This is a genomic window from Aeromonas sp. S13(2024) (assembly GCF_041402405.1).
Taxonomy (GTDB): domain Bacteria; phylum Pseudomonadota; class Gammaproteobacteria; order Enterobacterales; family Aeromonadaceae; genus Aeromonas; species Aeromonas veronii.
This window is the reverse complement of record NZ_JBGLRA010000009.1, coordinates 1-57,671: the sequence shown is the minus strand read 5'-3', so window position 1 is coordinate 57,671 and position 57,671 is coordinate 1. Positions and strand designations below refer to the sequence as shown.

The 57,671-nt window shown below is 61.3% G+C and carries 50 protein-coding genes, 1 tRNA gene and 2 rRNA genes (1 of these 53 running past the window's edge); 16 read left to right on the top strand and 37 right to left on the bottom strand.

Annotated features, from left to right (window positions below; translation table 11 throughout):
- Positions 1-1,069, bottom strand: partial view of a DNA recombination protein RmuC gene (gene rmuC, locus ACB042_RS13130; RefSeq protein ID WP_150995565.1) — the 5' portion only. Its footprint begins 272 nt before the window's first position; only the first 1,069 of its 1,341 coding nucleotides appear in the window; it begins with the start codon at positions 1,067-1,069; its stop codon lies off the left edge, out of view.
- Entirely contained in the window at positions 1,066-1,281 is a 216-nt protein-coding gene (locus ACB042_RS13125) for a hypothetical protein (RefSeq protein ID WP_005339659.1), read from the bottom strand. Before ACB042_RS13125 ends, rmuC begins: the two co-directional genes overlap by 4 nt.
- 140 nt (positions 1,282-1,421) lie before the next feature.
- Here ACB042_RS13125 and ACB042_RS13120 point away from each other — a divergent pair, with 140 nt between their 5' ends.
- Positions 1,422-1,943: a ferredoxin-type protein NapF gene (locus tag ACB042_RS13120; RefSeq protein WP_005339657.1), complete on the top strand. Its 522-nt coding sequence runs from the start codon at positions 1,422-1,424 to the stop codon at positions 1,941-1,943.
- 72 nt (positions 1,944-2,015) lie between these two features.
- Here the strand turns inward: ACB042_RS13120 and ACB042_RS13115 are convergent, their stop codons facing one another.
- The 6 genes from ACB042_RS13115 to ACB042_RS13090 all read right to left on the bottom strand — a co-directional run bounded on the left by ACB042_RS13115 (position 2,016) and on the right by ACB042_RS13090 (position 8,636).
- On the bottom strand, positions 2,016-2,468 hold the full coding sequence (locus tag ACB042_RS13115) for an Rrf2 family transcriptional regulator (protein ID WP_005339654.1): 453 nt from the start codon (positions 2,466-2,468) through the stop codon (positions 2,016-2,018).
- Positions 2,469-2,812: 344 nt separating this feature from the next.
- Entirely contained in the window at positions 2,813-3,652 is an 840-nt protein-coding gene (locus tag ACB042_RS13110; protein ID WP_005339652.1) for a PfkB family carbohydrate kinase, read from the bottom strand.
- A 106-nt stretch (positions 3,653-3,758) separates the two neighbouring features.
- Positions 3,759-4,730 (bottom strand): LysR substrate-binding domain-containing protein, encoded by a 972-nt coding sequence (locus ACB042_RS13105; protein ID WP_005339651.1) that lies wholly within the window; start codon positions 4,728-4,730, stop codon positions 3,759-3,761.
- 183 nt (positions 4,731-4,913) lie between these two features.
- Positions 4,914-5,642, bottom strand: a complete 729-nt coding sequence (locus ACB042_RS13100; protein WP_005357481.1) for a glutamine amidotransferase — start codon at positions 5,640-5,642, stop codon at positions 4,914-4,916.
- Between the two features lie 83 nt (positions 5,643-5,725).
- Positions 5,726-7,222 carry a CoA-acylating methylmalonate-semialdehyde dehydrogenase gene (locus tag ACB042_RS13095; protein ID WP_371178542.1) on the bottom strand — a complete coding sequence of 499 codons (1,497 nt, stop codon included), beginning with the start codon at positions 7,220-7,222 and terminating at the stop codon, positions 5,726-5,728.
- A gap of 82 nt (positions 7,223-7,304) precedes the next feature.
- Entirely contained in the window at positions 7,305-8,636 is a 1,332-nt protein-coding gene (locus tag ACB042_RS13090) for an aspartate aminotransferase family protein (RefSeq protein WP_064337567.1), read from the bottom strand.
- 186 nt (positions 8,637-8,822) lie between these two features.
- Here ACB042_RS13090 and ACB042_RS13085 point away from each other — a divergent pair, with 186 nt between their 5' ends.
- The 6 genes from ACB042_RS13085 to ACB042_RS13060 all read left to right on the top strand — a co-directional run bounded on the left by ACB042_RS13085 (position 8,823) and on the right by ACB042_RS13060 (position 15,334).
- Positions 8,823-9,365: a cupin domain-containing protein gene (locus ACB042_RS13085; protein ID WP_005339643.1), complete on the top strand. Its 543-nt coding sequence runs from the start codon at positions 8,823-8,825 to the stop codon at positions 9,363-9,365.
- A 123-nt stretch (positions 9,366-9,488) separates the two neighbouring features.
- Positions 9,489-10,985: an aldehyde dehydrogenase gene (locus tag ACB042_RS13080; protein ID WP_371178541.1), complete on the top strand. Its 1,497-nt coding sequence runs from the start codon at positions 9,489-9,491 to the stop codon at positions 10,983-10,985.
- 126 nt (positions 10,986-11,111) lie between these two features.
- Positions 11,112-11,282, top strand: a complete 171-nt coding sequence (locus ACB042_RS13075) for a hypothetical protein (RefSeq protein WP_005341999.1) — start codon at positions 11,112-11,114, stop codon at positions 11,280-11,282.
- A 125-nt stretch (positions 11,283-11,407) separates the two neighbouring features.
- Positions 11,408-12,304: an EamA family transporter RarD gene (gene rarD, locus ACB042_RS13070; protein WP_021231498.1), complete on the top strand. Its 897-nt coding sequence runs from the start codon at positions 11,408-11,410 to the stop codon at positions 12,302-12,304.
- Between the two features lie 178 nt (positions 12,305-12,482).
- Positions 12,483-14,102, top strand: coding sequence for a methyl-accepting chemotaxis protein (locus ACB042_RS13065; protein WP_224969103.1), 1,620 nt, complete (start codon positions 12,483-12,485; stop codon positions 14,100-14,102).
- A gap of 122 nt (positions 14,103-14,224) precedes the next feature.
- Positions 14,225-15,334: a YeeE/YedE thiosulfate transporter family protein gene (locus ACB042_RS13060; RefSeq protein ID WP_371178539.1), complete on the top strand. Its 1,110-nt coding sequence runs from the start codon at positions 14,225-14,227 to the stop codon at positions 15,332-15,334.
- 79 nt (positions 15,335-15,413) lie between these two features.
- On the opposite strand, the gene ompA is transcribed toward ACB042_RS13060, so the two are convergent.
- The 6 genes from ompA to ilvG all read right to left on the bottom strand — a co-directional run bounded on the left by ompA (position 15,414) and on the right by ilvG (position 23,211).
- The gene (gene ompA / locus ACB042_RS13055) at positions 15,414-16,508 is read right to left on the bottom strand and encodes a porin OmpA (protein ID WP_064341311.1); all 1,095 of its coding nucleotides are present in this window, start codon (positions 16,506-16,508) and stop codon (positions 15,414-15,416) included.
- 302 nt (positions 16,509-16,810) lie between these two features.
- The gene (gene ilvA / locus ACB042_RS13050; RefSeq protein WP_371178538.1) at positions 16,811-18,331 is read right to left on the bottom strand and encodes a threonine ammonia-lyase, biosynthetic; all 1,521 of its coding nucleotides are present in this window, start codon (positions 18,329-18,331) and stop codon (positions 16,811-16,813) included.
- Between the two features lie 3 nt (positions 18,332-18,334).
- Positions 18,335-20,176 (bottom strand): dihydroxy-acid dehydratase, encoded by a 1,842-nt coding sequence (gene ilvD, locus ACB042_RS13045; protein WP_104016262.1) that lies wholly within the window; start codon positions 20,174-20,176, stop codon positions 18,335-18,337.
- A gap of 144 nt (positions 20,177-20,320) precedes the next feature.
- A complete protein-coding gene (locus tag ACB042_RS13040; protein WP_371178537.1) occupies positions 20,321-21,265 on the bottom strand; it encodes a branched-chain amino acid transaminase in 945 nt (314 codons plus the stop codon).
- Positions 21,266-21,277: 12 nt separating this feature from the next.
- Positions 21,278-21,568 carry an acetolactate synthase 2 small subunit gene (gene ilvM, locus ACB042_RS13035; protein WP_042079763.1) on the bottom strand — a complete coding sequence of 97 codons (291 nt, stop codon included), beginning with the start codon at positions 21,566-21,568 and terminating at the stop codon, positions 21,278-21,280.
- A complete protein-coding gene (gene ilvG / locus ACB042_RS13030) occupies positions 21,565-23,211 on the bottom strand; it encodes an acetolactate synthase 2 catalytic subunit (protein WP_371178536.1) in 1,647 nt (548 codons plus the stop codon). The genes ilvM and ilvG overlap by 4 nt, the downstream gene beginning before the upstream one ends.
- 384 nt (positions 23,212-23,595) lie before the next feature.
- Here ilvG and ACB042_RS13025 point away from each other — a divergent pair, with 384 nt between their 5' ends.
- From ACB042_RS13025 to ACB042_RS13015, 3 genes are all read left to right on the top strand, one after another.
- Positions 23,596-25,110 (top strand): YifB family Mg chelatase-like AAA ATPase, encoded by a 1,515-nt coding sequence (locus ACB042_RS13025; RefSeq protein ID WP_335828316.1) that lies wholly within the window; start codon positions 23,596-23,598, stop codon positions 25,108-25,110.
- Positions 25,111-25,238: 128 nt separating this feature from the next.
- Positions 25,239-26,138 (top strand): acyltransferase, encoded by a 900-nt coding sequence (locus tag ACB042_RS13020; RefSeq protein WP_043823224.1) that lies wholly within the window; start codon positions 25,239-25,241, stop codon positions 26,136-26,138.
- 6 nt (positions 26,139-26,144) lie between these two features.
- Complete coding sequence (locus tag ACB042_RS13015; protein WP_335819256.1) at positions 26,145-27,110, top strand: acyltransferase; 966 nt, start codon at positions 26,145-26,147, stop codon at positions 27,108-27,110.
- Here the strand turns inward: ACB042_RS13015 and ACB042_RS13010 are convergent.
- Both ACB042_RS13010 and ACB042_RS13005 read right to left on the bottom strand, forming a co-directional pair.
- Positions 27,035-27,538 carry a DUF523 domain-containing protein gene (locus tag ACB042_RS13010; RefSeq protein ID WP_371178535.1) on the bottom strand — a complete coding sequence of 168 codons (504 nt, stop codon included), beginning with the start codon at positions 27,536-27,538 and terminating at the stop codon, positions 27,035-27,037. The genes ACB042_RS13015 and ACB042_RS13010 overlap by 76 nt on opposite strands.
- On the bottom strand, positions 27,535-28,185 hold the full coding sequence (locus ACB042_RS13005) for a DNA mismatch repair protein MutT (protein ID WP_371178534.1): 651 nt from the start codon (positions 28,183-28,185) through the stop codon (positions 27,535-27,537). The genes ACB042_RS13010 and ACB042_RS13005 overlap by 4 nt, the downstream gene beginning before the upstream one ends.
- 74 nt (positions 28,186-28,259) lie before the next feature.
- Between ACB042_RS13005 and ACB042_RS13000 the strand changes: the two genes are divergently transcribed.
- On the top strand, positions 28,260-28,895 hold the full coding sequence (locus tag ACB042_RS13000; protein ID WP_005357452.1) for a nicotinamidase: 636 nt from the start codon (positions 28,260-28,262) through the stop codon (positions 28,893-28,895).
- A gap of 89 nt (positions 28,896-28,984) precedes the next feature.
- A complete protein-coding gene (pncB, locus tag ACB042_RS12995; protein ID WP_042062464.1) occupies positions 28,985-30,163 on the top strand; it encodes a nicotinate phosphoribosyltransferase in 1,179 nt (392 codons plus the stop codon).
- Between the two features lie 71 nt (positions 30,164-30,234).
- On the opposite strand, the gene ACB042_RS12990 is transcribed toward pncB, so the two are convergent.
- The 9 genes from ACB042_RS12990 to rph form a co-directional block, all read right to left on the bottom strand.
- Positions 30,235-30,843: a thiol:disulfide interchange protein DsbA/DsbL gene (locus ACB042_RS12990; RefSeq protein ID WP_005339604.1), complete on the bottom strand. Its 609-nt coding sequence runs from the start codon at positions 30,841-30,843 to the stop codon at positions 30,235-30,237.
- A gap of 137 nt (positions 30,844-30,980) precedes the next feature.
- Positions 30,981-31,970, bottom strand: a complete 990-nt coding sequence (locus ACB042_RS12985; RefSeq protein WP_371178565.1) for a serine/threonine protein kinase — start codon at positions 31,968-31,970, stop codon at positions 30,981-30,983.
- Between the two features lie 104 nt (positions 31,971-32,074).
- Positions 32,075-33,526 carry a cytochrome c oxidase accessory protein CcoG gene (gene ccoG, locus ACB042_RS12980; protein WP_371178533.1) on the bottom strand — a complete coding sequence of 484 codons (1,452 nt, stop codon included), beginning with the start codon at positions 33,524-33,526 and terminating at the stop codon, positions 32,075-32,077.
- Positions 33,527-33,681: 155 nt separating this feature from the next.
- Complete coding sequence (locus tag ACB042_RS12975) at positions 33,682-33,945, bottom strand: YihD family protein (protein ID WP_005339598.1); 264 nt, start codon at positions 33,943-33,945, stop codon at positions 33,682-33,684.
- Positions 33,946-33,975: 30 nt separating this feature from the next.
- Positions 33,976-35,130, bottom strand: a complete 1,155-nt coding sequence (locus ACB042_RS12970) for a GGDEF domain-containing protein (protein WP_005339596.1) — start codon at positions 35,128-35,130, stop codon at positions 33,976-33,978.
- Positions 35,131-35,257: 127 nt separating this feature from the next.
- Positions 35,258-35,647 (bottom strand): Cu(I)-responsive transcriptional regulator, encoded by a 390-nt coding sequence (gene cueR, locus ACB042_RS12965; RefSeq protein ID WP_371178532.1) that lies wholly within the window; start codon positions 35,645-35,647, stop codon positions 35,258-35,260.
- The gene (locus tag ACB042_RS12960; RefSeq protein WP_371178531.1) at positions 35,648-38,077 is read right to left on the bottom strand and encodes a heavy metal translocating P-type ATPase; all 2,430 of its coding nucleotides are present in this window, start codon (positions 38,075-38,077) and stop codon (positions 35,648-35,650) included. It abuts the gene before it with no gap.
- A 178-nt stretch (positions 38,078-38,255) separates the two neighbouring features.
- Positions 38,256-38,909: an orotate phosphoribosyltransferase gene (pyrE, locus tag ACB042_RS12955; protein ID WP_139460235.1), complete on the bottom strand. Its 654-nt coding sequence runs from the start codon at positions 38,907-38,909 to the stop codon at positions 38,256-38,258.
- A 341-nt stretch (positions 38,910-39,250) separates the two neighbouring features.
- Positions 39,251-39,967, bottom strand: a complete 717-nt coding sequence (gene rph / locus ACB042_RS12950; protein ID WP_005339589.1) for a ribonuclease PH — start codon at positions 39,965-39,967, stop codon at positions 39,251-39,253.
- 147 nt (positions 39,968-40,114) lie between these two features.
- Between rph and ACB042_RS12945 the strand changes: the two genes are divergently transcribed.
- Entirely contained in the window at positions 40,115-40,978 is an 864-nt protein-coding gene (locus ACB042_RS12945) for a YicC/YloC family endoribonuclease (RefSeq protein ID WP_005342032.1), read from the top strand.
- Between the two features lie 120 nt (positions 40,979-41,098).
- Here the strand turns inward: ACB042_RS12945 and ACB042_RS12940 are convergent, their stop codons facing one another.
- Entirely contained in the window at positions 41,099-42,004 is a 906-nt protein-coding gene (locus ACB042_RS12940) for a LysR substrate-binding domain-containing protein (protein WP_371178530.1), read from the bottom strand.
- A 120-nt stretch (positions 42,005-42,124) separates the two neighbouring features.
- On the opposite strand from ACB042_RS12940, the gene ACB042_RS12935 reads away from it, so the two are divergent.
- Positions 42,125-43,252, top strand: a complete 1,128-nt coding sequence (locus ACB042_RS12935; protein ID WP_120416233.1) for an S-(hydroxymethyl)glutathione dehydrogenase/class III alcohol dehydrogenase — start codon at positions 42,125-42,127, stop codon at positions 43,250-43,252.
- 48 nt (positions 43,253-43,300) lie between these two features.
- Complete coding sequence (gene fghA, locus ACB042_RS12930) at positions 43,301-44,137, top strand: S-formylglutathione hydrolase (RefSeq protein ID WP_371178529.1); 837 nt, start codon at positions 43,301-43,303, stop codon at positions 44,135-44,137.
- A gap of 50 nt (positions 44,138-44,187) precedes the next feature.
- On the opposite strand, the gene ACB042_RS12925 is transcribed toward fghA, so the two are convergent.
- Positions 44,188-44,910 (bottom strand): head GIN domain-containing protein, encoded by a 723-nt coding sequence (locus ACB042_RS12925; RefSeq protein ID WP_371178528.1) that lies wholly within the window; start codon positions 44,908-44,910, stop codon positions 44,188-44,190.
- Between the two features lie 363 nt (positions 44,911-45,273).
- Here ACB042_RS12925 and ovoA point away from each other — a divergent pair, with 363 nt between their 5' ends.
- The gene (gene ovoA, locus ACB042_RS12920) at positions 45,274-47,424 is read left to right on the top strand and encodes a 5-histidylcysteine sulfoxide synthase (protein WP_371178527.1); all 2,151 of its coding nucleotides are present in this window, start codon (positions 45,274-45,276) and stop codon (positions 47,422-47,424) included.
- Between the two features lie 79 nt (positions 47,425-47,503).
- Here the strand turns inward: ovoA and ACB042_RS12915 are convergent, their stop codons facing one another.
- The 10 genes from ACB042_RS12915 to rrf (ACB042_RS12870) all read right to left on the bottom strand — a co-directional run.
- Positions 47,504-48,454, bottom strand: a complete 951-nt coding sequence (locus ACB042_RS12915) for a bile acid:sodium symporter family protein (protein WP_064338996.1) — start codon at positions 48,452-48,454, stop codon at positions 47,504-47,506.
- A 295-nt stretch (positions 48,455-48,749) separates the two neighbouring features.
- Entirely contained in the window at positions 48,750-50,195 is a 1,446-nt protein-coding gene (locus tag ACB042_RS12910) for an amino acid permease (RefSeq protein ID WP_371178526.1), read from the bottom strand.
- Between the two features lie 166 nt (positions 50,196-50,361).
- Complete coding sequence (locus tag ACB042_RS12905; RefSeq protein ID WP_026080427.1) at positions 50,362-50,700, bottom strand: tRNA-binding protein; 339 nt, start codon at positions 50,698-50,700, stop codon at positions 50,362-50,364.
- Positions 50,701-50,776: 76 nt separating this feature from the next.
- Positions 50,777-52,222, bottom strand: a complete 1,446-nt coding sequence (locus tag ACB042_RS12900) for an amino acid permease (RefSeq protein WP_371178525.1) — start codon at positions 52,220-52,222, stop codon at positions 50,777-50,779.
- A 103-nt stretch (positions 52,223-52,325) separates the two neighbouring features.
- Positions 52,326-52,781, bottom strand: coding sequence for a beta-galactosidase subunit beta (locus ACB042_RS12895; protein WP_371178524.1), 456 nt, complete (start codon positions 52,779-52,781; stop codon positions 52,326-52,328).
- Positions 52,778-55,852 carry a beta-galactosidase subunit alpha gene (gene ebgA, locus ACB042_RS12890; protein WP_371178523.1) on the bottom strand — a complete coding sequence of 1,025 codons (3,075 nt, stop codon included), beginning with the start codon at positions 55,850-55,852 and terminating at the stop codon, positions 52,778-52,780. The genes ACB042_RS12895 and ebgA overlap by 4 nt, the downstream gene beginning before the upstream one ends.
- A 321-nt stretch (positions 55,853-56,173) precedes the next feature.
- Entirely contained in the window at positions 56,174-57,139 is a 966-nt protein-coding gene (gene ebgR / locus ACB042_RS12885) for a transcriptional regulator EbgR (protein WP_204384711.1), read from the bottom strand.
- A 164-nt stretch (positions 57,140-57,303) separates the two neighbouring features.
- Positions 57,304-57,418: ribosomal RNA gene (rrf, locus tag ACB042_RS12880) — 5S ribosomal RNA — on the bottom strand.
- 27 nt (positions 57,419-57,445) lie between these two features.
- Positions 57,446-57,521 (bottom strand) — tRNA-Thr (locus ACB042_RS12875).
- Positions 57,522-57,567: 46 nt separating this feature from the next.
- Positions 57,568-57,671: ribosomal RNA gene (gene rrf / locus ACB042_RS12870) — 5S ribosomal RNA — on the bottom strand; the annotation flags it as partial.

The window sequence follows — 57,671 nt, the reverse complement described above, 5'->3', positions numbered from 1 at the left end:
CGTAGCGCCACAAGTTCTCGATGGTGCGCAGCGCCACCATCAGGTTGGTGGGGCTCACCAGCAGGATGTTGTTGTCGAGACCGTAACGCACCAGCGAGGGATCGGCCTCCATCGCGGTGAGGAAGGCGGGCTCTACCGCCACGAACATCAGCACATAGTCGAGGGTGCGCACCCCGGGCAGCTGCTGGTAATCCTTGCGGCCCAGCTCGCGGATATGGTTGCGCACCGAGGCGACGTGCTCCTTGAGCGCCACCGCCTTCTCCAGCTCGTCCTCAGCGTTGTACCAGCGCTCGTAGGCGGTCAGCGACACCTTGGCGTCGATGATGATGTCCTTCTCCTGCGGCAGGTGGACAATCACGTCGGGCTGGTAGCGCTTGCCCTTCTCCACCTCGATATTGACCTGGGTGTGGTACTCGTGGCCCTCGCGCAGGCCGCATTCGCTGAGGATCCGCGCCAACACCACTTCCCCCCAGTTGCCCTGCTGCTTGCTGTCGCCCTTGAGGGCGCGGGTCAGGGCGGCCGCCTCTTCGGTCATGCGGGCATTGAGCTCGGCGAGGCGTTCCAGCTCGAACTTGAGGCTGTGGCGCTGGGCCGTCTCCTGAGCGTGAGTCTCGCCTACCTGACGGCGAAAGCCCTCGAGCTGCTCTTTCAGCGGGGTGAGCAGCAGATCGAGGCTGTTCTGGTTCAATTCGCGGAAGTTGCCGGAGTTTTGCTCGAAGATCCGGTTGGCGAGATTCTCGAACTGCTGGCTGAGGCGCTGCTCCGCCTCCTGTTGCAGTTGCAGCTTCTCGGCGGCGGCCAGCCGTTCGCTGCGCAGGGTCGCTTCCGCATCCTTGAGGCGGGCGGTGAGCTTGATCAGCAGGGTCTGCTGCTGATCCAGCTTCTGCTGGCCCTGCATCCGCTCATCCTGCAACTCGTCGAAGCGATCCTGCAGCGCCTGATAACGCTCCTGCGCCAGCATCAGCTCTTGAGCCTGCGCCGTAGCGGTACGCCGCCCGATCAGCCAGCCAAGCCCGAGGGCCAGCACTGCGGCGGGCAACAAGATCCCCCAGAGCCCGGGGTCGATCATTTGCGGCTCCGCTGACGCAGGAACAGTTCGAGATAACGGTTAACCAGGATCCAGAGCACCACGTAGATAAGGTAGGCGGCCAGCACCACCCACTTGTGGGTGTTGACGCCGGTATCGAGCTCGGCGAACTCGATATCCTTGATGCGGCAGTAGGCCCACATCAGCAGGGGAAAGACATAGAGCAGGGACGCACGCCAGAGAAATAGCCACATATGTTTTCATTCAACCACGTAAAAAGACCCGCCTAGCTTACACAAGGGCAACTGCGCTTGCGATCCTGACGGCCGCTATTCTCTGGCCTGCTTCCCGAAACTTCGATAAAATTAACCCCTAATAGGTATCAGGGGCGAGCATGACTCACTATTTCCTCCGTTGGCTGACACAAGGTTGGCAAGCTTCCCGCAAGCCCGCCGTGGTTTGCCATGAAGCGCGCCCGCCGTGGGCCATCGAGGAGTCCCAGTACCTCTCCCTCTGCACCCGCTGTGGCGAATGTTTCAAGGCCTGCCCGCGCGGTCTGCTCAAACCGGCCACCCAAGAGGAGTACGAGGGGAGTCCCATCGCCGGTACGCCAGTGCTCGATCTCGCCTGCGGCCAGTGCAGCTACTGCGGCAGCTGCGCCAGAGCCTGTCCCACCGGCGCCCTCGACCTGCAACTGGGCCGTCAGGTGCAGACCCGGGTACAGATTGAAGAAAGCTGTCAGGCTCGGCAGGGCTTCTACTGCCTGCTCTGTGAAGATGCCTGTCCCCAGCAGGCGATCAAGGCCACGGCCGACGGCATCAACGTCAATATGGATGCCTGCAATGGCTGCGGTGCCTGTGGCCTCGCCTGCCTGCACGGCGCCATCACCCTGATCCGCCAGCCGGGCAGTCGCTAAAAACCACCTGCGTACAAAAGCAAAAGGGGCCATCAGGCCCCTTTCACATCTTGTTCGATATTCCACGCCCCGTCAGGCCATGGTCACAATAGTCTCTTGCTCGATACCCAGCAGGTGGCAGAGACGGTTGGGATCGCGCACCGCATCAGCCAGGGTGTACTCACCCAGCACTTCGAGGAAGGCGTTCATGGCGCGGCGCAGAATGCCCTGAATGCGGCAACCACCGGAGAGACGGCAGTTTTCACGCTTGCAATCAACCGGACAGAGCACATGCTCCATGTCCATCACCACATCCCGCAGGTTGATGGAGACTGCAGAGCGACCGAGGCGGATGCCACCGTGCTTGCCGCGTACCGTCTCGATGTACCCCTTGATGCCAAGCTGGTGCACAATTTTGACCACGTGGTTGCGAGAGATGCCGAAGGTATCGGCCACTTCGGTAATGGTCGACAGACGATCCCCCGGCTGAACCGCCAGGAAGGTCAGGGTACGCAGGGCGTAGTCGGTAAATCGTGTCAGTTGCATGGTCGCACTTGCCTCTTACTACAAGCCAGGAATCAGGACGACAACATTGAGCTAAGAGGCAGGAGACAACCGGTTTGCCTCTGTTTGCCCATTGGTTTGCCAGAGGGGGGCCTGTCTCTTAATCTGAGTTGCGGAGTGACAGGTTAAGAGCAGCACAACCGGGTGTCGATGAAGATGCACATAAATCGACACTTTCTTTGATTGATCGCAAACTTGCCGGGTTAGCCCGGCGTTTGCCCGCTTTATGGCGGGTAAATCTCCCGAATAGTCCCCTTCATCAAGCCCCTTCGACCAGCAGCCAGATGGCCCGCGAACCGCCCTCAATCGACCAGTAGAGAGGTGGTTCAGTGGGGCTGTTTCAGCCAGTTTTTCAGCGCGACCGAGGGAATGGAGCTCTCGGAGGCGACGGCAAACGCCCCCCAGTCCACCGCACACTGCAACGCATCCTTGATGGCCATGCCCCGCGCCAATCCGTGTATCAATCCGCCGGCGAAAGCATCTCCCGCCCCCGTGGTATCGACCACCGAGACGGGCCGAGCGGCAACCCGGATCTGCTCATCGCCGTGGATGGCCACTGCGCCCGCCTTGCCTTCGGTCAACACCAGCCATTCGAGCTGCTCCCCCGCCAGCTGGCGGGCATGCTGCCAGGGGTCGCTCACCTCGCCGAGATCAGAGCGGGAGGCTACCAGCACATGGCAGGGACGGCGCGCTTGGCCGCCCTTGGGATACTGGGCTACCACGAAGCTCTTGCCGAGCATCTGGCGCATGTAACTGATGATGGCGGTACCGGGATAGTTCACATAGAGGCAATCCACCCCCTCCAGCGGCAGATCGCCGGGCAGGTCGGGACGCCGCGGGCGGCGCAGTATGGTGCGCTCGCCGGTGGAGTCCACCAGAATGAGCAGCTCGCCAGTCTCGCCGCCGAAGCGCTCCACATGGCTGCAATCCAGCCCGTAACCGGCCGCCTGCTCCAGCAGCCAGTCGCCGGTCTCGTCCAGCCCGATGCGGGAGGCAATGGTCACCTCGTGACCCGCCCACACCAGCCCGATGCCGGTGTTGGCGGCGCCACCGCCGAGCCTGCGCCCCTGATCCACATATTGCAGCCGGGCCCCCGCCACCAGCGGTTCAGAGAGGGAAAGCACATGATCACAGTTGAGATTGGCAAGCAGCAGAATGCGGGACATAGAGACCTCGGACGATGGAGATAGCCCAAAAGAGACAGGCTGAACCCCGAGTAGAGCCCAGCCTGACAGAAGAGACAACCGGCAGCGATCGGGAATCCGATCGGGATCAATAGATGGGCAGCTCCACCCCGGCCAGCAGCTCGTCGATGCGCGCCTGACTCGGCTGCTGCATCACACTCTGGATCACCTCCTTGGTGAGGTGGGGCGAGAAGGAGCTGATGAAGTCATACATATAGTTCTGCAGCAGGATGCTCTTGCTGAAACAGATCTGCGCCGGGCAGGGCTTGAACAGGTGCTCCAGATTGATGGAGACCAGCCCGGGGCTGTCGGTGTCGTTGGCCACCAGCGAGGAGATGATGCCGATGCCAAAACCCAGCTCCACGTAGCGCTTGATCACTCCGGCATCCATTACCGTCATGTAGTAACTCGGGGTCAGCCCCGCCGCCTGAAACACCTCGTCCTGCACCTGACGACCGGTGGCGCCGCTCTCGTAACTTAGGATCGGGTAGTGGCAGAGCTGCTCCAGGGTCGGCTTCTTCACCTTGGCCAGCGGGTGATCCTGCGGCACCACCAGCGAGAGGGTCCAGAGGTAGGCGGGCAGCGCAATCAGCTCCTTGTCGAAGCCAATCTCGTGGGCAACGATGGAAAAATCGGAGTAGCCCTTGCTGATCTGCTCCTTGCTCGCCGACATCACCGGATGAAGGTGGAACGAGATCTTGGGGTACTTCTTGGTGAAGTAGGTAACCGATTTGGGCAGCAGATAGCGGGCGATGGTGTGGGTAGTGTGGATGTTGAGAGTGCCCACGGTCGGATCCAGATACTCGCGGGATATCGCCTTGATCTTGCTCTCGATATTGAGCATCGCCTCGGCACACTTGATGATCTCTTCCCCCACCGGGGTGATGCGGTGCAGGTGCTTGCCACGGCGCTCGAAGATCCGCACTCCCAGCTCGCTCTCCAGCAGGCCAATCTGTTTGCTGACCCCTGGCTGACTGGTGAAGAGCGCATCAGAAGCCACGGACACATTGAGGTTGTGGTCCCGGATCGCGATCAAATACTTCAATTGCTGTAGTTTCAAGGCGTCACACTCTCACACTGGTTTGGCTCAGACAGGTTTGGCTCAGGCCGGGACGGCAATCAAGCCAGACAAACAGGCCGCCACATGGGCGGCCAGTGTACCATTCGATCCCGACATCTCAGCGCTTGATCCTTCATTTTGCTACAAAATCTAGCATCCGAAGGGGTGGCTGACAAACCAGGTTCAGGCCGCGCCAGCCCGCAGCGGCAGGATCCCCAGAAACTGCAGCAGCCACTGCATCATGGTCGCCGAATCCACCTCCCCCTCCAGCGAGGAGAGGCTGCTCTGGTAGCGCTCGTCAGGCAACAGGCCACGGCGCCGCTCGATCAGCGCCCGGTTGTACTCCACCGAGAACTCCGGATGCCCCTGAATGGCGACGATGTGATCCCCCTGCAAAAACATGAAGTTGGGACAAAAATCGTTACCCGCCAGTCGGGTTGCCCCCGGCGGCAGCAGGGCCACCTGATCCTGATGGCTCGCCAGAATGCGGATCTGATCCCGCGCCGGCGCCATCCAGGGCTCATCTGCCAGCATGGGATGTACCGACACTCCCAGCCCCCACCCCTTGGTGGACTTCACCACTTCGCCACCCAGCGCCTGGGCGATCACCTGATGACCGAAGCAGACACCGGCCAGCTTGACGTCGGCATCGTGCGCCTGGCGGATCCACGCCCGCAGTGCCTGAATCCAGGGGATATCGCTGTAAGCATCGTGGCGCGAGCCGGTGATGAGCCAGGCATCGCACTCGTGCAGATCCTCCGGCAACTCCCCATCGAGAGCCGACCAGACCCGAAATTCCAGTTCGGGGGCCAGGGCCGCAAAGCCCCTGATAAACATCTCGGAGTAAACGGGGCCAAAACGATCCGCCAGATCGGGATCGAGCCGGTCACAATCGAGAATTCCCAATCGCATCTGTTGTTCCTTTACAGAGTTCGCCCCCGCCAATCAACGACCGGCGGGGGCAAGAGGTTAGGCCATGAACACGCGCCAGCGCGTCACTTCATGGTCGGCATGGAGAACTCGGCACCACTGCGCAGGCTCTGGGGCCAGCGCGCCGTCACCGTCTTCATCCGGGTATAGAAGCGAACCCCGTCCGGCCCGTGCATGTTGAGCGGCCCGAAGATGGAGCGCTTCCAGCCGCCAAAGCTGTGAAACGCCATCGGCACCGGAATGGGAACGTTCACCCCTACCATACCGACCTGCACCCGCGCCGTGAAGTCCCGCGCGGTGTCGCCGTCGCAGGTAAAGATGGCGGTGCCATTGCCGTACTCATGTTCATTGATGAGTCGCAGCGCCGTCTCGTAATCCGGTACCCGCACGATGGAGAGCACAGGGCCGAAGATCTCCTCGCGATAGATGCGCATCTCTGGCGTCACCTGGTCAAACAGGCAGCCACCGATGAAGTAACCCTCGTCGTGACTCAGCGTGCGACCATCGACCCGCAGCGTGGCCCCTTCGGCCACCCCCTGATCCACATAGCCGCGCACCTTGGCCAGATGCTCCTTGCTGATGAGCGGCCCCATTTCGTTCTCCGGGCTCTGGCCCAGCCCCGGGCCGACCCGCAGTTTTTCCACCAGCGGCGTCAGCTTGGCCACCAACGCATCAGCGGTCTCGTCCCCCACCACCACGGCCACCGAAATAGCCATGCAGCGCTCACCCGCCGCCCCATAAGCAGCCCCCATCAGGGCGGAGACCGCCTGATCGAGATCCGCATCCGGCATCACCACCATGTGGTTCTTGGCACCGCCCAGCGCCTGCACCCGTTTGCCGTGGGCCGAGGCGGTGGCATAGATGTACTGGGCGATGGGGGTGGAACCGACAAACGACACGGCTCCGACCCGCGAATCGGTCAGCAGCACATCCACCACCTCCTTGTCACCGTTCACCACGTTGAGCACGCCGTCCGGCAGACCGGCCTCCTTGAGCAGCTCGGCCATCCGCAGCGAGAGGGAGGGATCCTTCTCGGAGGGCTTGAGAATGAAGGTGTTGCCGCAGGCGATGGCGACCGGGAACATCCAGAGCGGCACCATGGCCGGGAAGTTGAACGGGGTGATGCCGGCGCAGACCCCCACCGGCTGCATCATGGAGTAGCTGTCTACCCCGCGGCCGACGTTGAGGGAGTGCTCCCCCTTGAGCAGATGGGGAATGCCGCAAGCAAACTCCACCACCTCCAGCCCGCGGGTCAACTCCCCCTGCGCATCGGAGAAGACCTTGCCATGCTCGCGGCTGATGAGCTGGGCAAGCTCATCTCTGTGCTGCTCCATCAACTCCTTGAAGCGGAAAAAGACCCTCGCCCGCACCAGCGGCGGGGTTTGCGACCAGTCGGCAAAGGCGCGCTCGGCGATGGCGATCGCCTCCTGACACTCGGTGGCGCTGGAAAGCCCCACGCTCCCCTGCTGTTTGCCGCAGGCGGGATTGAAGATGGCCCCTTGCCGCTCGCTGCGACTCTCCAGCGGCTGGCCGTTGATGAAGTTGCTGACCCTGTATGTCATGTATCCTCCGTGATAACTGATGTGGTAAATGCGCTGAGCAAATCAACGCAAGGCCCCGCAGTGCGGGGCCATCAAATATGGGTTAGGGTTGTGCCTGCAGGGCATCCTGCAGCAGGGTGAAGAGATCGTCGATCTGGCTGCGCTCGATAATGAGAGGTGGCGACAGAGCGATGATATCGCCGGTCACCCGGATCAATGCCCCCTTCTCGAAGCAGCGGACAAACACCTCGTAGGCGCGCTTGCCCGGCGCATCCGGCATGGATTCCAGCTCGATACCCGCCACCAGCCCGTAGTTGCGCACATCCTTCACATGCTTGCAGCCCTTCAGCGAATGGGCCGCCTCCTCCCAGTAGCCAGCCAGATCGGCGGCGCGGCTGAGCAGGTTCTCGTTGCGATAGATCTCGAGGGTCGCCAGACCCGCAGCCGCAGCCACCGGATGACCGGAATAGGTGTAGCCGTGGAACAGCTCGATGGCCCCCTTGCCTGCCGCCATCATGTCGTCATAAATGTGCTTCTGCACCAGCACCGCCCCCATGGGGATGGCGCCGTTGGTGAGCCCCTTGGCGCAGGTGATCATGTCGGGAATGACATCGAACTCCTGCGCGGCGAAGGGGGAACCGAGGCGGCCGAAACCGGTGATCACCTCGTCAAAAATCAGCAGGATGCCATGCTTGGTGCAGATCTCCCGCAGCCGCTTGAGGTAGCCTTTGGGCGGCATCAGCACGCCGGTACTGCCGGCGATGGGCTCGACGATCACCGCCGCGATATTGCTGGCATCGTGCAGGAAGACGATCTTCTCCAGCTCGTCGGCCAGCGCCACATCCTCCTCAGGCAGCCCTTTGGTGAAGGCATTCTTGGCGATGTTGAGAGTATGGGGCAGATGATCCACCCCGGTCAGCAAGGAGCCGAACCACTTGCGGTTACCGGGAATGCCCCCCACCGAGATGCCGCCAAAGCCGACCCCGTGATAGCCACGCTCGCGGCCAATCAGTCGGGTGCGAGTGCCCTGACCGCGAGCCCGCTGCCAAGCCAGCGCGATTTTTAGCGCGGTATCGACCGACTCGGAACCGGAGTTGGTGTAGAAAACGTGGCCAAACCCCTTGGGAGCGATCTCCACCAGCCGGTTGGCCAGCTCGAACGGCAGGGGGTGGCCCATCTGGAAAGTGGGGGCGAAATCGAGGTGGGAAATCTGCTGGGAGACCGCCTCGGCAATCTCGCGCCGACCATGGCCCGCGTTGCAACACCAGAGTCCGGCTGTGCCATCCAGTATCTTGCGGCCATCCTCTGAGTGATAATACATCCCCTCTGCCGACTTCAGGATGCGCGGCGCCGCCTTGAACTGCTGGTTGGCGGTGAACGGCATCCAGAACGCGGACATGTCGGAGGGCGTATTGATGTCGCTGATCGGTTTCATGGTCACCTCATCCTTAAGGTGTTTAGCAACTGTCGGCCAATGCCTATTAAATTAAACACCTGAATCCATAAAAAAGGGCCCGTTATCGCCCTGTCTGGTGCCACCCCTAGCAAGACGCATCAGCAGGGTGGTATAAGATATTTAACACAATTTTAATAATAGTAAACAGTCAAGGAGTGTCTATAGATGGATATCGGTCACCGCCTCAAGGCGGTTCGCACCAAGGCGGCCCTCTCCCAGCGCGAGCTGGCCAAGCGCTCCGGTGTGACCAACGGATTTATCTCCCAGATCGAGAAAAATCAGGTGAGCCCCTCTGTCGCCTCCCTGCGCAAGGTGCTGGAAGGCATCCCCATGTCGCTGGCCAGCTTCTTCACCGAAGAGACTGAAATGGGCACCGAAGTGATCTTCCGCGCCGCCGATATGCCGGATCTCGGCACCCATCCCATCAGCTACCGGCTGGTCGGGCACAGCCGAGCCAACCGCGCCATCGGCATGTTGCAGGAGGTGCTGCCACCTGGCGCCGACACCGGCGACGACATGCTGAGCCACGAGGGTGAAGAGTGCGGCATCGTCATCAAGGGCGAGGTTGAAGTGACCGTGGGCGAGCAGATCTACCTGCTGGGCGCCGGGGATGGCTACTACTTCGACAGCCGCACCCCCCACCGTTTTCGCAATAGCGGCGAGCAGGAATGCGTGCTGATTTCGGCCAACACCCCCGCCAGTTTCTGACATTCAGACGCGCATCGGCAGGGGGCAATGTTTAATGAATTGTTACAAGATGGATTTACAAGCGGCTGGATGTTTAGCATATTGATACGCGGAAACTGACTTTTGCCGGTTCAAGGAGTGAACATGAGTGACCTGACCCTGGCCCAGTGGCAACACAAGGCCGCCCATCTGACCCTGCCCTCGCAAGCCTTTATCAACGGCAGCTATCGGGATGCCGTCAATGGCGCCACCTTCGATTGCATCAACCCGGCCAACGGCAAGCTGCTGACCAAGGTAGCAGCCTGCGATGCCGCCGATGCCGAACTGGCGGTACAGGCTGCGCGTGACGCCTTCAACGACAAGCGTTGGAGCGGCCTGCCACCGAAACAGCGCAAGCAGATCATGCAGCGCTTCGCCGAACTGATGCGTCTCAACAAGGTGGAGCTGGCGCTGCTGGAGTCGCTGGACATGGGCAAACCTATCGGCGATGCCATGAGCTATGACGCTCCGGCCGCTGCCAACTGCATCGCCTGGAACGCCGAAGCGATCGACAAGATTTACGATCAGGTCGCGCCGGTCGAGGAATCCGCTCTGGCGCTGGTGACCCGCGAACCACTCGGGGTAGTCGCCGCCATCGTGCCGTGGAACTTCCCGCTGGTGATGGCCTGCTGGAAGCTGGGCCCGGCGCTCGCCACCGGCAACTCGGTGATCCTCAAGCCTTCCGAAAAGTCCCCCCTGACCGCCCTGCGCATCGCAGGTCTGGCCAAGGAGGCAGGTATTCCGGACGGCGTGTTCAACGTGCTGCCAGGCTTTGGTCATACCGTGGGCGAGGCGCTGGCCATGCACATGGATGTGGACTGCATTACCTTCACCGGCTCCACCAAGATCGGCAAACATCTGGTGGAGTGCTCCGGCAAGTCCAACCTCAAGCGCGCCTTTATGGAGTGCGGCGGCAAGAGCCCCAACATCATACTGGCGGATGCGCCGGATCTGGACGCCGCGGCCAAGAGCGCCGCTGGCGCTATCTTCTACAACCAGGGCGAAGTATGCACCGCCGCCTCCCGCCTGCTGGTGCAAAACAGCATCAAGCCGCAATTTATGGAGCGACTGCTGGCCCATGCCCACGAGTGGATCTCGAGCAACCCGCTCGACCCTGCGACCCGCATCGGTGCCATGGTGGATCACATCCAGATGGAGCAGGTGCTGCGCTATATCGAGATTGGCAAGCAAGAGGGGGCCAAGCTGCTGCTGGGGGGCAACCGCACCAATATGGAGAGTGGCGGATTCTATATCGAACCCACTATTTTCGACGACGTAACCCCGCAGATGCGCATCTTCCGCGAGGAGATCTTCGGCCCTGTGCTGGCGGTGACCGGCTTCGATACGCTGGAAGAGGCCATTGCGCTGGGCAATGACACCGACTACGGCCTAGCCGCGGCGATCTGGACGGCGGATCTCAACAAGGCGGTGAAGGGCTCCCGCGCCCTGCGCGCTGGCACCGTGTTCGTCAACAACTGGGACGGCGGTGACATGACCATGCCATTTGGCGGCTTCAAACAGTCCGGTAACGGTCGCGACAAGTCACTTCATGCGCTGGAGAAGTACACCGAGCTGAAAAGCACCTGGATTCAGCTGGAATAACACGACAAAGCAGCACTATCGGATCAAAAAGGGGGAGAAATCCCCCTTTTGCATTTTTGGCCTTCCATCACCGGGCTCAATCCTTATAATGATAAAAAAGCCAACATGTTAAATATAAAGACAAAAATGCTATTTTTTCTGGGAAGCGTACTTTTTCTGGTGATCGGTTTGCCCCTGCTGTTCTTCGTGCTGGGGCACGGCGAGGCCTACGTGACCTGGGGCCCCTGGATCTCCGCCATCGCCCTGATGTTGTGGCTGTTGATGGACGTCGACAAGATCCGCCGCGGTAAAGGTTGACCGGCCAGCCACACTCCCCCTATCCCTCAAACTTTGTTTATTAGCTTCTTTCCCCGCAAAAGGATCGCTACACTGATTTTTTGCGATGTTTTCCCGCATCCAACGCTTCAGTAAAGGTCATCCGCATGCCGCAACAGATCCAGCGTCAGGGCGTCATCTACGCCCTGTGCGCCTATACCCTTTGGGGCATAGCCCCCATCTATTTCAAGACCATCTCTGCCGTTCCGGCCGCCGAGATCCTGACCCACCGGATGATCTGGTCCTGCGTGCTGCTGATGGTACTGACCCTGGCAGGGCGCCAGTGGCACAAGGTGCAGGCGGTGCTGCGCCAGCCAAAAGTGTTGCTCACCCTGGCGTTTACCTCGGTTACCGTCGGCGGCAACTGGCTGCTGTTTATCTGGGCCATCAACAACGGCCATATGCTGGATGCCAGCCTCGGCTACTACATCAACCCGCTGTTCAACGTACTGTTGGGAATGGTGTTTCTGAGCGAGAAGCTGCGCCGCCTGCAGTGGTGGGCGGTGGCGCTGGCCTTTGCCGGCGTGGCCATCCAGCTTATCGCCTTTGGCTCCTTGCCCTGGATTGCGCTGGTGCTGGCGTCGAGCTTTGCCATCTATGGGCTGGTGCGCAAAAAACTGGCCCTCGATGCCCTCACCGGTCTGCTGATCGAAACCATGATCATGCTGCCGCCAGCGGCCATCTATCTGTGGGGCTTTGCCGACAGCCCCACCAGCCATCTCACCCAGAACGACTGGCACCTCAACCTGCTGCTGATCGCCGCAGGCGCCGTCACCACGGCCCCCCTGCTTTGCTTCACCGCCGCCGCGACCCGGCTCAAGCTCTCCACCCTGGGCTTCTTCCAGTACATAGGCCCCAGCCTGATGTTTATCCTCGCAGTCACCCTCTATGGGGAAGCGCTGGCGATGGACAAGCTGCTCACCTTCGCCTGCATCTGGAGCGCACTGGTGCTGTTCAGTCTCGATGGGTTACGAAGCGGCAAAGCCGCGCCAAACCGGACCTGACCCCTCCCCGCCCCCCGACCCCGGCTCACCAGCCGGGGCTCTTTTTCGTGCCACCAGCGGCCTCCAGACTGCGACTTCCCCTTCTCCAGAGCCGACTCGCCATCAACAGACCACACCCGAGTCTCACTATCCCGCCAGAGAGCTATGCTATCCATGAACGGAGCCGAATGGAGGCAACATGCTCAAGCACATTCACGACAGATCCCTGCTTTTTGGTCAGGTTCTGGGGATCATGGTCATTATCACGCTGATCTCCATCAGCTTTTTCGGGCTTTATTCGGTCCGGAGCGCAGCCGACCAGATGGGACAGGGGAAGGATGTGGTAGCCGATATTCTGCCGCCGCCTCTCTACCTCATCGAATCCCAGTTGCAGGTCTACACCCTGCTCCATGCCAAACCGGAGGAGCGGGAGGCCCTGCTGCAAACCCTCGCCCGACTGCAGCAAGAGTTCGAGAGCCGTAACCGCTTCTGGCAAGAGAGCAGCCTGAACGAGCCCCTCAGGGAGCTGCTGCTGGGGGAGCAAAAAGTGCAGGGGGAACTGTTCTGGCAGTTGCTCAACGACAAGTTTGTCCCCGCCATCAAGGCGGGGGATCTGGCGCAGGCGGGCGCGATTGCGGCACGCCTGCACACCCTCTATAACGCCCACCGGCTAGGGGTGGACGCCACCGTCATCCGCGGTAACGAGTATGCCGCCGAGCAGATGGCCCATCTCGCCAACACCACCCGACTCTGTTACGCCCTGCTGTTGTGCGCCGCACTGCTGGGGGCCGGACTCATCTTCTGGCTGGGACGCCCCACCCAACAGCGGCTGCTGGCCGCTGGCAAGGCCACCGCCGCCATCGCCGAAGGGGAGTTGAACCGCCCCATGCCGGAGCCGGGGCTTGATGCCATCGGCGAGCTGATCCGCCAGATTGGGGCCATGCGTGACCAGCTGGCAACCCTGGTGGAGTCGCTGCAACGCAGCGCCAGTACGCTGGATGATCGCGCCACCAGCCTGACCGCCATGGCACAACGGCACACCGATGACAGTCAGGCGCAGGTCGGGGCGGCCCACCATATCGAACAGGCCATCGAACAGCTCACCCACTCCATTGAACAGGCGGGTAGCCAGCTGCATCAGGTAGGGGAGCAAACCCTGCAGTCAGCAGAGCGGGCACAAGAGGCGACGCTCGCCATCCACACCGTGGAACAGGTGATCGGGGAGCAAGTCACGGGAGTGAAGCAGGTCTCCCATACCATTTCGGATCTGGCCGGCCTCTCGCAGCAGATTGCCGGGCTGGCGGGCGCTATTCACGATATTGCGGAGCAGACCAATCTGCTGGCGCTGAACGCCGCCATTGAAGCGGCGCGGGCAGGTGAACAGGGGCGCGGTTTTGCCGTGGTGGCCGATGAAGTGCGCTCGCTGGCGACCCGCACCGGCAGTGCCACCACCGAGATCAACACTATCATCGGCAAGATCCAGGATGTCAGCCTGCGCGCCGCCAGCGAGATGGATACCGAGCTGGCCCGGGTCGAACAGGCGGTCACTCACACGATGACAGCGCGCCAGAGCGTCGCCCGGATCGCGCAGAGCTGCGAGGAGATCAACCAGCGCATCGCTCAGGTCGATCAGTTGATGAGCGATGAGACCCGGCTGGTGCAGGGGATCCACCATCAGGTCGGGGAGATGTCGCGGTTGGCGGCCGAGGCCAACCAGAGCGCCAGTCAGGCCGCCGAAGAGGCGACCATGGTCGCCCAACACGCCCGCATTCTGACCAGACAGACTCACCACTTCCATCTCGACACCACCCGCCATTGATCCCCGGCGCTGACGGGAGTCAGCGCCCCCCTTTTTCTCTGCACTGGTTAAATGGGTAGCATTAGACTCCATGAGGGAATAGGATCCGCCCCTCTGAAAACCAACTGCAAGGATCAACTGACATGACTCGAAAATGGTCGCTCCCCATCGTGGCAATCGCGGGGGGAGCGTTACTCTGGCTTGGCAATACTTTTGGTATGAAATGGGCTCTGATGGCCCTGATCGGATTCGGCTTCGGCTTCACCCTCTCCTTCAGTCGCTTCGGCATCGTATTCGGTTGGCGCGAAATGCTGACCAAGCGCAACAGCTACTACGTGCGGGTTCACCTGCTCACCATCGCCATCGAAATTCTGCTGTTCACCACCTTCCTCTCCTTTAGCCACGCCCTGTTTGGCGATGCCATGGTGGGTAACGTGATGGCTATCGGCATTCCTTTCATCGTCGGTGCCTTCCTGTTCGGCATCGGCATGCAGCTGGCTGGCGTCTGCGCCACCGGCACTCTTTACTGCTGCGGCGAGGGGCAACCCCGCTTCTGGCTGGTGCTGATCTGCTACTGCATTGGCACCCTTATCAGCAACCAGTTCCGCCCCGAACTGGAGGCTACCTTCTCCAGCCATGTGGTATTGGCCCGGGATCTGACCGGCAATATCTGGAGCGGCATGCTGCTCAACCTGGCGCTGGTCGCCGCGCTGTTCCTGCTGTTTCGCAACAGCGAACTCAAGCGTACCGGCGAACTCAAGCCCCTCTTCAGCGGCGGCAACCTGTTCTGGCGCGATGGCCGCTTCACCGCGCTGACCGGCGGCATCATCATAGCTCTGCTCAACTCGTCCGTGGTCGCTCTGCACGGCTCGGCCTGGACCATCACCGGCGCCGTCTATGACATGGCGCTGCGCGGCGCCTCCCTGTTCGGCCTGTTCGAGGGCAACCCCAAGCTGGCCCAGCCACTCTTTATCAACCCCATGGTCGGCATGTTCTGGCTCGGGATTCTGGGGGCCATGCTGGCGCGCTGTTTGAGCGGTGGCGGCACCTTCGCCCCGATGCGGATCGGCAACAGTCTGGCCTCCATCATCGGCGGCCTGTTGATGGGGATGGGCGCCATGTACGCCGCCTGCAACCTCGGCGGCTTTTTCGATGGCACCGCCTCTGGCAGCCTGCACGGCTGGGTCTGGATGCTGATGGCCCTCGCTGGCAGCCTGATCGGCATTCGCCTGCGCCCGCTGTTCGGACTCTGAGGCTCGACATCGTAAACACCCCATAAGAAACGGGAGGCCAAGCCTCCCGTTTTTACATTTATTGCTCCCGTCGCTCTGCTTATTGGACAGGCTGGGAAACCCCTTCCAGATGGATTTCCACCCGGCGATCCGGTGCCAGACAGGCGATCAGCTCTTGCTTGGAGCGGCTGGCACAGCTATTGCCAGTGACCGGATTGGACTTGCCACGCCCCTCGACCCGTACCTTGTCGGCATACAAGCCTTTGGATACCAGATAGCTGGCCACACTCTGGGCCCGCTTCTCGGAGAGGGCCAGGTTGTAGTTGTCGGAGCCGATGCGGTCGGTATAACCGATGACAGTTGCGACGCCATCTTTCGGATTGGCCGCCACAATCTGGCTGAACAGGGCATCGAGCGCCTGATTGGCTGCCGGCTTCAGGGTCGCCTTGTTGAACTCGAACAGCACATCGGAACTCAGACTGAAGGTCTTGGGCTCCACCACGGCTACAGGTGCCGGTTCGGCTGCCGGAGCGGGAGCCGGTGCTACGACCTCGCCACCTTGCTGACCGAAGCGATAGAGCATCCCGAACGAAATCAGGCCGTTATCCATCTCGATACCGGAGCGATCGAGAGAGGCATCTCCCAGAGGCGTGGTGTACTGGTACTCCAGACGGGCAGCCCAGTCACGATCGATGGCGTATTCGGCACCCAGCGCACCAACGAAGGCGGCGCCATGCTTCTTGCCGGTCTCGCTGGTATTGGCGAAGCTGATCTCGCTATCCGTCCAGGCATAGGCACCGCCCAGTCGGCCATAAAGATCGAGCACATTCGTTGCCGGGAAGCTGATCTTCATGGTGGCCTGAATCATCTGGCTCTTGGCTTCGGTATTGAGGGTATTGGCGCCAGTGCCCGAAGTGGTGTCGTATTTGCCAAGCCAGTCATAACCCAGCTCGAAACCCAGGTTGGGGTTGAGCTGGTAACCGGCGAACAGGCCCAGACCCAGATCATCCGTGTTCTCGCTGGTATTACCCAACGTCTGGGCAATCGACTCGGCATACTGGTTGTGGTCAACGCCATAGTAATTGGACCAACCGGCCTTGCCACCGACATACCAGGTATTGTCCTGAGCGGCGGCCTGTACGGCTCCGGCCGCCAGCAAACCACTGACCAATACGGCAAGCATGGATTTATTCATATTTTCGCCTCTGCAATAAGTCGTTATGGGCGCCTGAGTGCGCACTTTCCCTGTGTGAAGCCGTCAGGCGGCCTCTCCACTATTCAGGGTATCCCATCCGAACGCAGCCTCAAATGACCAAGCCATCAGGAGTGTGAGCTTGCCAGCAATATCCGGCGTAAAAATCACCTGTGTACCTATTCACACTGTTTTGCCAGTTAAACCATGACGTTGCGTCGTACGGAGTGGACCTATCCACACGCAGCAATAGAAAAGGGAGGCATAACGCCTCCCTCCCGACGAGTTGTTGAAGCCCCCCTTGCTCAACTGGCCAGGAACAGCCGGTAGGCGGGGTCGTCGCTCACCTCTTTCCAGCCGTAGCCAATCTCGCGCAGGTAGTCGTGGAAGGCGGCCACGTCCTCGTCCGGCAACTCGAAGGCGCAGAGCACCCGGCCGTAGTCGGCACCGTGGTTGCGGTAGTGGAACAGGCTGATGTTCCAGCGACAGCCCAGAGTCTCAAGAAAGCGCATCAAGGCGCCAGGCTGCTCCGGAAACTTGAAGCTGTAGAGACGTTCACCGAGGGGCCGGGCCGGGCGGCCGCCAATCATGTAGCGCACATGATTCTTGGCCAGCTCGCTCTCGGTCATGTTGACCACCGGGTAGCCGTTGCCACCGAGCTGATCGATGATCTGACCCAGCTCCTCGTCACCGCCAGTGAGACGCACCGAGACGAACAGCGACGCCTGCTCGGCATCGGCGTAGCGATAGTTGAACTCGGTCACCATGCGCGGCCCGAGCAGACGGCAGAAGTCGAGGAAGGCCCCCTTGCGCTCGGGGATGGTCACCGCCAACATGCCCTCGCGCTTCTCGCCAATCTCGCAGCGCTCCGACACGTAACGCAGGCTGTGGAAGTTGACGTTGGCGCCGGAGAGAATGGCCGCCATCCGGCCACCCCTGACCTGCTCCCGCTCGCTGTAGGCCTTGAGGCCAGCCAGCGACAGGGCCCCCGACGGCTCGGCGATGGCGCGGCAGTCATCGAAGATGTCTTTCAGCGCGGCGCAGATCTGATCGTTGGAGACGGTCACTACCTCGTCCAGATACTGGTTGCAGAGGCGGAAGGTCTCCTCGCCGATGCGCTTGACCGCCACCCCGTCGGCAAACAGCGAGACCCGCTCCAGATTGACCGGTTCACCGGCCGCCATGGCCGCCTTGAGGCAGGCAGACCCTTCAGCTTCCACCCCGATCACCTTCACATCCGGCAGCAGTTGCTTGATATAGACCGCCACCCCGGCGGCCAACCCGCCACCGCCCACCGGCACAAAGACGTGAGTGAGGTGGGTATCCTGCTCCAGCAGCTCCTTGCCGATGGTGCCCTGCCCGGCGATCACCTCAACGTCGTCAAACGGCGGGATCAGGGTGTAGCCCTCAAGCGTGGCGAGGCGGCGACTCTCGCCATAGGCCTCGTCGAAGCTATTGCCAAACAGCATGACGTTGCCGCCCTGACGGCGTACCGCATCGATCTTGATATCCGGCGTGGTCTTGGGCATCACGATGATCGCCTTGATGCCGAGCTTGGCGGCCGACAGGGCGACCCCCTGCGCGTGGTTGCCAGCAGAGGCGGCGATAACGCCGCGCGACTTCTGCTCCTCGGTCAGGGTGGCGATCTTGTGGTAGGCACCGCGCAGCTTGAAGGAGTGGACCGGTTGCAGATCCTCCCGCTTCAAACTGACATGGTTGCCGAGCCGCTCGGAGAGTTTTTTCAACGTTTGCAACGGGGTCACTCGCGCCGCCTCGTAGACGGGAGAGAGCAACACCTTGCGTAGATAATCCGCCGCAGAGACCATGATTTATTCCCCCAGCATCGAGCGATCGCGAACCGCGCCTTTATCGGCGCTGGTGGCGAACATGGCGTAGGCGCGCAGGGCAAAGGAGACCTGACGCTGGCGATCGAGCGGCTTCCAGCCACGGGCTTCCACGGCGACACGGCGGGCAGCCAGCACGCTGTCGGCCACCTCCAGCACCATGCTGCGGGCCGGGATATTGATGCTGATGATGTCGCCATCCTCCACCAGACCAATGGTGCCGCCAGAAGCTGCTTCCGGCGAGACGTGGCCGATGGAGAGACCCGAAGTACCGCCGGAGAAACGGCCATCGGTGATCAGGGCGCACGCCTTGCCGAGCCCCATGGACTTGAGATAAGTGGTGGGGTAGAGCATCTCCTGCATGCCCGGGCCCCCTTTCGGCCCTTCGTAGCGGATCACCACCACCTCGCCCGCTTTCACGGTACCGTCGAGGATACCGTTCACCGCGCTCTCCTGACTCTCGAACACCCGTGCCGGGCCACGGAAGGTGAGGTTCTCCTCATCCACGCCTGCGGTCTTGACGATGGCGCCATTGACCGCGAGGTTGCCGGAAAGCACTGCAAGGCCGCCCTCCTGGCTGTAGGCGTTATCCAGCGAGCGGATGCACCCTTCGGCTCTGTCCAGATCCAGCTCTGGCCAGCGACAATCCTGACTGAACGCCTTGGTGGTGCGGATGCCGGCCGGACCAGCTCGGTAGAAGTCCACCACCTCCTGACTCGGCTGGCGGCTGACGTCATATTCATTGAGCTGTTCGACAAGGGAGCAACCCAGCACGGTACGGGTATCGCCATGCACCAGACCCGCTTTTTCCAGCTGGCCCAGAATGGCGACCACACCACCGGCACGGTGCACATCTTCCATATGGTATTTCTGGGTGGAGGGCGCCACCTTGCAGAGCTGTGGCACCTTGCGGGACATGCGGTCGATATCGGCCATGGTGAAGTCGACACCGGCCTCCTGCGCCGCAGCCAACAGGTGCAGCACGGTATTGGTGGATCCGCCCATGGCGATGTCCAGCGCCATGGCGTTCTCGAACGCCGCCTTGGTGGCAATATTGCGCGGCAGTGCCGAGGCATCGTCCTGCTCATACCAGCGCTTGGCCAACGTCACGATGCGCTGACCCGCCAGCTTGAACAGCTGCTCGCGATCGGCGTGAGTCGCCAGCATGGAGCCATTGCCCGGCTGGGAGAGGCCGAGCGCCTCGGTCAGGCAGTTCATGGAGTTGGCGGTAAACATGCCGGAGCAGGAGCCGCAAGTAGGGCAGGCACTGCGCTCAACCTGTTCGCTCTGGGCATCCGATACCTTGGGATCGGCGCCCTGGATCATGGCATCCACCAGATCCAGCTTGATGATCTGGTCGGAGAGCTTGGTCTTGCCCGCTTCCATCGGGCCGCCGGAGACAAAAATGACCGGGATATTGATACGCAGGGCCGCCATCAGCATCCCCGGGGTGATCTTGTCGCAGTTGGAGATGCAGACCATGGCGTCGGCGCAGTGGGCGTTGACCATGTACTCCACCGAGTCGGCGATCAGCTCCCGCGATGGCAGGGAGTAGAGCATGCCGCCGTGGCCCATGGCGATGCCGTCATCCACGGCGATGGTGTTGAACTCTTTGGCAACGCCCCCCGCGGCTTCGATCTCGCGCGCCACCAGCTGGCCCAGATCCTTGAGGTGGACGTGGCCCGGCACGAACTGGGTGAAGGAGTTGACCACGGCGATGATAGGCTTGCCGAAATCCTGATCGGTCATTCCGGTAGCACGCCAAAGGGCGCGGGCCCCGGCCATGTTACGTCCGTGGGTGGTGGTGGCGGATCTCAACTTCGGCATTGTCTCTACTCCCTGAATGCCCATATGGGCTCGATGCGTTATGCGGTGATGATACGAGTGGATCGGAATCGACCCTGGTGAAGACTCCTCAGGGAAGCGCTCACCAGAAGCGACTCGGGGAGGCATGACGCCTCCCCTCTCTCATCAGTCGTTGACGGGCGTCAGCCAGCCCCACTTGTCTTCGGTCTGGCCATTGAACAGGCCGAAGAAGGCATTCTGCAGCTGCTCGGTCACCGGGCCACGGCTGCCAGCGCCCACCTTCATCCGATCGACGGAGCGCACCGGGGTCACCTCGGCGGCGGTGCCGGTCATGAAGATTTCGTCTGCCACATAGAGCGCCTCGCGGGGCAGCGCCTGCTCGCGCACCTCATAACCGAGATCGCGGGCCAGCATCATGATGGTGTCGCGGGTGATGCCGGGCAGGATGGCGGCAGTTGCGGGCGGGGTAAACAGCACGCCGTTCTTCACCAGAAACAGGTTCTCCCCCGCCCCTTCGCTCAGGTAGCCGTTCACATCCAGCGCCAGCCCCTCGGCAAAGCCGTTGCGCTTGGCCTCGCGACTGATCAGCTGGGACGACAGGTAGTTGCCCCCGGCCTTGGCGCCTGTGGGTATGGTGTTGGGAGCGAGCCGATTCCAGGAGGTGACACAGACATCCACTCCGTTTTTCAGTCCCTCTTCCCCCAGATAGGCGCCCCACGGCAGGGCCGCCACCATCAGGTCGGCCTTGGCATCCAGCGGCGGATGCAGCCCCAGCCCCACGTTGCCGACAAAGGCCAGCGGGCGAAGGTAGCCGCTCTTCAGGCCGTTCTCGCGCACCACGGTGCGGCAGGCTTCATTCACGTCGGACTCGCTGTAGGGGACGTCCATCCAGTAGATCCTGGCGGAGTCGAACAGGCGGCGGGTGTGTTCCTGCAGACGGAAGATGCAGGTGCCTTTGGGGGTGTCGTAGGCACGCACACCCTCAAACACCGAGGAGCCGTAGTGCAGGGCGTGGCTCATCACGTGTATCTGGGCATCCTGCCAGGGCACCAGTGTGCCGTTGAACCAGATGTATTGGGGATGAGTGGCGGATTGGGAAGGCTGTGACATTGGCTTGGCTCCTTAAGCTCTGATCCGGGGTTGCTGTTCCAGTGCATCGACCCGGGAGACGTCCACCAGCTTAACCAGCTGGCTCCACAACTGCTGGATGGGACGCACCGACTCGACAGTAACCGTGATCCGCAGCTGTTGGCAATCCTGCTCCGCTCTCGTTTCCATAGTGAGGGCGCAGAGATTGAAGCCACGGTGACGCACCACCCGCAGCACCCGTTCCATCACTTCCGGTCTGGGCTGGGCATGGATATGCAGGGTGTGCTGTGCAAATGCGGGCTGGGCAAGGGTGTGCGGGTTCATGGGCGTTGCTCCATCATCTGGTGGTTGGCGACTCCCGGCGGAACCAGGGGCCAGACGTTTTCTTCCTCTGAAATGGCCACATGCAGCAGGTAGGCACTCTCGCTTGCCAGCAGGCGATCGAGGGCACCGGCTATCTGTTCCTTGCATGTGATGGTCTCGCCCGGAATGCCGAAAGCGGCAGCCAGGGCGACGAAATCGGGGTTGTCGGAGAGGATGGTCTCGCTGTAGCGGCCGTCGAAGAACAGCTCCTGCCACTGGCGCACCATGCCGAGGCGCTGGTTATCCAGTAGCACCATCTTCACCTTGAGCTGGGCCCGGCGGATGGTGCCGAGCTCCTGCACGTTCATCATGAAAGAGCCATCACCGCTCACCAGCACCACTTCATCCTCCGGGCGCGACATCTTGGCGCCGATGGCGGCGGGCAGACCAAAGCCCATGGTGCCGAGGCCGGCGCTGGAGAGGTGGTTGCGCGGGCTGGTGAAGCGCATGTGCTGGGCTACCCACATCTGGTGCTGACCCACGTCGCAGGCGACCACGCTGGTCTCCGGCAACTTGGCAGATAGCTGCTTGAGCAGCGCCGGAGCGTAAATGGCCTGCCCCGGGTGGTCGTAGCGGAACGCATACTCGCGGGCCATGTTCGCACAGTGTTCACGCCAAGGGTCGATGGAGAGGGACATGGCGAGGCGCGGCAACACCTGTTTGAGATCCGTGGTGATACCTACCTCGGCGGCGCGGCGCTTGCCGAACTCGGCGGCATCCACATCGAGATGGATCACCTTGGCTTCGGGAGCAAACTCCTCCAGCTTGCCGGTCACCCGATCATCGAAACGGGCGCCCACCACCAGCAGCAGATCGCACTGCTGCACCGCGTAGTTGGCGGCCTTGGTGCCGTGCATGCCGAGCATGCCGAGATAAACGGGGCTATCGGGGTCGAGCGCGCCGATCCCCTTGAGGGTAGTGACCGCAGGCATGCCGGTTGCGGCAGCAAAGTCGCGCAACTGCTGCTCGGCATTGGCCATGCCCACTCCGCCACCGACGTAGAGCACCGGGCGCTCGGCGGCGGCCAGCAGGGTGCGGGCTGCGGCCAGATCCGAGGGGTTGAGCACCTCCGGCTCTTCCACTGCAAACAGCGGGCTCTGGGCAGGCACCGCGGCCAGTTGCACATCCTTGGGGAGATCGATCAGCACAGGGCCGGGGCGACCTTCGGTGGCGATGGCGAAAGCTTCTGCCAGCACACGCCCCAGATCGGCGGCATCGGTCACCATGAAGGAGTGCTTGGTACAGGAGAGGGACATGCCGAGCACGTCGACCTCCTGAAACGCATCGGTGCCGATGGCGGAACAGGGCACCTGACCACTGATGGCCACCAGCGGCACCGAATCGAGCAGCGCCTCCGCCAGACCGGTCACCAGATTGGTGGCGCCGGGGCCGGAGGTCGCGATGCAGACTCCCACCTGACCGGAGGCGCGGGCATAACCGACCGCGGCCATGGCGGCGCCCTGCTCATGGCGGCAGAGCTGATGGGCCAGACCACCGTCATACAGGGCATCGTAGACCGGCATGATGGCCCCGCCCGGGTAACCAAACACCTGGGTCACACCCTGTTTCTTGAGAGCCTGTACCAAAAACTGCGCGCCGTTCATGTGGAAAATCCTGTCCTTTGGTCGAAAAAAAACCCCCGAGCTGTGAGGCTCGGGGGTCGCTTGTTTCGTTCTGTCCGGTGGTGGGTCTATCCCTTGTTCCGTACAGCTAAACGAGCCCCGAGCGGTGAGATAATAATCACCACTAGGACCACAATAATGCTGACGAAACGGGAGGCCATGTTCATAGTTACAACCGGAAATCCTGTGAAATTGGGGCGGTTTCTACCGCGAATGGCTATTAGAACTAGCACGGTGATTTTTATTGGGCAAGCCTTTTTTCTGTGACAACCCACTGATTTTGGCTATTCCCCAGCCGGAACTCTGGAATAAAAAACCAACAACAAGCAGTTAGTCAGAACATATATCAACTCAAGGACGGGATTTATGTCATTAGCTGTGGTTTATAGCCGTGCCAGCCTCGGGATCGCGGCCCCGCAAGTTACAGTGGAAGTTCACCTCTCCAACGGCCTGCCCGCCTTCAACATGGTCGGCCTGCCGGAAACCTCGGTGAAGGAGTCGCGGGATCGGGTGCGCAGCGCCCTACTCAACGGCAATTTCGAGTTCCCGAGCAAACACATCACCGTCAATCTGGCCCCCGCCGATCTGCCCAAGGAGGGAGGCCGCTTCGATCTGGCTATCGCCATCGGCATTCTCGCCGCTTCCAAGCAGATACCGGCAAAATACCTGCTCGATCATGAATTTTTGGGGGAGTTGGCCCTGACCGGCGAAATTCGCCCCGTGCTCGGGGTGCTGCCCGCCGTGCTCGCCTGCCGGGATGCGGGGCGCACTCTGCTGGTACCGCGAGAGAACGGCCCGGAAGCGTCCCTCATTCAGGATGCCGAAGTGCGCACCGCCCACCAATTGCTGGCCGTCACCGCCTGGCTGGCAGGCCAGTACGAACTGCCCCTGCCGGATCCCCAAAGCGCGGAGAGCCTGCCCGATGTACCGGATCTGCAGGATGTGATTGGCCAGTCACAGGCCAAGCGGGCGCTGGAGATCGCCGCCGCCGGCAGCCACAACCTGCTGTTCATCGGCCCGCCCGGCACTGGCAAGAGCATGCTGGCGAGCCGCCTTCCCGGCATCTTGCCGCCGCTGAGCGAGCAGGAGGCGCAGCAGACCGCCGCCATCCACTCCATCGGTGGCCTCACCCCGCGCGCCGGTCACTGGCACCACAGGCCCTACCGCACGCCGCACCACAGTGCCTCGGCAGTGGCGCTGGTGGGGGGTGGCAGCCACCCGCGGCCCGGCGAAATTTCGTTGGCCCACAACGGGGTGCTGTTTCTGGATGAACTGCCGGAGTTCGAGCGCAAGGTGCTCGACTCCCTGCGCGAGCCGCTGGAAACGGGCCACATCACCATCAGCCGGGCCGCCCGTCAGGTCGATTTTCCCGCCCGCTTCCAGCTGGTCGGCGCCATGAACCCCAGCCCCTGCGGCCACTATGGCGATGGCCAGACCCGCTCCAGCCCGGATCAGATCCTGCGCTACCTCGGCAAGCTCTCTGGCCCCTTTCTCGACCGCTTCGACCTGACAGTTGAGGTGCCGCTGCTGCCCAAGGGGAGCCTTACCGGCAAGGCGGAGCGGGGGGAGTCTAGCCAGCAGATCCGCGATCGGGTGCTGGCGGCACGAGAGCGCATGCTGAGCCGTAACGGCAAGCTCAACAACCTGCTGGATAGCCGCGAGATAGAGGATATTTGCCGACTATCAGCGCAAGATGCCGAATTTTTGGAGAATGCCATCCAGAAGCTGGGGCTCAGTATCCGGGCCTGGCACCGCATTTTGCGGGTGTCACGCACCATCGCCGATCTGGCGGGGCAATCCGCCATCGGCAAGGAGCATCTTATCGAGGCGCTCGGTTATCGCGCCATGGACCGGCTGCTGTCGCGACTGCGCAGCAGCTGACAGGAGGGAAAAGGGTGAGTCCAACCCCCGTAACGGCTCTGAATGGTCTCACGGGCAATCGGCTGATATTATGGCCACAGATCTGACCACTTGATGGCCCTTTATCGACAGCAAGACGGACCCGACTCATGCCCAACAAGCTGACAGAGCGACTGCGCGGCAGCCTCTCCACCCTGCTCTATTTTTTCAACACCCTCTTCTGGTTTGTCCCCATCTTCTCGCTGGGTCTGCTCAAGCTCCTGCTCCCCCTCAAGGGGTGGCGCACCCTCTGCAACTGGCTGCTGGATGGCTGTGCTAGCTGCTGGATCGGTTTCAACAATCTGATCCAGAAAACCATCATCAAAACCCCTTTCGAGGTGGTCGGAGTGGACAAAGGGCGCCGGAATGAGTGGTATATGGTGATTGCCAACCATCAATCCTGGGTCGACATACTGGTACTGCAGCGGGTTTTTAACCAAAAAATCCCCTTCCTGAAGTTTTTCCTCAAGAAAGAGCTGATTTGGGTACCTTTTCTCGGTCTGGCATGGTGGGCGCTCGACTTCCCCTTCATGCGGCGATATTCCAGAAAATTTCTGGAAAAACATCCCCATCTGAAGGGAAAAGACATTGAAACGACCCGTAAGGCCTGCGCCAGGTTCCGCCACATTCCGGTGAGTGTGATGAACTTCGTCGAAGGCACCCGCTTCACCGGCAGCAAGCATCAGAAGCAGGGCTCGCCCTATCGTCATCTGCTGCTCCCGAAAGCGGGGGGCATCGCCTTTACCCTGGCAGCCATGGGTGACCAGTTGCATCAACTGGTGGATGTCACCATCGCCTATCCGGACGGCATTCCCAGCTACTGGGACTTCATGTGTGGCCGGGTCGGGCAAATCAAGGTTCAGGTCCGCTATTTGCCGATCGACCGCAAGCTGGTGGGGGATTACTTCAATGACCCCGAGTTCCAACAAGAGTTTCAACAGTGGTTGAACGGGATCTGGCACGAAAAGGACCAGACCCTGAGCCAACTGCTGGCAACCAAGGCGCAGTAAACATTCATGCTATCCCTGCTTCCCGGCCCGCTGGTGCTGATCATCAGCGCGGGCCTGACCATCCTTTTCACCGCCTTGTGCGCCAGCCTGATCCTGCTGGTGTCGCTGGCCAAACTGTTGCTGCCGATCCCGGCCTTTGGCCGCGCCTGCAGCCGGCTCAACAACCGCTTCATGAGACTGTGGCTGGCCTGCAATGCGCTGGTGATCCGCCTCACCACCCGTATTGACTGGCAGGTGGAGGACAACACCCGACTGCGCAAGGATGGCTGGTATCTCATCATCAGCAACCATATGAGCTGGACCGATATCGTGGTGCTCGGCCACCTGTTCCGCGACCGGCTGCCGGTGCCCAAGTTCTTTATGAAGCACGAGCTGATCTACATCCCGCTGCTGGGGCTCGCCTGCTGGGGGCTCGATATGCCCTTTATGCGCCGCTATTCGCGAGAATTTCTGTTAAGAAATCCGCACCTGCGCGGCAAGGATATCGAGACCACCCGCAACGCCTGCGAGAAGTTTCGCCACATCCCCACTACCGTCATCAACTTCGTGGAAGGGACCCGTTTCACCGAGCAGAAACGGGATGCGGCCCGCTCCCGCTATCGTCACCTGATGCCGCCCAAGGCGGCAGGACTGGCCTTTACACTGGCGGCCATGGGCGAACAGTTCGACAGCCTGATCAACGTCACCATCCGCTATCCGGACAACGCCGAGACCCCGTTCAAGGACTTCCTGATGGGACGGGTAAAACGCATTCAGGTGCGGATTGAGGAGCTGCCGGTGAATGAGCAGCTGATAGGAGATTACTTCAACGACAAGCAGTTCAAGCGCGGTTTTCAGGAGTGGCTAAACCAACGCTGGCAGGAGAAGGACGAGGTGCTGGAGGGGTGGCAGAGCGGTCAGGCGCCGCTGCCGGTTGCCGCCAAATCCGGGGAGGAATCCAAAGAGAGCGCCGAGGCCAACTCGGCCAACTGATCCTCGGAAAAGACCACAATCCCGTGGCGGCGCAGCAGGGCAGTGGTCTTGCCCTCGCCCGCCACAGAAACCCCTTCAAAGCGGCCGTTATAGATACGGCCGCTGCCACATGAGGGGCTCCCCTCTTTCAGCAGGGCGAAGCGAATGCCCTGCGTCTGACAGATTTCCAGCGCCAGCTCGGCGCCACGGTCGAACTCGGCAGTCACATCCAGTCCGCTCGCCGTCACTACACGCTCGCCCTGCCGCTCGGCAGGAGGACGCGGGGTCGGCAGACCGCCCGCCACTTCGGGGCAGAAGGCCAGCGCCCGCCCCTCGGCACCCAGCGCACTCAGCCAGTCGCTGACAATCCCCTTGCTCTGACCGTCGTAACGCACTGGCTGACCCAGCAAACACGCGCTGACCAGCACACGAACAGGATTCGCACTCACGCCTCCGCTCCGTGCATCACTTGATCGAACATCACGCAGCAGGGGCTCTCCAGCCGGTAGAGGATGGCAGGACGCTGTTTGCCGGTGCGCTTGCGGCCGGTATCCACCAGAATGTCGGCGCGATGGATCCGCTTGCGAAATGCCGCCGTATTCATGGGTGTTTGCAGGATGATTTCGAAGGCGCGCTGCACCTCGGAGAGGGTGAACTCGGGCCCCAGCAGTTGCAGCGGCAGGGTGCTGTAGCGGCTCTTGATCCGCAGCCGCTCCAGCCCCTTGGCGATGAGCTGGACATGGTCGAAGGCGAGGCTCAGCCCCGGCAGGTTGGCGAGCGGATGCCAGCAACCGTGGATCGCCTCCACTTCCGGATCCACCAGACAGAGATAGACCAGGGTCGTGGACCAGCCGCGGGGATCCCGCTCCAGATTGCCGAGGGTGCAGACCTGCTCACTGTAGCAGTGACCGAGCCCCCACTCCGCCAGCAGACGGCGCTGGGCGGCATCCAGATCCAGATCCCGGGTCTCGTCGATGCGCAGCGCCGGCAGTTGCCAGCAGTGGGCAAAGGGGGGGCGATCGCGGGTCTCGAGCAGCAGCTCGAGCCGCTCCTCATGCAACCGCAGCACCACCATATCCAGACTCATTCTCAGCATGCCGATCGCCCTGCTCGCCTTCCATTAATGTTTGGTAGATAATATCACACGAATAGTATGTGCAGGAGCCAATCATGGGAACCGTCGCCAGCCTGGATATTGATGCGCAGAAGGGCTTTACCCCCCTCTGCCCGAACGAACTGCCCGTTGCGGGCGGTGATGATATTGTGGCTGCGCTCAACGCTCAGGCCACCCTCGCCACGCTGCGGATCGGCAGCAAGGACTCTCACCCCGCCAATGCCGACTGGGCCGTTTCTGACCCCGCCGGCATGCTGCTGCCGCTGGATCTGCCCAACGCCGACCTCACCTGGCCGGTGCACTGCGTACCGGGCAGCAAGGGCTTCGAGCTGCTCGACGGCCTGCCCGCTCCCATCGACTATGACTTCTTCGTCTGGAAGGGGGTCGAGCCTGATCTGCATCCCTACGGCACCTGCTTCCACGACCTGGCCGAACGGCGCAGCACCGGACTCATCGAATTCCTGCAAGCCCGCAAGGTCGATACCGTGCTGGTCGGCGGCCTCGCCACCGACTACTGTGTCAAAACCAGCGTGCTGCAACTGCGCCGCGCCGGTTTCCGGGTAATCGTCCATCTCGATGCCTGCCGTGGCATCGCCCCCGCGACGGTTGCCAGCGCCCACACCCAGATGATCGAGGCAGGGGCCGAACTGGCCCAGACCCTGATCGATGTACAACGCCTGCTGGACGCCTGATATGCCCGCAATCCTCACCAGCCTGTCCGATAGCGGCGCCTGCAATTTAACTATGCAACTGGCGTTCGCTCGCCTGCGGGGAGCCTGATATGCCACCGATTCTTACCAGCCTGCTCGACACCGACGCCTACAAGCTGCATATGCAGCAGGCGGTGTTCCATCGCTATCCGGATGCCGAGGTGGTGGCCGAGTTTCACAGCCGCAATGAAGAGGATCTGCTGCCCATGATGGGGCAGATCGAGGAGCAACTGCGCCTCGCCGGTTCCCTGCGACTGACCAAGCCAGAGCTCGATTTTCTGGCCGAGCGTCCCTTCTTCACCCCTGACTACCTCGACCACCTGCGCCGCAAGCCGCTCGACGCCTCCCTGCTCAAAGTGTTCGAGCAGGATGGCCGCATCAATGTGCGGGTCGAGGGCCCCTGGCAGGATGTGATCCTGTGGGAGATCCCGGTGCTCGCCATCATCAGCGAGATGCGCAACCGCTTCCGCTACCCTCAGTTCGGCGTCAGCCACGCGCTGGAGCGGCTCGATCAGAAGATCGACAAGCTGGAGAAGGAGCTGAGCCGCGACGAGATGAGCGAGTTCAACCTCATCGACTTCGGCACCCGCCGCCGCTTCTCTCATGCGGTACAGGATGCGGTAGTGGGTCGCCTCAAGGAGCGGCTGCCGGCGTTTCGCGGCACCAGCAACTACATGCTGGCCCAGAAGTACAAGCTGCCCGCTGTTGGCACCCAGGCCCATGAGTGGTTCCAGGCGCACCAGCAGCTCGGCTTCCCGCTGGAGCACAGCCAGCGCGCGGCCCTCACCAGCTGGCTGGACGAGTTCACCGACCATCTCGGTATCGCCCTGACCGACTGCATCACCATGGATGCCTTTCTGCGGGACTTCGACTTCGAGCTGGCCAGCAGCTATCAGGGCTTGCGCCACGACTCCGGCGATCCCGTGGTGTGGGGCGAGAAGGCGATCAGCCACTATCAGCGCCTTGGCATCGACCCCACCGACAAGACCCTGGTCTTCTCCGATGGGCTCAACCTCGACAAGGCGGTGCAGCTGTTCCGCCACTTCCGTGGCCGCATCAACACCAGTTTCGGCATCGGCACCAAGCTCACCTGCGATCTGCCCGGTGTCAGCCCGATGAACATCGTTTTCAAGCTGATCGAGTGCAATGGCGGCCCGGTTGCCAAGATTTCCGACAGCCCGGGCAAGACCCTCTGTCGGGATGCGGAGTTTATCCGCAACCTCAAACAGGCGTTCCACGTCGGGGTCTGATCTTCCCGAACATCAGAAAACAAAAAGCCCGCCGGTTCACACCGGCGGGCTTTTTATCGACTCAAGGGGTATCAGTCTTTCTTGGCCAGCAGGAACTGCACCAGCTTGTTGAACTGCTCTTGAGAGGTAATGGATTCAATCTTCACCATGTACTTGCCGTTCACCAGGAAGGCCGGTACACCGCGAATGTTGTAGCTCTCGGTGTTGCGATCGAACTGGGAGACCATGCCGGAGACGGCGAAGCTGTCGACGGCACCGTCGAACTCTTCAGCCGGAACGCCGTTGTCCACGAAGATCTTCTTCACGTCGTCACGGCTCATCGGCGGCTGACGCTGGGTGTGGATCTTGGTGAAGATGGCCGGGGTCAGCTTGGCTTCGGCGTTGAGCAGGCTGGCAACGGCGTAGGCACGCTGCATCTCGGGGCCCATCTCGCGGCCGAGGAAGGCAACCGGGTTCTTCTTGAGGGGCACACCCTCTGGCAACCCGGCCTTCAACTGTTCAACGATCGGTTCGAAGGTAGCGCAGTGCGGGCAGTAGTAGGAGAAAAACTCCATCACTTCCGGCTGGGCACTGCCAGTCTGTTTGACCACATCGTAGTTGACGCCTTCCTTGAACTCGGGGGCGGCGTGAACCATGGGGATCATCAGCATGGCAGCAAGGAAAAATAGAACTTTTTTCATGATGTTTCCTGTTAAGGGATCACTGTGAGGCACGCCCGGCGAACCGAAGCAGTGCCAAGCCTATTGTTTCGCCATGCTGACGTCAATGGTCAGGGCCGGAGATCGAGTCCCCCTTGCCGCGCAAGATCCCTTCTATTTCACCAGTTTGGCATCAGACTCAACGGCGGTGCCTTCAGTGCTTCCAGCTGATCGTGCAGGGTCGCTATCTGTTGACGCCAGTAGTGATCGGTATTGAACCAGGGGAAGTGACGGGGGAAGGCGGGATCTTCCCAGCGCCGCGCCAGCCACGCCATGTAGTGAACGATGCGCATCGCCCGCAGCGGCTCGATCAGCGCCAGCTCCCGCGAGTCGAATTCCATAAACTCCTCGTAGCCCGCCAGCAGGGTGTCGAGCTGGATCTGCTGCTCGTGGCGCTCGCCGCTCAGCATCATCCAAAGATCCTGAATCGCGGGGCCGGTGCGGCAATCATCGAGGTCGACAAACATGGGACCGTCACGCCAGAGGATGTTGCCCGGGTGGCAGTCGCCATGCAGGGAGATCTGCGCCACATCCAGGGTCATAGCGTCGCTGACATGTTTGATCAGCTCGTCCAGCACCCCGAAGAATTGCTTCGCCAGCCCGCTTGGCAGCCACTCGCCAGACGCCAGCAGCTGACGCGGTTCGTGCAGCATGCTCTCCACATCGAGCCGCACCCGATGGTGAAACGGCTTGCTGGCGCCGATCTGATGAATGCGACCGAGGAAACGCCCCACCCACTCAAGCTGATCGAGGTTATCCACCTCGAACTGGCGGCCACCGACGCTCTGCCAGATGGCAAAGGGGTAGCCCTCGTGCTCCAGCAGGGTCTCGCCCGCGAAGGCGAGCGGTGCGGCGACCGGGATCTCAGCCTCTGCGAGACGGATGGCAAACTCGTGCTCCTCGAGGATCTGGGCCCGACTCCAGCGGCCGGGACGGTAGAACTTCACCACATAGCGGCGACGATCCTCATCCTGAAACTGGTAGACCCGGTTTTCGTAGCTGTTGAGCTCGATAAGACCGGAGTCGAGCCGCAGGCCACTGAGATCGAGCGCATCCATGATGAGGTCGGGATTGAGGTCGGAATAGTTGAAACGCATGTCATCCACCATAAAGAAAGGGGCGCCGTTGCGCCCCATTCTATCACCACTGCCCGCCATTGCCGTGCTCGCTGGTGACCGGACTGGCATAACGCCCGCCCCGCAGCCACACGCAGTTACAACCGGCTGATAAACTTGCTGCCCTGACGCAGGTTACCCTTGCTGTCATCTGGCGCCGCTCCCTCCCGTTTCAACACGAACTGGATATCCAGCGCCGGCCGCTTCAGGTTGTAGGGATCGACCGCCAGACTGACCGGCAGGGTGTAGATCTCGCCCGCCTTCAGGGTCACTTCACGGGGGCCGAACCACTGATACTCGGGCAAGCCCTCCACATCCAGCTGGTAGGTCTGGGACTGCAGGGTCTTGTTGAGGATCTTGAGGGTGTAGGTGTTCTCGATAAGCCCCTCGCTGTTTTCGCGGAACAGCTGGTTGCGATCCCGCAGGATATCGAGCCCCATCGGCATGATGGACATGGCGTTGTAGACAAATACCCCCAGCATCACCGCCATCACCAGCCCGTAACCAATCAGCTTCGGCCGCGCCACATGGGTCGAGTCGTTGGCCAGCTTGTGCTCTGTGGTGTAGCTGATGAGCCCTTTCGGGTAGCCCATCCGCTCCATGGTCTGGTCGCAGGCATCGACGCAGGCGCCGCAGTTGATGCACTCATACTGCAGGCCGTCGCGGATATCGATACCGGTCGGGCAGACCTGCACGCAGAGATCGCAGTCGATACAGTCGCCTAGCCCCATCGCCTTGGGATCCGCCTTGCGGGAGCGGGCGCCACGGGTCTCGCCACGCTTGGTGTCATAGCCGACGATGAAGGTGTCCTTGTCGAACATAGCGGACTGGAAGCGGGCATAGGGGCACATGTGGATACACATGATGGCACGCATCCAGCCAGCGTTGCCGTAGGTAATGATGGTGAAGAAGATCACCCAGAACAGCACCCATCCGCTGGCCTGCAGGGTGAAGAGGTCCGGCACCAGTTCAGTTACATCCTGGAAGTAGGCGACGAAGGTCAGGCCGGTCACCAGTGAGATCGCCAGCCAGGCCAGATGCTTGGCTCCCTTGCGGGCCAGCTTCTCGACGCTCCAGGGCGCCTCGTCCAGCTTGCGCCGCTTATTGGCGGGCCCTTCCAGCTTCTCTTCAAACCAGATGAACATGAAGGTCCAGACCGTCTGCGGGCAGAGATAGCCACACCAGACCCGACCGAGGAAAGTGGTAATAAAGAAGAGTCCGAAGGCGGCGATCATGAAGAGCCAGGCGAGCAGGGTCAGATCCTGCGGCCAGATGGTGGCGCCAAAGATATGGAACTGCTGGTGACCGAGGTCGAACAGCACCGCCTGTCGCCCGTCGTAACGCAGCCAGGGCAGCAGCACGAACAGCGCCACAAAGAACCAGCCCATGGCCTTGCGCATCCGCTGCCAATACCCTTTCTGGGCCCGCACATAGATGCGGTTGCCCGGGTTGAATCTGTCGTCGCTGGCTTTGAACGTATTGGGGTTGAAGGTCCCGGTTACGCCCTTGTCGGTGACGTCCTTGATATCGATTTTATCGTGGTCGGCCATTGCAAGACATCGCTCCCTTATTTGTTATGGAGCGGATTATATCTTAAACAGCATGCTAATTGTGTGGATTAGATGTATCTAATATTGGGGTTGGATCGCAATTTTCGGCAACAAAAAAGCGCATCACCCCGAGGTGATGCGCTTCCGCTAAAGATTCACTTGATTCCGCGTGCCTTGAGCAGTGCCTCTTTGAAATCGGGCACATGATCCTTGGCCAGACCGGGGATCATCGCCTGTTTGTCGGATTCCCGCATTTTGAGGTGATAGATCAGCATGTCGTCGGTCAGCTCGGACAGAGGCCCTTCAAATCCCGCTTCTTGGGCCAGTTTGGCAACAAACTGCACCAGGCTGAGATCCTGTTCCTTGATCCAGGCAGGCTGCAACAACTCCAGCAGCTCTTCGATACGATGACATTGCATAGACAACCTCTTTAATCTGTCACGTTAAATTCAGGCAACCTTACCCATCAAGGCTACTTCGATTCGATCCCGCCCATTATGCTTGGCCTGATAGAGTGCCGCATCCGCTTTTTGGATCAAATCGGCGATTTTCATACTGTTGTCCGGTATCAGTGTCGCAACACCAAAACTACATGTGACCCGACCGGAGACCAGTGACTTCTGGTGCGGGATGGCCAGCTCCTTGAGCGCCTGCCGCACATTGTCGGCCACCTGCAATGCCCCCTGCATGCCGGTGCAGGGCAGCAGCAGGGCGAACTCTTCGCCGCCATAACGGGCCGCCAGATCGTCCTCGCGCCGCTCCACCTCGGCCAGCAGCCCCGCCACCTGTTGCAGGCAGTCATCCCCCAGCTGATGGCCGTAGAGATCGTTGAACTGCTTGAAGTAATCCACATCCACCAGCACCAGCGACAACGGCGCCCGGGCACGATGGCAGCGCCGCCAGGCCCGCTCCAGAGAGTCGTCGAGATGGGCGCGGTTGGCGATGCCGGTCAGGCCGTCGAGGCGGGAGGTGAGACGCAAATGCTCTGAGACCGCCTTCAGCTCGGCCACCAGTTCGGCGTTGGAGAAACGGTGGTGGAGCGAGGCGATCTGATCCCGCCGCATCCGGCGTAACAGGGTCGGCAGAAAGACAAACAGATAGCCCGCCAGCATGCAGGAGACAATCCGCTCCTGCTCGTTGCCATTGCCCAGCTCGAACAGCATCGCCATGCCCAGCGGCAGGGCGGAACCATAGAGGGTGCGGCGGCTGCCAAACAGCATGATGGCGCTGCCGGTAAGAATGAGGCTGGAGAGCATCATCATGGCGGCCCGGTAGGTATCGGGCAGCTTGTCCATGTAGAGCAGCACCCCGAGGGCCCAGATGATGGAGGTGATGGTGGCTCCGATAAAGAGCTCCCGCTCCAGCACCGGCAACGGTGTCTGGTGCAGGCGGGCTCGGCGCCAGCGCAGGTGCCACCCCCGACCCAGCAGCCACAGGAAAGTGCCTGCCAGCCAACCGAGCGCTTCGATGGCGGGTAGATAGTCGTGAAACAGCAGACTCCAGCCAAATGCCAACACGCCCAAACAGGGGAGACTGAACGATGCATGGGTATAGAGCTGGGCCATGATGGCCTGCTTAACCTGGCGTGTCACACTCTGGGTCAACTGAGTACTCCTGTACAAGAGCCGAGCAGTCTACCATTACCCCCTGACCCGCAACAATAAAGCGCCGCTTATTAAGAAGTTAATCAATCAATAACGATTTCTTCTGCGCTGGCAGGTGAGTCCTTGCTCACCCCTTCTCCAATTCGTCGAGGATCGGGCACTCGGGATTTTCATCCCCGTGGCAGCAGCAAACCAACCCTTCCAGGGAGGTAAGCATGGCCTGCAGCCCGGCGATGCGAGCGCGCAGATCGACGATCTTCTCCTGCGCCAGCTTCTTCACCTGGGCGCTGGTTCTGTGTTCGTCCCGATAGAGCGCCAGCAGCTCCTGACACTCCTCCAGATTGAAGCCGGTCTCCCGCGCCCGCTTGACGAAACGCAGCTCGCGCAGCGCCCCCTCGGTGTAGCTGCGATAGCCGTTTTCACTGCGTACCGGGGCTGTGATGAGGCCAATGCTCTCGTAATAACGGATAGTCTTGGCGGTCAGCCCAGTGGCCTTGGCAACCTTGCTGATGTTCATTTATGCCTCCTTACTGATCGGGTTGGATGCTGGCCCGTGCGCCGCCCTGGGCTGCCAGCGTTTCAATAACAGGGAATTGCTCAAAACGGTAATGCTGCTCAGGGCCATGGCCGCTCCCGCCAGCTCGGGGCTCAGGTAGCCCAGCGCCGCCAGCGGAATGCCGATGATATTGAACACGAAGGCCCAGAACAGATTCTGCTGTATGGTGCGCCAGGTCGCCGCCGAGATGTCGATAGCATCGGCCACCAGCCGCGGGTCAGATCGCATCAGGGTGATGGAAGCAGTCTCCATCGCCACATCGGAGCCGGAGCCCATGGCGATACCAACGTCCGCCGCCGCCAGCGCCGGAGCATCGTTCACCCCGTCCCCCACCATGGCCACCAGCCCGCGGGTTTGCGCCCGCAGCGCCTCCACTTTCTCCACCTTGCCCGCTGGCAGCACGGAGTCAAAGGCCCCGTCCAGCCCCAGCTTGGCGGCGATATGGGCCACGGGGGCCGGCGCATCGCCGCTCACCAGCCAGCTGGCGATGCCGCGCTGGCGCAGGGTGGCGATAGCTTCCGGACTCTCGGGGCGCAGGGTATCGGCCAATGCGGCGATACCAGCCACCGTGCCGTCGATGGCCACCCAGACCCGGGTCGCCCCATCGGCGGCTTGTTCATCCTGTTTCGGCTGATTAATGCCGAGCTGGGCCAGCAGGGAGCCATTACCGATAGCGACTGTGTGACCAGCTACCTGACCGACAATACCGGCACCGACCCGCACCTCCACCGCCTCCGGCTGGGGCAGCGCCGCCTCTTTGCCGACCGCCTCGCGCATGGCCAGCGCCAGCGGGTGTTCGCTCGCCTGCTGCAGGGCGGCGGCCAGACGCAGTTGCTCGTCATTGCCGCTCCAGCTGGCCAGCACGGGCTTGCCTTGGGTCAAAGTGCCTGTCTTGTCGAAGATAAGCGCCTTGATGGCGTGGGCCTTCTGCAGGGTATCCACGTCTTTGATCAGGATGCCGTGGCGCGCTGCGACTCCAGTACCGGTGACAATGGCCGCAGGCGTTGCCAGCCCCAGCGCACAGGGACAGGCGATCACCAGCACCGCCACCGCTGCCAGCAGCGCCTGACCGAAGTCGTTGCTGATGGCGTACCACACCAGCAGGGTGAACAGGGCAATGGCCATCACCACCGGTACGAACACGGCGGAGACCTTGTCCACCAGCTGCTGCAGCGGTGCCTTGCCCATCTGGGCACTCTCCACCAGCGCGATGATCTTGCTGAGGCTGGAATCCTCCCCCACGGTAGTGGCTTCGATCTCCAGCACACCGGAGCGGTTGATGGCACCGCCCAGCACCTTGCCGCCCACACTGCGCGGCACTGGCAGGCTCTCGCCGGTGAGGATCGACTCGTCCAGTTCGCTGGCGCCGCTCAGGATCTTGCCATCCACCGGCACCCGCTCACCCACCAGCACCCGCAGCCGATCACCGCGCAGCACCTCGTCGATGGCGACGCTCTGCCAGCTCTCGCCACGCCAGACGGTGGCGGTTTCCGGCCGCAGCGCCATCAGTTCGCGAATGGCGGACTGGGTGCTGCGTCTGGCCCGAGCTTCCAGCAGTTTTCCCAACGAAATCAGGGTAATGATGATGGCGCTCGCCTCGAAATAGAGCTTGCCACTGGCGGCCATTCCCAGCGTCAACAACAGATAGAGACTGTAGAGGTAGGCGGCGCTGGTGCCGGTGGCCACCAGCACATCCATATTGGCGGCGCGGTTCTTGATGGCGAGCCAGGCGCCGTGATAGAAACGGGCCCCGATCCAGAACTGCACCGGGGTGGCGAGCACCAACTCGAGCCAGGCGGGCAGATGCCAGGGGAACAGTCCGGCCATGGCCAGCATCCCCACCAGCAGCGGCAACGTCAGCAAAGCCGAGACGATGACCCGGGTTTGCGCCTGACGGGCAGTGGCGGCCTCTTGCGCTTCCCGCTCCAGCAATTGCTGGCGGCGGCCGCTGGCCGAACCCTGTGCCAGCTGGGCGCCAAAGCCGAGCGCTTCGATCTGCTCGCGCAAAGCGGCCGGGGTCTGCATCCCGGGGACCAGCACGATCCGGGCCTGCTCGATGGAGAAGTTGACCTCGGCCGAGATAACGCCGGGCAGCGCGGCCAGCATCTTGTTCAGGCGGGCCGAACAACCGGCACATGTCATGCCGGTAATTTGAAACAAAAAGGTCTCGCTACCGTAGTCGTAACCCTGACTCTTGATGCTGTCGAGCACCGCAGGCAGGCGATCGGGGCTGGCCAGCTCGATGGCCGCCTGCTCCAGCGCGAAGTTGACGGTGGCCTCGACCCCTTCAAGCTTGTTGAGGGCGGTCGTGATGCGGCCTGCGCAGTTGGCGCAGCTCATGCCGCTGAGCGGCAACTGCAGATGAATGGGTGATTGAAGATGAGTGGTCATGTTGTTCCTCCCCGGAACCCGTCGGCACCACAAAACGCCGACTGGCAAACCCTAACCTTTACCTTAAGGGCAAGCTCAAGCCACATGATCCACTTTTTACAGATGAAAAAACGGCGCCCGTTTGCTGCCAGAGAGCCAACGGGCGCCGCATTCAGCTATTGCGCGGTGTGAGCGGAGCTCAGATACCGTACTGAGCGCGGTAAGCCTTCATGGCCGCCAGTTGCGCTGCCAGCTCCGGCTGTTCGGCCTGCTTCTCTTCCAGATACTGGATCAAGTCGCTCATCTGGATGATGGCGATGATGTGGGCGCCGTAGTCACGCTCCACTTCCTGAATGGCGGAGAGTTCGCCCTTGCCCTTCTCCTGACGGTCCAGCGCGATCAGCACGCCCGCCAGCGAGGCGCCGTTGGCCTGGATCAGATCCATGGATTCGCGGATGGCGGTGCCGGCGGTGATGACGTCGTCCACCAGCATGACGCGCCCCTTGAGCGGGCTGCCTACCAGATTGCCGCCCTCGCCGTGATCCTTGGCCTCCTTGCGGTTGAAGCACCAGGGCACGTCCACATCGTGCTGCTCCACCAGCTGCACGGCGGTGGCGGAGGCGATGGGGATCCCCTTGTAGGCCGGGCCAAACAGCACATCGAACTCGATGCCGGCATCCATCAGGGCGGCGGCATAGAAGCGGCCGAGACGGGCCAGATCGCGGCCGCTGTTGAACAGACCGGCGTTGAAGAAGTAGGGGCTTTTACGACCGGATTTCAGGGTAAATTCACCGAATTTGAGGACCTGTTTTTCCAGGGCGAACTCGATAAATTGACGCTGGTAGGCTTTCATTCTGGCTCCTTGCTTGGCTTGTCGTTGTCTTGTGTGGGGGTATAAAAAAACGCGGTCAATGCCGCGTTTGCAGGATCTGTTGACGCTTCGTCACAGCCGCGACGGAGTCGGTTTTTGCGCAGAACTAGGCATGAGATGCGAAGTTTGGTAATCCAAACGAGGCATCGAATAACGACGTTATGCACAAAAACAGACCCGTCCCTACGGGTTGCGTGGCAAAGGATGCCATGCGTTGTTGCAGGACTTGCCAAGGGAATAACCATTGGCGGCATCCTGCGCCTAGCCTGGCATCCTTTGACACTGCAACGCGACTTGTGCCGAAACATCAACAGGTCCTGGTATCAGGAGAGCGACTGCTTCTGCAGCGCGATGATGTCGGCGATGCCGCCCTTGGCGAGCGCCAGCATCTCCAGCAACTCTTCATGGGTGAAGGGCTCGGCCTCCGCGGTGCCCTGCACCTCGATGATGCGACCATCTTCGGTCATCACCACGTTCATGTCGGTCTCGGCGGCGGAGTCTTCGATGTACTCCAGATCGCAGATGGCTTCGCCCTGATACATGCCGACGGAGACGGCGGCGATCATCTGCTTGAGCGGGCTCTGCTTGATCATGCCCTTCTCGACCATCCAGTTCAGCGCATCCACCAGCGCCACGCAGGCACCGGTGATGGAAGCGGTGCGAGTGCCGCCATCGGCTTGCAGCACGTCACAGTCAACTGTGATGGAGTGCTCGCCCAGCGCAGTCAGGTCTACCGCAGCGCGCAGGGAGCGGGCGATCAGACGGGAGATCTCCAGAGTACGGCCACTCTGCTTGCCGGAGGCCGCTTCGCGGTTCATCCGGGAGTGGGTGGAGCGCGGCAGCATGCCGTATTCGGCAGTCACCCAGCCCTGGTTCTTCCCTTTCAGGAAGCGCGGCACGCTGGTGTCGACGCTGGCGGTGCAGAGCACGCGAGTGTTACCGAACTCCACCAGCACTGAGCCTTCTGCATGTTTGGTGAAATTGCGGGTAATGGTAACCGGGCGAAGTTGCGCGGCACTGCGATCGCTTGGACGTGACATGGAACGGACCTCTGGGCTGGCTCAAATTGGCGGGGGATTATAAGTGATCCCGCCCCAAATATCAGCCGCTAAAACCACGGCATCGGCTGACGAGCAGGGCCGGGCTGAGTATACTGGCCGCACACTTCATCAAGCCCGGAACAATCAATGATTCACAGCATGACCGCCTACGCCCGCAAGGAATTCAAGGGCGACTGGGGCACAGCCGTTTGGGAAATTCGTTCGGTCAACCAGCGCTATCTGGAAACCTACATTCGCCTGCCGGAGCAACTGCGCAGCCTGGAACCGGTTCTGCGTGAGCGTTTCCGCGCCAAGCTGCAGCGCGGCAAGGTGGAGTGCAACCTGCGTTTCGAAGCCGCTCAGGCCGCTGCCAGCCAACTCCATATCAATGAAGAGCTGGCCAAGCTCATCATCGACAGCGCCAGCTGGGTAATGAAAGAGGCGGGCCAGGGCCAGCTCAACCCGGTCGATGTACTGCGCTGGCCGGGCGTCATGGCTGCCGCCGAGCAGGACATGGACGCGGTCGCCACCGAGCTGCTCGGCGGTTTTGACCAGACCATGGAAGATTTCCTCGCCTCCCGCGCCAGCGAAGGGGCCAACCTCAAGGCGCTGATCGAGCAGCGTCTGGCCGGTATTCAGGTGGAAGTGAAGAAGGTGCGCGTCCACCTGCCGCAGATCATCGAGTGGCAGCGCCAGAAGCTCACCGACCGGCTGGCCGAAGCCAAGGTTGAGCTGGATCCGGCCCGCATCGAGCAGGAGATCGTGCTGCTGGCCCAGAAGATCGACGTGGCCGAAGAGCTGGATCGTCTGGAGATGCACATCAGCGAGACCAACAAGATCATGAAGAAGGGTGGCGCCTGCGGTCGTCGTCTCGACTTTATGATGCAGGAGTTCAACCGCGAGTCGAACACCTTGGGCTCCAAGTCGATCAACGCCGAAGTGACCCAGTCCGCCGTCGAGCTGAAGGTTCTCATCGAGCAGATGCGCGAGCAAATTCAAAACATCGAGTGATGGGTTGCTGACTATCCGGTTGTTGCCTGCAAAAGAGCCCTTGATTCCTCAAGGGCTCTTTTATTTTCCAGCCATCGCGCCTGTCGCCAGCCGCCGGTGAGTCAACGGCTGGGAAGCGCCCTAGCCTATCGGCATCACCAGCGCCGGTTGGTGCGGGTCGCTCAGCCGCTCGGCGAGGTAGTCCACCAGCAGTCGCACCTTGGGGGAGAGGTGGCGGTTGTGGGGATAGAGGGCCCAGATCCCCTCGGCCGGGGCCCGCAGTTCGGGCAGCAGCTCGATAAGCTCCCCTCGCGCCAGATGGTCGCTCACGTAGTAGTCCGGCAGCTGGATGATGCCGATCCCCTTGAGCGCCGCATCCAACAGGGCGTGGCCGCTGTTGCACTGCAACAGGCCGCGCACCCGCACGTTGTGGGGGCGACCATCCAGGGTAAAGTGCCACTCGTCGCTGTTGCCCACCAGACAGGTGTGGCGGATCAGCTCGGAGAGGCTGTTGGGCATGCCGTGACGGGCGGTGTAGGCCGGTGAGGCGCAGACATAGGGCACCCGCTGCGCCAGCTTGCGCGCCACCAGCGTCGAATCCTTGAGGTGGCCAAGCCGCAGCGCCAGATCGTAGCCCTCGTGCACCAGATCCAGCAGCTGGTTGGTGAGGTTGAGGGTCACCTCCAGCTGGGGGAAACGCACCATGAAGTCGTTCACCAGCGGGGCGATGCGGCTCTCGCCGTAGGAGACGGGGGCCGTGATGCGCAGGGTGCCTTGCGGCACCGCCTGATGGCGCCCCACCGCCAGCTCCGCCTCGTAGAGGTTGTCCAGCAGCTGACGGCAGTGGCGATAGTAGATCTCGCCAAGCTCGGTGAGCCGCACCTGACGGGTGGTGCGCAGCAGCAGCTTGGCCTGCAGCCGATCTTCCAGCTGTGCCACCTGACGGCTGACCTGCGCCACCGACACCCCCAGCTTGCGCGCTGCCGGGGTAAAGCCCCCCTGCTCTGCCACGCTGACAAATTCACAGATCCCTTCCCAGCCGAACATTATTACCTGTGTGTAAAAGTGATTTGAGATTTGCCCTCATTATCACCAAATCGACGGGAAACTACACTGAATGTCCGAACTCATCTCTGTTCACCCTGCTCAACAAGAAGGATGTCATTCATGGCACAGGTTCAAAGCATCAAGTGTAAAGCCGCCATCGCCTGGGGCCCGGGTCAGCCCCTCTCCATCGAAGAGGTCGAGGTCATGCCACCGCAAGCGGGCGAAGTGCGGGTGCGCATCGTCGCGACCGGTGTCTGCCACACCGATGCCTTCACCCTCTCCGGTGAAGATCCGGAAGGGGTCTTCCCCTGCATTCTCGGCCACGAGGGGGGCGGTATCGTCGAATCGGTCGGCGAAGGGGTCACCAGCGTCAAGGTGGGGGATCACGTGATCCCGCTCTACACCCCCGAGTGCGGCGAGTGCAAATTCTGCAAGTCCGGCAAGACCAACCTCTGCCAGAAGATCCGCGCCACCCAGGGCAAGGGGCTGATGCCGGACGGCACCACCCGCTTCTCGAAAGATGGCCAGCCCATCTATCACTACATGGGCACCTCCACCTTCAGCGAATACACGGTGCTGCCCGAGATCTCCATCGCCAAGGTAGACCCGGCCGCCCCGCTGGAAGAGGTCTGCCTGCTCGGCTGCGGCGTCACCACCGGCATCGGCGCCGTGATGAACACCGCCAAGGTGAAAGAGGGTGAGAGCGTAGCCATCTTCGGACTGGGTGGCATCGGCCTCTCGGCGGTGATCGGGGCTCGTCTGGCCAAGGCCGGTCGCATCATCGCCATCGACATCAACGAGAGCAAGTTCGAACTGGCCCGCAAGCTGGGCGCCACCGACTGCATCAACCCGAACGATTACGACAAACCGATTCAGGAGGTGATCGTCGAGCTGACCGATGGCGGCGTCGACTTCTCCTTCGAGTGCATCGGCAACGTCAAAGTAATGCGTGCGGCGCTGGAGTGCTGCCACAAGGGCTGGGGCGAGTCGGTCATTATCGGCGTGGCCGGAGCGGGTCAGGAGATCAGTACCCGTCCGTTCCAGCTGGTGACCGGTCGGGTCTGGCGCGGCAGCGCCTTCGGCGGGGTACGCGGTCGCAGCGAACTGCCGAGCTATGTGCAGCGCTACATGCAGGGCGAGTTCCGCCTCGATGACTTCATCACTCACACCATGCCGCTGGAACAGATCAACGAGGCGTTCGATCTGATGCACCAAGGCAAAAGCATCCGCACCGTCATCCACTACTGAGCATGATCACCCCGCCCGCTATCGTGGGCGGGGTACAGGAGTCCTTCAATGAATCTGGAGATTATCAGCAGCAACAAGAGCTTCGGCGGCTGGCACAAGCGCTATCGCCACAGCGCCAGCGTGCTCGGCTGCGAGATGAATTTTGCCATCTATCTGCCGCCTCAGGCTCTCACCGGCCAGAAGGTGCCCGTGCTCTACTGGCTCAGCGGCCTCACCTGCACCGATGAGAACTTCATGCAGAAGGCGGGCGCCCAGCGTATCGCCGCCGAGCTCGGCATCGCCCTGGTAGCGCCGGACACCAGCCCCCGCGGCGACGGCGTAGCGGACGATCCCGGTTATGACCTCGGCATGGGAGCAGGCTTTTACGTCAATGCCAGCCAGAGCCCCTGGCAGGCTCACTACCAGATGTATGACTACGTCACCCGCGAGCTGCCTGACTTGATAGAGACTCACTTCCCGGTCTCGACCCGGCGCGCCATCAGCGGCCACTCCATGGGCGGCCACGGTGCGCTGATCGCCGCGTTGCGAGAGCCCGGTCGCTACCGCTCAGTCTCGGCATTCAGCCCGATCTGTCACCCGAGCCGCAGCCCCTGGGGCCAGAAGGCGCTCGGCGCCTATCTCGGCAGCAATCCTCTGCTGTGGCAGGAGTGGGATGCCTGCCAACTGCTGCGCCACCAGCCGGTCACGCCGCTGCCCACCCTGGTGGATGTGGGGCTGGATGATCCCTTTCTCGCCGAGCAGCTGCATATCGATGCGCTGGCCGAGGTGGCGGCCAGCAAGGAGTGGCCGCTGGAGCTCAACCGCCACGAAGGCTATGACCACAGCTACTACTTCGTGGCGAGCTTTATCGAGGCGCACCTGCGCTTTCACGCCCGCCACCTCTGATCAACACAGGCCCGTTGCGGGCCTGTTTCAGTTGTGGTGATCGGTTGATATCAGCTGCCCGCTCGGGTCACGCCGCCGGAGCCTGCGATCTGCTGCTCCACCTTGGGATCGCCCCAATAAGCGATGTTGCCTGAGCCGGCGATGCCGACTTTCAGCGTCTCCTGCGCCCGTACCGCCACATCACCGCTGCCGGCGATATTGACCTCTACCTCCTTGCCGCGCATCTCGCTCCCGAGCACATCGCCAGATCCGGCAATGTTCAGCTCGATGGCCTGTGCCGAACCACTGCCCAGCTCCAGACTGCCGGTGCCTGCGATATTCCCTTCCAGCCGTTTCAGCTCCAGCTGACTGGCAACGATGTCACCGGTACCGGCCACCGACAGCACCAGCTCATCCCCCTTGAAGCCGCTCAGATCGCCGTTGCCGGTCCCGGCCAATGCCAGTTCGTTCAACACCGGCAAGGTGATGATCAGCTCCAGCGGCTCGGTAGGCTCGAGCTGGTAACCCTCCTTCACCTCGATCTCCAGCTTGTCGCCGCTCTCGGTCAGCACCAGATAGGGCAGCAGGTTCTCCTGCCCCTTGATCAGGATACCGCGCGGCTCCCCCGCTACCAGATGGAGGGTGGCAGGCACCCCCGCCAGCACCCGGGTCACCCCGTCACCGAGCACCTGCTGGCGCTCGACCACAGCTCCCGTTCCGGTCACTCTGGTCTGATCCAGCCAGTGACAACCACTGAGCCCTGCCATCAACATGACAACCATCATCCATTTCATCGCTACTCTCCTCCTTATGTGTTGGCCATCCAGGGCCAATTGGTTTTCATGCTTTGCAAAGCGTGAGCCAAAAATTAACTTAATGATTCAAAAGGAAATAACCATTTACACCAGAACAGACAGAAGAATTTAGAGAGCTATTTAGACCATATTTTGGTGAAAATAACCATTCTCGAACGGATATGATTGTGGCTGATTGGCGGGTCGTCCTGCCGGTCACTATGCTGACAGCCCGTGGAAGTTTTTAATTGCCCTGCCGGTCTGTTGAGCCAATAGTGGTACTTCGTGCGTACCAAGCTCTCCATTGCGGTAATGTTATTACCACTGTCTTGTCAGTCTTCACTGCCAACAAGGAGTCAGAGCGTGACCCAAGCAAGCCCTCTCTATGCCACTGCCATCGGTCTGCCGGAGCCGACTCGCACCCCGCTGCTGACCGGCAGCGATCCCGAGCAGAAACGGCGCGAGCTGCTCACCTACTTTTGCCAGACCTTCGATCTCTACGATTCGCTGTTCGACTGTCTGGCCGATGAGCGGGCCTGGTTCAACAAGGCGATCCCCCTGCGCCATCCGCTCATCTTCTACTACGGCCACACCGCCGCCTTCTTTATCAACAAGCTGCTGGCGGCACGCCTGATCGATCAGCGGCTGGATGCCCGCATCGAGGCCATGGTCGCCATCGGGGTGGACGAGATGAGCTGGGATGATCTGGACGAAACCCACTACGACTGGCCCAAAGTCAGCGAGCTGCGCAGCTATCGGGCCAAAGTCCGTACGCTGGTGTGCGATTTTATTCGCCAGATGCCCCTCACCCTGCCCATCGGCTGGCAGAGCCCGGCCTGGGTGATCCTGATGGGGATAGAGCACGAGCGCATCCACCTCGAGACCTCCAGCGTGCTGATCCGCCAGTTGCCGCTCGCCTGGGTGCGGCCGCAGCCTTATTGGCCCGCCTGCACTGAAGCCCGCCACCGCATTGATCAGGTACCCGCCAACAGTCTGCTGCCGGTGGCCGGCGGCAAGGTGCGCCTTGGCAAGCAGGACGCCACCTACGGCTGGGACAACGAATATGGCGAGCGCCATATCGAGCTGGCCCCGTTTCAGGCCAGCCGCATGCTGGTGAGCAACGCAGAATTTTTCGATTTCGTCCAGGCGGGCGGCTACGGCCAGCAACAGTGGTGGGATGAGGAAGGCTGGGGTTGGTGTCAGTATGCCAAGGCGCAGATGCCCACCTTCTGGGTGGGTGATTCCACCAAGCCCGAACAACTGCAGCTGCGGCTGATGACCGAGCAGGTCGCCATGCCCTGGGACTGGCCGGTCGAGGTAAACCAGCTGGAAGCGGCTGCCTTCTGTCGCTGGAAGGCGGCCCGGACCGGACTCCCCATCCAGCTGCCGAGCGAGGCGGAATGGATGCTGCTACGCGAGCAGCTACCCGGCGATCAGCCGGACTGGACACAGGCCCCCGGCAATATCAATCTGGCCCGCTTCGCCTCCTCCTGCCCGGTGGATGCCTGCCCGCAAGGGGAGTTCTTCGATCTGGTGGGCAATGTCTGGCAGTGGACCAGCACCGCCATCGATGGCTTCGACGGCTTTAAAATCCACCCGCTCTACGACGACTTCTCCACCCCCACCTTTGATGGCAAGCACACCCTGATCAAGGGGGGCAGCTGGATCAGCACGGGCAACGAAGCGCTCAAATCATCCCGTTACGCCTTTCGGCGTCACTTCTTCCAGCATGCGGGTTTCCGCTATCTGGTCTCCCGTTATCAGGAACCCGTTATCGTGAATCCCTATGAAACCGACACGCTCGTAGCTCAGTATCTCGACTTCCAGTACGGCCCGAGCCACTTCGGGGTAGCCAACTACGCCAAAACGCTTGCTGATCTTGCTGGCGAGCTGTGCAACAACCACCAGCGGGCGCTGGATATCGGCTGCGCCACCGGTCGCGCCAGCTTCGAACTGGCCCGCCACTTCCAGCATGTGGACGGGGTGGACTACTCGGCCCGCTTCATCGATGTGGCGTTGGCCCTCGCCAGCCAGGACAGCTTCCGCTACGCCATTCCGCTGGAGGGTGAACTGGTGGAGTATTGCGAGGCACGCCTGTCGAGCCACGGATTGGGGGCAAGTCAGGCTGAGCGCATCCACTTCAGTCAGGGGGATGCCTGCAACCTCAAGCCCAAATATGACCACTACGATCTGGTGCTCGCCTCCAACCTCATCGACCGACTGCGGGAGCCCGCCCGCTTCCTGCGTGACATAGCTCCCCGGCTGCGCAGCGGTGGCCTGCTGGTGCTCACCAGCCCTTATACCTGGCTGGCGGAATATACCCCGCCCGCCAACTGGCTCGGCGGCATTCGTGAAAACGGCGAGGCGCTCACCACCTATCAGGCGCTGCAACGGCTACTGGCGGCGGAGTTCGAGGAGCACAGCCCGCCCCGGGATGTGCCCTTCGTCATCCGCGAGACAGCCCGCAAATACCAGCACACGGTGGCGCAGCTGACCGTCTGGCGCAAACGCTAACCCGCCGGTCGGCATGCAGATGAAAAGAGGGAGGCCAATGGGCCTCCCTCTTGTTATGGCAGTCAAAACGGCGCGAGTATCACTCTCCCTGCTCGTGATAGCGGCGCGCCAGTACGGCGCACACCATCAGCTGGATCTGGTGGAAGATCATCAGCGGCAAGACCATGACACCGACGCTGGCGGCGGGGAACATGACGTTGGCCATCGGCACCCCGTTGGCAAGACTCTTCTTGGAGCCGCAGAAAACGATGGTGATCTCGTCCGCCTTGTCGAAACCGAGGCGACGGCTGATCCAGACGTTCCAGCAGAGCACCAGCGCCAGCAAGACGCAGCTCAGCAGCACGATACTGGCCAGATCGTACCAGCCGACCTGATGCCAAATCCCCTGCACCACCGCCTCGCTGAAGGCGACGTAGACCACCAGCAGAATGGAGCTCTGATCTAGCTTGCCGATGAGCGGCCGATGGCTGTCGACCCAGCGGCCAATGAGCGGGCGCGACAGGTGGCCCACCACGAACGGCAGCATCAGCTGCATCATGATGGACTGGATGGAGTGCCAGGTGTCGATCCCCTCCCCTTGCACGTGGATCATCATCCCCACCAGCACCGGCGAGAGGAAGATGCCGAGGATGCTGGAGGCCGAGGCGCTGCACACCGCCGCCGACACATTGCCCCCTGCCATCGAGGTAAAGGCGATAGCCGACTGCACGGTGGCAGGCAAAGCGCAGAGATAGAGGAAGCCGAGGTAGATGGCCGGGCTCAGCCAGCTGGGCACCAGCGGGGTGAGCAGCAGCCCGAGCAGCGGAAATAGCACGAAGGTGCTGAGCATCACCACCAGATGAAGCCGCCAGTGACCGAGGCCCGCCAGCAGGTTCTGGCGCGACAGCTTGGCGCCATGCATGAAGAACAGGAGCGCCACCGCCAGCTTGGTCAGCAGACCGAACCAGACGGCCACCTGCCCCTCGCAGGGAAAGAGGGAGGCCAGGGTGACCACCGCAATCAGCACAACAGTAAAGGGATCCAGACGCACGAAAGGTCTCCATCAGAAGGGCATCCTGCTGCCGTTGCAGCAGTCAGGATTGGGGAGGACAAGAAACAGAGCGGGAGATGTCTGGCACCTCCCGCTAAAGCGAGCCTCCAGCTTACCCCGATAACGGAGAGGCGCAAAGTTGAGCGGCGAATAATTGTTCATCAATGCTTAACGCCTTCGCCATATCGAGTAGCGAAAGTTGACGATAAAGCGGCCCTGACAGCTCCCAAACGGCTAAAAATGGATAAAAAAACGGGCGACCAAGGCCGCCCGTTCCGCTTTTTCACTCAGCCGATCAGCGCTGGCTGGCCAGCTTGCCGTTGCCGCCTTTCTTCTCATTGCCGGCAAGCTTGCGGGCCTGCCGCTTCTCGAAGCGGGAGATCCACCAGTAGGCCAGCGCCGAGAAGACTGCGGTCATAAAGACGTTGATGAAGAAGGCACGCACCAGATCCACCCCGGCCGGGAAGGCGGAGGCACTCATGCTCACCACGAAGATGGCGATCAGCACCGACACCACGCCCATCCCGAACTTGCGCGACCCCATGCGGAAGTCGCGCGGGGTGTCGTCATGTTTCCAGCGGAACACGAAGTAGGCCACCATGATGAAGATCGGCGGCAACATGGCGGTGCCGGCGGTAAGGTTGATGGCGGTGTTCATCATCTGCTGCACCGACTCGGAGCCGAAGCCGTTGACCACCAGCATCGCGAACACGAAGACAAACTGCCACCAGGCGGCGCGCACCGGCACGCCGTGCTTGTTGAGCTGGGTGGTCTTCTCGCCGTAAACCCCCTGCGGGATCTCGGAGAAGTGGATCTTCACCGGCGCCGAGGTCCACATCATCATGGAGCCGAACATGGCGATAAACAGCACCACGCCGACGAAGCGGCCCACCAGCGCCTCGGAGAGCCCGAAATACTGCGCCATGCCAGTGAAGATCTCCACCATGCCGCCGGCGTAGGTGAGGCTCTCGCGCGGCACGAACACGTTCACCAGCAGGGAACCGACCGCATACATGGCGCCGATGACGATACCCGCACTGATGATCACCTTGATGAAGGACTTCTGGCCCCCCTTCACGTCATTGAGGTACGCCGCCGCTGTCTCGGCACCGCCCGCCGCCTGGAAGATCCAGCACATGATGCCGAGGGTCCCCCAGTTGACGGTGGGAGTCATCGCCTCCAGGGTGATGGGCTGGGCCGGCACATGATCGCCACTCAAAGCCATCAGGGCGCCCAGCACATAGATGGCGAACAGGGCAAACACACCGTAGGCCACGATCTCGGCAATTTTGCCGAGCCAGCTCGCCCCCTTGGTGGAGATGTGGGTCGCCGCCGCAAACAGCACGATGGAGATGATCGAGGTGACCATGGGGGAGAAGCTGTACTCATAGCCCAGCATGGCGTAGGAGGCGTAGGCAATGACGTTGGGCAGCAGGGAGACGAACCAGAACAGGTTCACGAACCAGTAGAGAAACGAGCCCAGATAGGCCATCCGGGTGCCGAGCGGTTTTTTCAGCCAGTCGTACATCCCCGACTCGGAGTTTTTATTGGCCGAGACGAACTCGGCGATGATGAAAACAAACGGGATGAAGTAGACGATGGTCGCCAGCAGGAAGATGGGGGCGGAGCTGAGCCCCAGCTCGATGTTGTTGTTGACGATGTTGCGCACGTTGAACACGGCGGCAAAGGTCATCGACAACAGGGCAAACTTGCCTATGGTGCCGCGTACGGATTCAGACATGGTGTCCTCCAGTGGACTCGCGCTCCCTGCGGGTAACGCTGTGACTCTGTGATGTGTTCGACAAGGGTCTGTCGGCCCCGCGCTTTACTCTCTTGTTATGATCGGTCCGCGTGGACGGCCTCGTTGCTGAACCGGTGCCGTATCCCGCACCGGCTCGCAATACCAGTCAGACGATCGGGGTGCCCGGCGCCATCGGCACCCGCGGCTGCAACAGCACGCTCTGGCTCTCGTCCGGGGTCTCGGCGCAGAGCAACATGCACTCGGAGCGCTCGCCGCGCATCCTGGTGGGCTTGAGGTTGGTCAGTACCACCACCTCGCTACCCATCAGCTCCTCTTCGCTGTAATAGGGCACCAGACTGGTGACGGTCTGCAGCGGCCGCTCGCCACCCACGTCGATCTGGACGATGTAGAGTTTGTCGGCCCCGGGGTGACGCACCACCTCCAGCACCTTGCCCACCTTCATCTCGACCCGTTTGAATTCGGCAAACTCGATCGTCTCGCTCATGCTCTTTTCCTTTTCTGGTTCAACGGTTTGCGGGTGGCCAACGGCCACCCGGTTTGATTGGGATTCAATGCCGTGCTTATGGCGTCTGCATGGCAACCTGCGCCGCCGGCTGGGCCTCTTTCGCGCGCGCGTCGGCGCTGAGGGAGGCCTCGTATCTGTTGTATTTCCACCAGGCGAAGCCGAGGAAGATCACGATCCCGCCGACGTTGTAGAAGATGATGGTCATGATGTCGGCGCCGGTCGGGAAGGTGGAGGCGAGGAAGCCCACCGAGAAGATGGCGATCAGCACCGAGACCACGGCGATGCCGGTGGTGCGCGAACCCATCCTGAAATCCCGCGGCAGGTGGTCGAGCTTCAGACGCAGATTGAGGTAGGCCAGCATGATGAACAGCGGCGGCAGCATGGAAGCGGCAGCGGTCATGTTGATGACGGTGTTCATCAGATCCTGCGCTGTGTTGGAGCCCAGGGTCGGGATCACCATCAGCGGCAGCACGATGAGGTACTGGATCCAGGCTGCGCGGGCGGGCACGCCGTTCTCGTTGAGCTCGACCGTCTTCTTGCCGAAGATGCCGGCCGGGATCTCGGAGAAGAAGATCTTCACCGGGGTCGCCGTCCACATCAGCAGGGAGCCGAACATGGCGGTGAAGGAGACCAGCCCGACGAAGCGGTTCATCAGGATCTCCGGCAGGCCGAAGTAAGCCGCCAGCCCTTCAAACACCTGCACCGAGCCACCGGTATATTTCAGGGTGCCGCTCGGTACGAACACGTTGATCAACAGCGATGCGATGGAGTAGAGCACCCCGATAAAGATCCCGGCGATGATGATCACCTTCACGAATGACTTGGAGCCACCCTTCACGTCATTGACGTAGACCGCCACCGACTCGGCGCCACCGGCTGCCATAAAGATCCAGGTGGTGATACCGAGGAAGGCCCAGCTGAAATCGGGGACCATGGCCTCTACCGTGATGGGGTCAGCCGGCTGCACGCCGCCCACCAGTGCCGCACCCGCCAGCAGAATGTAGGAGAGGGTCAGCAGCAGCATCAGGGACGAGGTCACCGAGGTGATGGGGCCGAGCATCTTGGCGCCGTTGGTGGAGACGTAGGTGGCAAAGGCAAACAGCACCATGCTCAATGCCGTGGTCGCCACCGGAGTGAGAATGTACTCGTAGCCGAGGAAGGCATAGGAGGCGTAGGCGATGACCCGCGGCAGCAAGGAGGTGAAGAAGAAGAGGTTCACGAACCAGTAGGTGTAGGCGGAGATAAAGGCCCAGCGACCGCCGAGGGAGCTCTTCACCCAGGCATAGACGCCCGCTTCGGAGTTCTTATTCAGTGACACAAATTCCGCAATGATCAGGCAAAACGGAATGAAGTAAAAAATGGTGGCCAGAAAGAACATCGGTGCCGAGGCCAGACCGATCTCGATGTTGTTGTTGATGACGTTGTTGAAGCTGAATACCGCCGCGAAGGTGAGCGACAGCAGACCAAACTTGCCTATTGTATTGCGTTTGGAATCAGACATGGGGCATCTCCAGACCTGTAGTTATCTCAGCGAAAGAACGGGGCATTAGTTGTAGGGTGAGCCCCGCCCTTCCGGCTTTTGTCAGTGCGGAACCGGCGGCTTGTTATTTGTTTTTGAAGTAGCCGCCTTCGACGGTGACCTTGATGATCACCTTGCGCACCGGGCTGTCGCCTGCGAACCGGTAAGCCTCGTCGTTCTCGAAGATCACCACCTGACCGTTGCCGACCTGCTGGCGCTCACGCACCTCACCGGCCAGCCACTCGCGGTCGGTGGTGTCGTCATAAGCCAGCTCTACCGCCAGCTCCGATTTGGGGGCCCACTCCACCGTCTCTGCTCCTTCCAGGTAGTAGTGAACGTCGAAGTAGCGGCGCTGCCCCTCGAACAGTGAGGTGGCCGGGCTGGCCCCCTCCTGCAAACGGTAGGTGAGGGAGTCACCGATGGAGTGGCAGATGCCGGGCTTGAGGTTCGGCAGGTTGTCGATGGCCTCCACGCAGCGGCCCCACTTCTTGCCCTCCCGGTAGATGTTTTTGAACAGGGTCAGGTTGTCCAGGGTGATCATGCGAGGTTCCTCCCGCCGTTGATGGTGAGATCGAGCCCGGCCAGCGCAGCCGGATTGAGGTTGCCACGGGCGATGGGCAGCAGGGTCAGACCGAAGCTGAACGGCTCGAAGCGCACCCGCCAGGAGTCCAGCACCTCGGAGCCCCAGGAGTTGGAGCCGAGCCCCAGCACCTTGTGATCCAGATTAAGGGTGAGATAACCGCTCGGTTCCAGCTCGTTGATGTGCTGCGCCGCGTGGATATGCTCCCAGCTGTAGGGCCAGACGCTCAGGTTGATGGGGGCATCGGGCCGCACGTAGAGGCCGGCGCCGTGACGGTTGGTCAGGGTCGCCCAGCGCACCTGCTGGCGGTTGCCGTTGTCCTGCGGGAAGGGGTAGTGCTCCCACATCTCGCTGACTGTGCTCTGGAAGCTGTCGATCCAGTTGCTCTGGCGGCTGTCCTGGTAGTTTTCGCCCGGCCCCATGCCGTAGTAGTGCACCCGGTCGAGATCCTGACGAATGCCCAGCTCGAAGCCGATCTTGGGAATGATGTCGTCATAACCGCCGTAGGACTGACCGGAGAGGGCCACATGCAGCTGGCCATTCGGGCTCAGGGTGTAGACGTAGCGGCAGCGCATACCGAAATCGAACACCGGCGGCGCGATCAGACTCTCGACCGTCACCTCGACCGCCTCGCCCAGCTGACGCCAACTTAAAGTGCGGAAGTGCTCCTGCATGATCTGCAGGTGGTTCGGGTGCCACAGGCTCTCGTACTCCTGCTTGTGGTTGTCGATCATCGGCTTGAAGAAGGTGAGGCGCGGTGCGCGCTCAATCAGCTCGATACCATCCTGCTGCCAGCTCACCAGCTTGCCGTCGAGGTGCGAGAAGCGCAGGGCGAAGCCGCTGCCGCTCAAGGTCAGCGCGAGGCGCTCATCAGCGATATCCAACTGAGTAGCGTTGGGATTAGTAAAGGGCTGCAGCTGGCGAGTCGACTCTTTCAGCCGGAACTGGTACTGGCCCAGCTCGTGCTCCGCCGCGCTATAGCGGGTCGCACTGGCCTTGATAACCCGCAGCTGAACGAAGGTTTCCCGCCCATCGAGGGATGGCAGTTCGAGTTGCAGATCTGTGGTGGCACCGGGGGCCACCCCTTCCAGCCGGATTTGCTGGCTGGCCAGCAGTTCGCCCTCGGCCTTCACTTCGACCAACAGGCGGATATCGTCGAGAGTGGAGAACCAGTAGCGGTTTTCCACCGCCAGCTTGCCGCTCGCCAAATCCACTGCCCGCACCTTGACCGGGCAGATCACCTGCTTGTATTCGCGCAGGCCAGGCCCCGGGGTCTGATCCGGATAGATGAGGCCATCCATGCAGAAGTTGTAGTTGTTGGGGTAGTCGCCGTAGTCGCCACCGTACTTGTAAACGGGGCGGCCCTGCTCGTCCTGATCCAGAATGCCGTGATCGCACCACTCCCAAATGTAGTGACCCTGAATGTGGGGATGGCGGTCGAACACCTGCTGGTACTCGCTAAGACCCCCCGGGCCGTTGCCCATGGCGTGGGCGTATTCGCAGAGGATGCGCGGCTTGCCCATCGGGAACTCGCCGAAGCAGTTCATCTGGGAGACGCGCGAGTACATGGTGCTCACCACGTCCACCACCTCGGCATCGCGATCCTCTTCGTAGTGCACCAGCCGGGTCGGGTCGATCGCCTTGCAGCGCTGGTACATGGCTTTGATGTTGCAGCCGTAGCCGGATTCGTTGCCGAGCGACCAGATGATGATGGAGGGGTGGTTCTTCTGGGCGTGCACATGGCGCTCGATGCGATCCACGAACACCGGCTCCCAGAAGGGGTCATCGGTGATGCGGCTGAGATCGCCGACGTTGGCAAAACCGTGGGTCTCCACGTCGGTCTCCGCCATCACGAACAGACCGTACTGGTCGCACAGCTCATAGAAGCGAGGGTCGTTCGGGTAGTGGGCCGTGCGCACCGAGTTGAGGTTGTGCTGCTTCATCAGCACGATATCGCGTTCAACACGATCCATGCCGACCGCGCGGCTCTTGAGGTGGTCGTTGTCGTGGCGGTTCACCCCGTGCAGCTTGAGGTAGTGACCATTGACGTAGAAGAGGCCATCCTTGACCTTGATTTCACGCACCCCGACCCGCTGTGGGATCACCTCCAGCAGCTCGCCCTGACCGTTGTAGAGGGAGAGTTGCAGCTGATAGAGGTAAGGATCTTCGGCGCTCCACAGATGGGGGTTGGCCAGATCCAGCGTGAAGCGGCAGTCACACTTGCCATCGATGGCGAGATGGTCGAGTGTGCCACTGGCGATCTCGCTGCCCTGATCCAGCAGCGACCAAACCAGACGGTGATCACGGGCGGCCGCCCCCAGGTTCTCGAGCTGGATATCGCAGCTCAGGGTAGCGCTCTGATTGTCATCGGCCAGCGCGGTGCGGATGAAGAAGTCCTGCACATGGGCGGCCGGTTTGCCCACCAGATAGACGTCGCGGAAAATCCCCGCCATCCACCACATGTCCTGATCTTCGATGTAAGTGGAGTCAGCCCACTGCATCACCCGTACTGACAGCAGGTTCTCGCCAACCTTGGCGTAGGCGCTGATATCGAACTCGGCGGTGAGGCGACTGCCCTTGCTGAAGCCGACGTAGTGGCCGTTCACATAGACCTCGAAGTAGGTCTCCACCCCGTCAAACTTGATGATCACCTGCTCGCCGTCCCAGGCCGGGCTCAGCGTGAAGCTGCGCTGATAGGCGCCGGTGGGGTTGTTGGTCGGCACGAAGGGCACATCGATGGGGAAGGGAAAACCTTCGTCGGTGTACTGCAGCTGGCCATGTCCTTCCATCTGCCACATGTTGGGCACAGTGATCTGGCCCCACTCGCTCATGGGGCTGTGATAGAAGGCCTCCGGCACCTGCAGGGGGTGGTCGAAGTAGTGGAACTGCCACTGGCCGCCAAGGCTCAGAAAACGGCGGCTCAGCTCGCGCTGCATGGTGGCCGCCAGCGCGTGGTCGGCATAAGAGAAGAAGTAGGCACGCGGGGTCAGCCTGTTTTCACCAACGAATTGGACGTTTTCCCAGTTATTCACATGTCCTCCCGGAACAAGGCAACGTTAACTGGGTAAACTCTAGATAAACATTTACTAAATATCAGCTTTGGATTGGTAAAGTTTTAACCTGATCACAATGAACAGATGGTTTTGTGAGCGAGATCAGAAGCGGGAGATAAAGGAAGGCAAGATATGGATGAGTGGCATGGATGTTGATAAGAGTTGGCTGATTAGCAATAAAATCAAATATAAAACAATATGATATGAAGTTACTGGATGGTATGGGAAATAGGTTTGCTTGGGAGAGGTATCGCACCACCGCAAGATGGCGCGACTAAAACGCAGAATATTTTACTAAAATCAGCGAGTGGTGCCACGCAGGGTCAACTTGCTCGGTACCAGCACCCGAAGGGGAATATCCCGCTCGTCTCGCAGCCGCTCAACCAGCAAATTGACCCCCTGGGAGCCCATCAACTCGGAATGGATCCGCACCGTGGAGAGTGGCGGGAAGGTGAACTTGGCGGTCGGGATATCGTTGACGCTGATAAGCTCGATCTGCTGGGGAATCGCCAGTCCCTTCTCATGAATGGCACGCAACACACCAATCGCGATGGAGTCGGAGGCGACAAACAGCGCCTTGGGCCAATCCCCTGCCAGCATCTCCTTCGCCAACTGGTAGCCAGAGGCGCTGGAGAAATCGCCGCGATAGAGATCGCTCTCCTGCACCACCCCCAACCGCTGGCCATAATCCCGGAAGGCCAATTCACGCAGATCCGGATTCTCATCCTGGCCACCGATATAACCGATACGCTGGTGCCCCTGCGCGATGAAGTAATCGACGACCTGCTGGCTGATCAGGGCGAGATCCACATCGACCGAGTCGAACTCTCCCTGTGAACGGCAGTCGACAAACACCAGCTGGCTGGAACAAGTCCTGAGCTGGGCCAGACGTTCGGCTGTGAGGGTGCCGACCACCAGAATACCATCCACGGCGCTCAGCTCGCGCCCTTCACCACAGTTGTAGAGATGAGTCAGCTCGATATTGAGGCGGGCACTCTGGGTCTCGATACCATAACGGATGGCGAGATAGTAAGGGTCGTTGACCTCGGTACTCTGGGGATAGGCATAGACCACCAGAAAGTGCAGCTTGCTCTTGTGTACCCCCTTGCGGGCGCTGCTGGTCTTGTACTCCAGCCGTTCGGCAATCTCGAAGATCCGCTGCTTGGTCTCTTCCTTGACGCTCAGGCTGGGATCCTCGTTCAGTACCCGGGATACCGTGGCGAGAGAAACCCCCGCCTCCTGTGCAATTTCCTTCAACGTAGCCATCAATACCTCGCTGGCAGCATCACGTGTTAATCGGCAACGGCTAAAGAGTAACGGGCAATCCCTTGATAGCCCAGCACTTTTACTAAAATGCCGGCAGCAGGGCAGTTTTTGAATTGCAGAAATGCAAAAAGGCCTCCCGAATGGGAGGCCTCTTCTAAATAGGTGCCTGACAGTGTCCTACTCTCGCATGGCGAATGCCACACTACCATCGGCGCTACCGCGTTTCACTTCTGAGTTCGGCATGGGATCAGGTGGTTCCACGGCGCTATTGCCGTCAGGCAAAAGCTTTTAAAACTAACTTGAAAATGGTGCTGATACCCAGAATCGAACTGGGGACCTCATCCTTACCAAGGATGCGCTCTACCGACTGAGCCATATCAGCACACTAACCGGTAAAGACCACGCTGGGCGTAATCTTGAAATTGGGTGCCTGGCAGTGTCCTACTCTCGCATGGCGAATGCCACACTACCATCGGCGCTACCGCGTTTCACTTCTGAGTTCGGCATGGGATCAGGTGGTTCCACGGCGCTA

Coding starts and splice junctions, on each gene's coding strand:
- ACB042_RS13125 (WP_005339659.1), bottom strand. CDS start 1,281: ATGTGGCTATTTCTCTGGCGTGCGTCCCTGCTCTATGTCTTTCCCCTG.
- ACB042_RS13120 (WP_005339657.1), top strand. CDS start 1,422: ATGACTCACTATTTCCTCCGTTGGCTGACACAAGGTTGGCAAGCTTCC.
- ACB042_RS13115 (WP_005339654.1), bottom strand. CDS start 2,468: ATGCAACTGACACGATTTACCGACTACGCCCTGCGTACCCTGACCTTC.
- ACB042_RS13110 (WP_005339652.1), bottom strand. CDS start 3,652: ATGTCCCGCATTCTGCTGCTTGCCAATCTCAACTGTGATCATGTGCTT.
- ACB042_RS13100 (WP_005357481.1), bottom strand. CDS start 5,642: ATGCGATTGGGAATTCTCGATTGTGACCGGCTCGATCCCGATCTGGCG.
- ACB042_RS13095 (WP_371178542.1), bottom strand. CDS start 7,222: ATGACATACAGGGTCAGCAACTTCATCAACGGCCAGCCGCTGGAGAGT.
- ACB042_RS13090 (WP_064337567.1), bottom strand. CDS start 8,636: ATGAAACCGATCAGCGACATCAATACGCCCTCCGACATGTCCGCGTTC.
- ACB042_RS13085 (WP_005339643.1), top strand. CDS start 8,823: ATGGATATCGGTCACCGCCTCAAGGCGGTTCGCACCAAGGCGGCCCTC.
- ACB042_RS13080 (WP_371178541.1), top strand. CDS start 9,489: ATGAGTGACCTGACCCTGGCCCAGTGGCAACACAAGGCCGCCCATCTG.
- ACB042_RS13075 (WP_005341999.1), top strand. CDS start 11,112: ATGCTATTTTTTCTGGGAAGCGTACTTTTTCTGGTGATCGGTTTGCCC.
- rarD (WP_021231498.1), top strand. CDS start 11,408: ATGCCGCAACAGATCCAGCGTCAGGGCGTCATCTACGCCCTGTGCGCC.
- ACB042_RS13065 (WP_224969103.1), top strand. CDS start 12,483: ATGCTCAAGCACATTCACGACAGATCCCTGCTTTTTGGTCAGGTTCTG.
- ACB042_RS13060 (WP_371178539.1), top strand. CDS start 14,225: ATGACTCGAAAATGGTCGCTCCCCATCGTGGCAATCGCGGGGGGAGCG.
- ompA (WP_064341311.1), bottom strand. CDS start 16,508: ATGAATAAATCCATGCTTGCCGTATTGGTCAGTGGTTTGCTGGCGGCC.
- ilvA (WP_371178538.1), bottom strand. CDS start 18,331: ATGGTCTCTGCGGCGGATTATCTACGCAAGGTGTTGCTCTCTCCCGTC.
- ilvD (WP_104016262.1), bottom strand. CDS start 20,176: ATGCCGAAGTTGAGATCCGCCACCACCACCCACGGACGTAACATGGCC.
- ACB042_RS13040 (WP_371178537.1), bottom strand. CDS start 21,265: ATGTCACAGCCTTCCCAATCCGCCACTCATCCCCAATACATCTGGTTC.
- ilvM (WP_042079763.1), bottom strand. CDS start 21,568: ATGAACCCGCACACCCTTGCCCAGCCCGCATTTGCACAGCACACCCTG.
- ilvG (WP_371178536.1), bottom strand. CDS start 23,211: ATGAACGGCGCGCAGTTTTTGGTACAGGCTCTCAAGAAACAGGGTGTG.
- ACB042_RS13025 (WP_335828316.1), top strand. CDS start 23,596: ATGTCATTAGCTGTGGTTTATAGCCGTGCCAGCCTCGGGATCGCGGCC.
- ACB042_RS13020 (WP_043823224.1), top strand. CDS start 25,239: ATGCCCAACAAGCTGACAGAGCGACTGCGCGGCAGCCTCTCCACCCTG.
- ACB042_RS13015 (WP_335819256.1), top strand. CDS start 26,145: ATGCTATCCCTGCTTCCCGGCCCGCTGGTGCTGATCATCAGCGCGGGC.
- ACB042_RS13005 (WP_371178534.1), bottom strand. CDS start 28,185: ATGCTGAGAATGAGTCTGGATATGGTGGTGCTGCGGTTGCATGAGGAG.
- ACB042_RS13000 (WP_005357452.1), top strand. CDS start 28,260: ATGGGAACCGTCGCCAGCCTGGATATTGATGCGCAGAAGGGCTTTACC.
- pncB (WP_042062464.1), top strand. CDS start 28,985: ATGCCACCGATTCTTACCAGCCTGCTCGACACCGACGCCTACAAGCTG.
- ACB042_RS12990 (WP_005339604.1), bottom strand. CDS start 30,843: ATGAAAAAAGTTCTATTTTTCCTTGCTGCCATGCTGATGATCCCCATG.
- ACB042_RS12985 (WP_371178565.1), bottom strand. CDS start 31,970: ATGGTGGATGACATGCGTTTCAACTATTCCGACCTCAATCCCGACCTC.
- ccoG (WP_371178533.1), bottom strand. CDS start 33,526: ATGGCCGACCACGATAAAATCGATATCAAGGACGTCACCGACAAGGGC.
- ACB042_RS12975 (WP_005339598.1), bottom strand. CDS start 33,945: ATGCAATGTCATCGTATCGAAGAGCTGCTGGAGTTGTTGCAGCCTGCC.
- cueR (WP_371178532.1), bottom strand. CDS start 35,647: ATGAACATCAGCAAGGTTGCCAAGGCCACTGGGCTGACCGCCAAGACT.
- ACB042_RS12960 (WP_371178531.1), bottom strand. CDS start 38,077: ATGACCACTCATCTTCAATCACCCATTCATCTGCAGTTGCCGCTCAGC.
- pyrE (WP_139460235.1), bottom strand. CDS start 38,909: ATGAAAGCCTACCAGCGTCAATTTATCGAGTTCGCCCTGGAAAAACAG.
- rph (WP_005339589.1), bottom strand. CDS start 39,967: ATGTCACGTCCAAGCGATCGCAGTGCCGCGCAACTTCGCCCGGTTACC.
- ACB042_RS12945 (WP_005342032.1), top strand. CDS start 40,115: ATGATTCACAGCATGACCGCCTACGCCCGCAAGGAATTCAAGGGCGAC.
- ACB042_RS12940 (WP_371178530.1), bottom strand. CDS start 42,004: ATGTTCGGCTGGGAAGGGATCTGTGAATTTGTCAGCGTGGCAGAGCAG.
- ACB042_RS12935 (WP_120416233.1), top strand. CDS start 42,125: ATGGCACAGGTTCAAAGCATCAAGTGTAAAGCCGCCATCGCCTGGGGC.
- fghA (WP_371178529.1), top strand. CDS start 43,301: ATGAATCTGGAGATTATCAGCAGCAACAAGAGCTTCGGCGGCTGGCAC.
- ACB042_RS12925 (WP_371178528.1), bottom strand. CDS start 44,910: ATGAAATGGATGATGGTTGTCATGTTGATGGCAGGGCTCAGTGGTTGT.
- ACB042_RS12910 (WP_371178526.1), bottom strand. CDS start 50,195: ATGTCTGAATCCGTACGCGGCACCATAGGCAAGTTTGCCCTGTTGTCG.
- ACB042_RS12905 (WP_026080427.1), bottom strand. CDS start 50,700: ATGAGCGAGACGATCGAGTTTGCCGAATTCAAACGGGTCGAGATGAAG.
- ACB042_RS12900 (WP_371178525.1), bottom strand. CDS start 52,222: ATGTCTGATTCCAAACGCAATACAATAGGCAAGTTTGGTCTGCTGTCG.
- ACB042_RS12895 (WP_371178524.1), bottom strand. CDS start 52,781: ATGATCACCCTGGACAACCTGACCCTGTTCAAAAACATCTACCGGGAG.
- ebgR (WP_204384711.1), bottom strand. CDS start 57,139: ATGGCTACGTTGAAGGAAATTGCACAGGAGGCGGGGGTTTCTCTCGCC.